The sequence below is a fragment of the Kitasatospora sp. NPDC101447 genome, from assembly GCF_044767225.1.
Taxonomy (GTDB): Bacteria; Actinomycetota; Actinomycetes; order Streptomycetales; family Streptomycetaceae; genus Kitasatospora.
On record NZ_JBIWNL010000010.1, the window covers coordinates 114515 to 172185 of the forward strand.

General features: G+C 73.2%; 27 protein-coding genes and 2 pseudogenes (2 of these 29 running past the window's edge). 23 read left to right on the forward strand and 6 right to left on the reverse strand.

Annotation, left to right across the window (positions count from 1 at the left end):
- Positions 1-358, reverse strand: the 5' portion of a protein-coding gene (locus ACIRST_RS17285; protein WP_402802979.1) for a response regulator. 329 nt of this gene lie to the left of the window's left edge; the window shows 358 of its 687 coding nt (coding positions 1-358); it begins with the start codon at positions 356-358; its stop codon lies beyond the left edge, outside the window.
- Complete coding sequence (locus ACIRST_RS17290; protein ID WP_402802980.1) at positions 355-1554, reverse strand: sensor histidine kinase; 1200 nt, start codon at positions 1552-1554, stop codon at positions 355-357. The genes ACIRST_RS17285 and ACIRST_RS17290 overlap by 4 nt, the downstream gene beginning before the upstream one ends.
- Positions 1555-1700: 146 nt before the next feature.
- Here ACIRST_RS17290 and ACIRST_RS17295 point away from each other — a divergent pair, with 146 nt between their 5' ends.
- Positions 1701-2444, forward strand: coding sequence for an ABC transporter ATP-binding protein (locus tag ACIRST_RS17295; protein ID WP_402803023.1), 744 nt, complete (start codon positions 1701-1703; stop codon positions 2442-2444).
- A 145-nt stretch (positions 2445-2589) separates the two neighbouring features.
- Positions 2590-4935 (forward strand): ABC transporter permease, encoded by a 2346-nt coding sequence (locus tag ACIRST_RS17300; protein WP_402802981.1) that lies wholly within the window; start codon positions 2590-2592, stop codon positions 4933-4935.
- 223 nt (positions 4936-5158) lie between these two features.
- On the opposite strand, the pseudogene ACIRST_RS17305 reads toward ACIRST_RS17300, so the two are convergent.
- Positions 5159-5299 (reverse strand): annotated as a pseudogene (locus ACIRST_RS17305) (SAM-dependent methyltransferase); the annotation flags it as partial.
- A gap of 96 nt (positions 5300-5395) precedes the next feature.
- Between ACIRST_RS17305 and ACIRST_RS17310 the strand changes: the two are divergent.
- The 12 genes and pseudogenes from ACIRST_RS17310 (at position 5396) to ACIRST_RS17365 (ending at position 12977) form a co-directional block, all read left to right on the forward strand.
- Positions 5396-6160, forward strand: a complete 765-nt coding sequence (locus tag ACIRST_RS17310; protein WP_402802982.1) for a tyrosine-type recombinase/integrase — start codon at positions 5396-5398, stop codon at positions 6158-6160.
- A 67-nt stretch (positions 6161-6227) separates the two neighbouring features.
- Complete coding sequence (locus ACIRST_RS17315; RefSeq protein ID WP_402802983.1) at positions 6228-6833, forward strand: phosphotransferase family protein; 606 nt, start codon at positions 6228-6230, stop codon at positions 6831-6833.
- A gap of 231 nt (positions 6834-7064) precedes the next feature.
- Positions 7065-7307: a hypothetical protein gene (locus ACIRST_RS17320; RefSeq protein WP_402802984.1), complete on the forward strand. Its 243-nt coding sequence runs from the start codon at positions 7065-7067 to the stop codon at positions 7305-7307.
- The gene (locus ACIRST_RS17325; protein ID WP_402802985.1) at positions 7279-7803 is read left to right on the forward strand and encodes a DUF6879 family protein; all 525 of its coding nucleotides are present in this window, start codon (positions 7279-7281) and stop codon (positions 7801-7803) included. Before ACIRST_RS17320 ends, ACIRST_RS17325 begins: the two co-directional genes overlap by 29 nt.
- Positions 7804-7829: 26 nt before the next feature.
- Positions 7830-8678 carry a helix-turn-helix domain-containing protein gene (locus ACIRST_RS17330; protein WP_402802986.1) on the forward strand — a complete coding sequence of 283 codons (849 nt, stop codon included), beginning with the start codon at positions 7830-7832 and terminating at the stop codon, positions 8676-8678.
- A gap of 117 nt (positions 8679-8795) precedes the next feature.
- Positions 8796-9251 (forward strand): glycine-rich domain-containing protein, encoded by a 456-nt coding sequence (locus ACIRST_RS17335; protein ID WP_402802987.1) that lies wholly within the window; start codon positions 8796-8798, stop codon positions 9249-9251.
- Positions 9252-9360: 109 nt separating this feature from the next.
- On the forward strand, positions 9361-10071 hold the full coding sequence (locus tag ACIRST_RS17340) for a class I SAM-dependent methyltransferase (protein ID WP_402802988.1): 711 nt from the start codon (positions 9361-9363) through the stop codon (positions 10069-10071).
- Between the two features lie 362 nt (positions 10072-10433).
- Positions 10434-10868, forward strand: a complete 435-nt coding sequence (locus ACIRST_RS17345; RefSeq protein ID WP_402802989.1) for a glycosyltransferase — start codon at positions 10434-10436, stop codon at positions 10866-10868.
- Complete coding sequence (locus ACIRST_RS17350) at positions 10868-11731, forward strand: 5'-3' exonuclease H3TH domain-containing protein (protein WP_402802990.1); 864 nt, start codon at positions 10868-10870, stop codon at positions 11729-11731. The genes ACIRST_RS17345 and ACIRST_RS17350 overlap by 1 nt, the downstream gene beginning before the upstream one ends.
- On the forward strand, positions 11728-12345 hold the full coding sequence (locus tag ACIRST_RS17355) for a PIG-L deacetylase family protein (protein ID WP_402802991.1): 618 nt from the start codon (positions 11728-11730) through the stop codon (positions 12343-12345). Before ACIRST_RS17350 ends, ACIRST_RS17355 begins: the two co-directional genes overlap by 4 nt.
- A gap of 42 nt (positions 12346-12387) precedes the next feature.
- Positions 12388-12591 (forward strand): annotated as a pseudogene (locus ACIRST_RS17360) (GTP cyclohydrolase I); the annotation flags it as partial.
- Complete coding sequence (locus tag ACIRST_RS17365) at positions 12531-12977, forward strand: universal stress protein (protein ID WP_402803024.1); 447 nt, start codon at positions 12531-12533, stop codon at positions 12975-12977. The pseudogene ACIRST_RS17360 and the gene ACIRST_RS17365, both read left to right, overlap by 61 nt.
- A 150-nt stretch (positions 12978-13127) precedes the next feature.
- Here the strand turns inward: ACIRST_RS17365 and ACIRST_RS17370 are convergent, their stop codons facing one another.
- Positions 13128-13706, reverse strand: a complete 579-nt coding sequence (locus ACIRST_RS17370) for a LuxR C-terminal-related transcriptional regulator (protein WP_402803025.1) — start codon at positions 13704-13706, stop codon at positions 13128-13130.
- A gap of 684 nt (positions 13707-14390) precedes the next feature.
- On the opposite strand from ACIRST_RS17370, the gene ACIRST_RS17375 reads away from it, so the two are divergent.
- From ACIRST_RS17375 to ACIRST_RS17415, 9 genes are all read left to right on the forward strand, one after another.
- Positions 14391-15776, forward strand: a complete 1386-nt coding sequence (locus ACIRST_RS17375) for a glycosyltransferase (RefSeq protein WP_402802992.1) — start codon at positions 14391-14393, stop codon at positions 15774-15776.
- A 78-nt stretch (positions 15777-15854) separates the two neighbouring features.
- Positions 15855-16913: a DegT/DnrJ/EryC1/StrS family aminotransferase gene (locus ACIRST_RS17380; protein WP_402802993.1), complete on the forward strand. Its 1059-nt coding sequence runs from the start codon at positions 15855-15857 to the stop codon at positions 16911-16913.
- Positions 16914-16946: 33 nt separating this feature from the next.
- Positions 16947-18125, forward strand: coding sequence for a cytochrome P450 (locus ACIRST_RS17385; protein ID WP_402802994.1), 1179 nt, complete (start codon positions 16947-16949; stop codon positions 18123-18125).
- Between the two features lie 35 nt (positions 18126-18160).
- Positions 18161-18355 carry a ferredoxin gene (locus ACIRST_RS17390; RefSeq protein WP_396546389.1) on the forward strand — a complete coding sequence of 65 codons (195 nt, stop codon included), beginning with the start codon at positions 18161-18163 and terminating at the stop codon, positions 18353-18355.
- Between the two features lie 26 nt (positions 18356-18381).
- On the forward strand, positions 18382-19140 hold the full coding sequence (locus ACIRST_RS17395) for a thioesterase II family protein (protein ID WP_402802995.1): 759 nt from the start codon (positions 18382-18384) through the stop codon (positions 19138-19140).
- A gap of 36 nt (positions 19141-19176) precedes the next feature.
- Positions 19177-21354 (forward strand): aminodeoxychorismate synthase component I, encoded by a 2178-nt coding sequence (gene pabB, locus ACIRST_RS17400; RefSeq protein WP_402802996.1) that lies wholly within the window; start codon positions 19177-19179, stop codon positions 21352-21354.
- 33 nt (positions 21355-21387) lie between these two features.
- Positions 21388-26490, forward strand: a complete 5103-nt coding sequence (locus ACIRST_RS17405; RefSeq protein WP_402802997.1) for a beta-ketoacyl synthase N-terminal-like domain-containing protein — start codon at positions 21388-21390, stop codon at positions 26488-26490.
- A gap of 46 nt (positions 26491-26536) precedes the next feature.
- Entirely contained in the window at positions 26537-27538 is a 1002-nt protein-coding gene (locus tag ACIRST_RS17410) for an ATP-binding cassette domain-containing protein (RefSeq protein WP_402802998.1), read from the forward strand.
- Positions 27535-28383, forward strand: a complete 849-nt coding sequence (locus ACIRST_RS17415; RefSeq protein WP_402802999.1) for an ABC transporter permease — start codon at positions 27535-27537, stop codon at positions 28381-28383. The genes ACIRST_RS17410 and ACIRST_RS17415 overlap by 4 nt, the downstream gene beginning before the upstream one ends.
- Before the next feature lie 63 nt (positions 28384-28446).
- Here ACIRST_RS17415 and ACIRST_RS17420 read toward each other — a convergent pair whose 3' ends face one another.
- Positions 28447-29316: a N5-glutamine methyltransferase family protein gene (locus ACIRST_RS17420; protein WP_402803000.1), complete on the reverse strand. Its 870-nt coding sequence runs from the start codon at positions 29314-29316 to the stop codon at positions 28447-28449.
- Between the two features lie 182 nt (positions 29317-29498).
- Positions 29499-57671: the 3' portion of an SDR family NAD(P)-dependent oxidoreductase gene (locus ACIRST_RS17425; protein WP_402803001.1), read on the reverse strand. The gene runs 2298 nt beyond the window's last position; 28173 of the gene's 30471 nt are visible here — the last part of the coding sequence; the start codon falls outside the window, past its right edge; it ends in the stop codon at positions 29499-29501.

Here is a 57671-nt window from a genome sequence, read left to right on the forward strand (position 1 = left end):
CCACCACGCGGATCGCGTCCAGGATCGCGTCCAGGGCCATGCTCTTGAGCAGGAATCCGCTGGCGCCGGCGCGCAGAGCGCCGTAGACGTACTCGTCGTCGTCGAAGGTCGTCAGCACCAGCACCTTGGGCGGGTCCGGCTCGGCGGTCACCTGCCGGGTCGCCTCGATCCCGTCCATGCCCGGCATCCGGATGTCCATCACCACGACGTCCGGCCGCAGTTCACGCGCCAGGCGCACCGCCTCGCGGCCGTCGCCGGCCTCGCCGACCACCTCCAGGTCGGTGGTGCCGCCGATCAGGATCCCGAGCCCGACCAGCATCAGCGGCTGGTCATCGACCAGCAGTACCCGCACGCTCATGCCGGGATCCTCGCCGTCACCCGGAATCCGCCCTCCGGACGCCGGCCCGCGCTGAACTGGCCGGACAGCAGCGACACCCGCTCGCGCATGCCGAGCAGGCCGAAGCCGCTCCCGCCGGCCGCCTCCGGGTGCCTGGCGCGGCCGGGACCGTCGTCCCCGTCGTCCACCACCTCGATCGTCACTCCCTCCGGCTCGTATCCGACCGCGACGCGGCACGTCCGCGCCCCGGAATGCCGCACCACGTTCGTCACCGACTCCTGGATGATCCGGAACGCCGACAGTTCGATCTCCGGCGGCAGCAGTCGCTGCTCGCCCCGCCAGGCCACGTCGACCCGCACCCCGGCATCGGCCGTGCGTTCGGCGAGCCGCGGGATGTCGGCCAGGCTGCCGGCCGGCGCCAGCGGGGCGGCTTCCGGCATGGCGTCGTCCGGCTCGGCGCGGCGCAGCGCCCCGAGCATGCGCTGCAGTTCGAGCAGCGTCTGGCGGCTGGTGGTCTCGATGCCGGTCAGCGCCTGCCGCGTCTGCTCGGGCTTGGTGTCCACGACCCGCGCCGCCGCTCCCGACAGCACCGTGATGATCCCGATGCTGTGCGCGACGCTGTCGTGCAGTTCGCGGGCGATCCGCAGCCGCTCGGTGACGACGGCGCGGGCCGCCCTCTGCTCGTGCAAGGCTCCGAGGTATTCACGGCGTTTGCGATGCACCCCCCCGAAGACCCACGCGACCGCGAACCACAACGCGAACTGCCCGGCCCACTGGGCCGCGTCGCCGAGGGTCTCCCCGGGGTAGACGTCGATGTTCTCGACGAAGGCGGCCGCGACGGCCGCGACGGAGCCGACGGCGGCAGCCTTCGGCCGCCGGACGGCGAGGTGCCCGCCCAGGACGACGAGCAGGACGAACACGATCCAGGGCCGCATGCCGAAGAGGGCGCCGAGGACCGATTCGCCCAGGACCGTCGCGAAGACCGCCGCGGGCAGACGGCGCATCAGCAGAACCGGAAGGGCGAGCGCGACGCACAGACCCACCAGCTGGAAGGGCCCGAGGCCGGGAAGCCGGAACAGGCCGTTGTGGTCCCGGACCTGAGCGATCGACCAGCAGAGCATCACCGCGTAGAAGCAGGCGGTGGCCAGCACCACGGCCCGGTCCGTCAGCCAGGTCATGCGCTTCGATGTCGAGAGGCGCTGGAGAAGCTCTTCCATACGGAGATCGTATTCAGCGGCGTCGGCTCCACGCGTCGCCCCGGGGATGTACGCGGGGTACACCGCCGGGTCGACGGCCCCGGGGAACGGTGACATCCACCGGCCGACGCGACGGATCACGCCCTGTTCGTAGGTTCGTGGACATGATGAATGCACCGATGATCGACGTCCGCGAGGCGACGAAGAAATACGACGACGGCCCGCCCGCACTGGCCGGTGTGACCTTGTCCGTGGCGTCCGGTGACTGTGTGGCGATCCTCGGCCATTCCGGCAGTGGGAAGTCCACGCTGCTGAACCTGATCGCCGGTTTGGACAAGCCCTCCAGCGGCAGCGTCACCGTCGACGGCACGCGCGTCGATCAGCTTGGTGAGGCCGGATCGGCGAGGTACCGCCGGGCCTCGATCGGCATGATCTTCCAGTTCTTCAATCTGCTCGACGATCTGACCGTGTTGGACAACGTCATGGTTCCGGCGCAGCTCGCCGGGATGGGCAAGGGTGAGGCGAAGCGCCGGGCCGTCGAGCTGCTCGGCTCGCTGGGTATCGATCGGCATGTCAAGGCCTACCCGCAGCGGCTGTCCGGTGGTGAGCGGCAGCGGGTGGCGGTGGCCAGGGCCCTGATGAACAAGCCGGCGTTGCTGCTGGCCGACGAGCCCACCGGCGCGCTGGATTCGAGCTCGGTCGAGGACGTGCGCCAGCTGCTGCTGGAGCTGAACGCCGAGGGCCAGACCATCCTGCTGGTGACCCACGACGTGCAGCTGGCCGCCACCACCGCGCACCGCACCATCGAGTTGGTGGACGGTGCGGTCGCGCGGGACGTCGTCAACCGTGGCAGCGGTGCCGGGCCGGCCGCCCACGCGCGGCTGACCCGTCCGGCGGGAGCGGTCGGATGACGCCGCGCAAGCCGCCGATGCCCCGGCGCCTCTTCGAGGCCGGATTCCACGCCACGGCCCGCATGCTGCCGGCGGTGAGCCGGTGAGCGCCCTCGGCAAGGTCGTACGCTCCGGCGTGGGCCGGCGTCGGGTCCAGTCCCTCGTCATGACTTTGACGACGGTCACCGCGGTGATGTCATCAGTGCTCTCCCTCGGCCTGCTGACCGCCGTGCAGGCCCCGTTCGAGCGCGCTTTCAGCACCCGGCACGGAGCGCACCTGGCGGTCCAGTTCGACGGTTCGAAGGTCACGGCCGCGCAGACCACCGCCACCGCGCACGCCGCCGGTGTCACCGAGGCGGCCGGGCCGTACCCGATCGCCGCCGCGTTGGACACGACCGTCGGCACCGACTGCCCCGACACCGAATGGGCCGGTCACGACAACCATCCGATCACCGTCACCACCCGGCCCGACCTGGGCAGCACCTCCGGGATGGACCAGCTGGTGCTGACCCAGGGGCGCTGGCCGACCGGCCCGGGCGAGATCGCCCTCCCGGAGAACAACTATGCCGACGCCTGCTTCGGCTCCTCGGTGGTGTTCTCCTCCCTGCCGGGCAAACCGTCGTTCAAGGTCGTCGGCTTCGCCGGCTCGGTGACCGACAGCGCGACCGGCTTCGCCACCGCCGACGGTTTCGCCCGGCTGACCGCTGCCGGGGCCAAAACCGACGAGCAGATGCTCTACCGGTTCGCCGAGGCCGGGACCGACGCCGACATCGCCGCCGACAAGCAGGCGGTGGCCGCCGCCGTGCCGGCCGGCGCGGTCGAGAACGGACAGTCGTATCTGACCGCGGAACAGCAGGCGACCGGCAACGCGAAGGCCTTCGTGCCGTTCCTGATCGCCTTCGGGATCCTCGGGCTGGTCCTGTCAGTGCTGATCATCGCGATCGTGGTCAGCGGCGCGGTGGCCTCGGGAGTCCGGCGCATCGGGATTCTGAAGTCGTTGGGCTTCACCCCTTCACAGGTCGCCCGCGCCTACACCGCGCAGGCCATGATCCCGGCGACACTCGGCGTGGTCCTCGGCACGGTCTTCGGCAATCTCCTGGCTGTACCGATCCTGGGCCAGGCCAACAAGCAACTCGGCGCGGCCGGTGCCACGATTCCGTCGTGGGTCAGCGCCGTGGTGTCGCTGGGCACCTTGCTCGTCGTCGGCGTCACGGCTTCGATCCCGGCATTGCGGGCCGGCCGGATGCCGGCGGTGCAGGCTCTGGTGGTCGGCCGCACCCCGAAGGCCCGGAGCGGTCGGACTGCGCAGCGCCTGGCCTCGCGGCTGCCGCTGCCCCGGGCCGTGTCGCTGGGGCTGGCCCAGCCCTTCGCCCGGCCGGCCCGGGCCGTACTGCTCGGCGCGGCGGTGCTGCTCGGCACGGTCAGCGTCACCTTCGCGGTGGGGCTGGGGACCGCGTTCAGCAAGTACCAGGACACTTCCATGAGCTCGGGCTTCAACGCCGCGTCGATGCTCGTGATCCCCACAGCCGACGTGGGCGCGCCGTGGGGTCTCTACGGCCCCAACGACCCGCGCCACGCGAACCTGGATGCCCCAAGGGTGGCCGCCGCGCTCGCCGAGGTCCCGGGCACGAAGGCCGCGTTCGGCTGGGGCGACAGCGGCGCGACCATGCTCGGCGCGCCGATCGGCGGCGAACCGCCGGTCGTGTACACGGTCAGCGGCGACTTCTCCTGGACGAACATGGAGCTGGTGTCCGGCCGCTGGTACTCGGCGCCCGGCGAGGCCGTGGTCGGTGACAAGCTGGCCTCGGCCGTGGGGATCCACGTCGGTGACGACGTCACCGTGGTGCAGCAGAACAAGCAACTGTCACTGAAGGTCGTCGGCATCGCCTTCGACACCCACGGAACCGACTACACGGCCATGACGGACGCGGCCACCTTCACCGCCGCAGGACTGACCCCGCACATCGACCAGTTCAACGTCGAACTGGCCCCGAACGTCAACCGAACGGACTGGTCCGCCTCAGCCACCGCCGCGCTGACCCCGCTGAACGCCTCGGTCCGGCCGAGCTCGACCGACAAGAACCTCGTGGTGATCATCATGGACGCCCTGGTGGCGATGTTCACGCTGATGTTGACCGCGGTCGCCGCGCTCGGGGTGCTGAGCATGGTCGCGCAGGACACCCGGGAGCGGGTCCACGACCTGGGCATCTTCAAGGCCCTCGGGATGACACCCAAACAGACCCTCGCGATGGTCCTGACCTCGGTGACACTCACCGGCCTGATCGCCGGACTCATCGGACTGCCGCTCGGGGTCGCGCTGGAGAAGGCGACACAGACCCCGATGAGCAACGCGATCGGCCGGCACCTGCCACCGAACGTGACCCACGTCTACACCCCCGGGCTGCTCCTTCCGCTGCTGGCCGCCGGGGTCGTGATCGCCCTGCTCGGGGCACTGCTGCCGGCCGGCCGGGCGGCACTGTCCCGGACCGCCACCGCGCTGCGGACCGAGTAGGACCGAGCAGAGCCGCCGGTCGCCGCAGCAGAAGCGGTGCCGGGCACTGCACGGCGCGGCCAGAACGCCGATGCCGACCTCCCCCGGTCGATACCCCCGGGAGGTCGGCATTCCGGTGTTCCTCCCTCAACACAATCCTGACCGGCCATCAGAGAGGTCAGCAATAGGTCAGCAAGGATACGAGCAAACCCTGCCCGACAAGCACAGGCGTGAGACTCGATGTCTACTTGCGTGCCTCGATCAGGAAGCGGGCCGAGTGGGCGACGAACGGGCCCTCGGAGCGGATCTGCTGGTCCAGTTCGCGCAGCCGGTCCCGGTAGGCGTCGACGGTGAAGCCCGGAACCATCCAGATCACCTTGCGCAGGATAGAGCGGAAGTGACGTTTCCGCCCAGCTCAGGGGCATGATCGACCATCCGGAGTCAGCAAAAGGTCAGCAAGACTCCCGGAGGTCCGACCACCATGGCCACCACAGGCCTCACCCGCGGAATGGGCAGCTTCTTCAAGAAGTGCGAGCACCCCGAGTCCCGCTGGGGCAAGTGCCCGCACGAGTACAAGATCAGGTACCGCAACGCGGCGGGCCGGGACAGCCCGCTCGACGGGGTCAAGGCGCCGCAGTACGACCCGAAGCGGGCGGTGATCCCGTCGGTCTCCCAGTTTCACCAGATCCGGGAAGCGGGCGACGACACCTTCCGCCTGATCACCGACCTGATGACGGGTTGTGGCCTGCGCAACGGCGAAGCGTACGCGGTCAACGTCAACAACATCGTCGCCGACGACGTCTACCGGGTCACCGAGCAGGTCAACCAGACCACTCGGGATTACGCCCGCCTGAAGCACCGCAAGGCCGGCGAGTACCGGGACGTCCCCCTGCCGGCCCGCACGCGACGCTCCATCGAGCAGTACGCCGACACGTACGGAACCATGGACGGGTACCTCCTCCGCAATCCCGTGGACATCACCCGGGCCATGCCGCACTTCGTCATCGACCGTCAGTGGCGGCGGATCAAGAAGTCCGGCCTCGCCGACATCCCGGAGGGGATGGTGCTCTACCGACTCCGTCACTTCTTCGCGTCGAACTGCCTCAGCAACGGCATACCGATCACCGACGTGGCGGAGTGGATGGGCCACCGGAGCATCGACATCACGTTCGGGATCTACCGCCACCTCATGCCCGGCTCCATCAGCCGAGCCGCCCAGCTCCTCGACCTCGGCCTGGCCGCCTGAACACGAGGAGAGCCTGCCCCACCCAGGGCAGGCCCTCCAACAGCCGGTCATCGTCGATGGGCATGCCGTGACCTTCTGGCAACACCTCCCGCAACCCGACCGCCCGGTTCCGGCCACGCAGCTCGCCGGTCCACTTCGTGCTCTTCATCAGCTTCCAGTGCCTCCCTTCGATGTGCGCCCTGTCGACACAGTCGGGGCCATCAGGCGCTCGATCGGTGTAACGACCGCGCTCACGCAGGACGAAATCGCCTACCTCAAGGACCGGTTGTCCGAGCTGACCAACGCGCAGCACGAGCTGCGCTACGTTCGGACGCCGGGGCTGTTGCAAGGCGATCCGCAACACCGGAATGCCCTCCATCACCAGGGTGCGGCGGTGTTGTGCGACTGGGACACTGCCTGCTTCGGACAGCCGGAGCTTGACCTCGTGACCGTCGAAATCCACTGCCGCCGATTCGGGTACGGGAGCGCCCATTACCAGGAGTTCGCCGACCGCTATGGCTTCGACGTGACCACGTGGCCGGGCTTTCCGGTGTTGTCCGGGCTGCGGGAGCTGAGGATGATCACAACGAATGCCAAACGGGCATCTGCCGGAACACGGACGCTCGAAGAAGTGCGCCGGCGCATTCAGGGCCTGCGGTCCAACCACGATGAGCTCAAATGGAACATTCTCTAGGCCGCTTGCGCTGCTGTCTTGCTCCACCCAACCAGAACACGTTGCGGCCCGACCGTCCACCGTGGCACACGGTGGCAGATCCGAGCCCTACGGCACCGGCTCGGGGGCCGGACCGATCTCGCCGGTCACGGAGGCTCGTTGCCCGACGCGGATGCCAGGCCCTTGACGGTGGCCGCTGAGTCCTGAATCGTCGGGCAAATCCGCGCAACTGGCTTGCGAGAGGGGCTTGGGATGGCACTACGGTTCATCGGGATAGACCCCAACACCGGGGACGACGAGTGCCCGACCGTCTGGTACGACGAGGAAGCCGACGAAATCGTTGTGCAGGGCTGGAGGGCCGACGAGAAGCTGCGCGCCAGGTGCCTGGAGACCGGCAGCATCCCCGACACGGAGGATGTGGTCCGGCTCCCGGCACGGATGGTGCCGATCTTGAGGGAGGCGTGCGATGCCGCCGAAGGTACCGACGTTCGCTGAGCAGCTGGCCGCCGCTCGCTCCAGTGCAGTCCACCTGGAGATGCGCGACTCCTACAGCGTGGCCATGGAAATTGAGGCGTTCGCGGCTTGGCGGGACGGCTTCCGGCACGACCCCAGCGATCGTGCGTCGTGGTGGCGGCCGTGGCTGACACTGATCGAGGACACCGTCGCCCGGGGCGTCGAGGTCCGGCGGGTCCGGATCGTGTCCGAGCCGGTGTCGGAGTACATCCGGTTCGAGCATGCAGGGACCTTCACCAACGTCGCCGCGGGCGAGCAGATCCGGTGGCTTCCGCGACGGCAGGCGTCGGACATCGCCTTGCCGGGCAACGACTTCTGGCTGTTCGACGACCGGTTGGTGCGGTTCAACCACTTCACCGGGGAGGGGGAGAGCGCCGGGCCGTCGTTCAGTGACGATCCGGCAGTGGCCCGCTTGTGCTCCGCCGCGTTCGCCTCGGCGTGGGAGAGGGCCGTGCCGCACGAGAAGTACAGCGTCTGAGCCCGAGCACCGGCACAGCAGCAACGATGGCGACCTCCCCGTCCTCCAGCGTCCAGGCGGCCCGCAGGGCTCTGGCCGCGCGCCTCGGCGAGCTGATGCGCGACGCCGGCTTGAAGGGCGGGGAGCTGTCCGCCCGCTGCGGCTGGCACGCGGCCAAGACCAGTCGTATCCTCAACGCCCACATCGCGCCTTCGGATTCGGACATCCGGGCGTGGTGCCGGGCCTGCGGAGCCGACGACCAGGCCGCCGACCTGGTCGCCTCCAACAGGGCGGCGGACTCCCTCTACGTGGAGTGGCGGCGGATCACCCGCTCGGGCCTGCGCCAGGCGCAGGAAGCCCGCGTGCCGCTCTACGTCCGCACCCGTCACTTCCGTGCCTACTCGTCCCGCGTCGTCCCCGGCGCCTTGCAGACCAGGGAATACGCCGGCGCGCTGCTGCGCACGGTGGCCGACGTCCGGCAGACGCCGGACGACGTGGCGCAAGCGGTGGAGGCCCGTCTCGCCCGGTCGAGCGTCGTGTTCGAGGGCGGGCGCCGCTTCGTCGCGGTCATCGAGGAGTCCGTGCTGCGGTACCGAATCGGCAACGACGAGGTGATGGCCGGTCAACTCGGCCATCTGCTCGGGGCCATGTCGATGCCGTCCGTGTCCCTGGGGATCATCCCGTTCACCGCCGCCCGCCACATGTGGCCCACCGAGACGTTCAACATCTTCGACGACCGGCAGGCCGGGGTGGAGCTGCTGTCGGCGCAGGTCACCGTGACCGCTCCCTCCGACCTCGCGCTCTACGCCCAGGCGTTCAGCCGCTTCGCCGCGCTCGCCGTACACGGCGGCGCCGCCCGCGCGCTGATCACCTCCGCGATCAGCGACCTGGGCTGAGGCTCGCAAGATTTCGCAACTTCGTTGAAGCGCAACCTGGTTGGTCCGTAGCGTTCACAGGGTCGCCGGGCAGTGCCCGGCGCCACCAGGTGCCCCAACAGCACAGTCGGAGGAACCATGGCAACCGCAGTTGCACCCACCGACCCGATCACCGGCCCGCTCCGGAACGTGCGCGACCACGTCCCGGCCGATCTGTGGGACAAGCAGATCGGTCTCCTGATGCGCGACTACCCGTACGACTCCGTCATGGCCGCCCGCGTTCTCGGACAGGGCTACGCCTACCTGCTGACCGCGATGGCCCACCGCGGCGAGCAGCTGAGCCTGGGCCCCAGCTCGCTGGTCGACATCGGCGTCCACACGATCATCCTGGACACCGTCGCCTACGCCGAGCTCTGCCGGACCCACAACGGCGACCAGTTCCTGCACCACGTACCGGCCGTCGAGCTCAAGAACGACGGCACAGTCCTGCGCACCGCCCAGCTCATCGCCGCAGACGGCTGGGACGTGGACCTGCCGCTGTGGGCCGACGCCGCGAACTGCAGCCCCTGCCACCCCGGCAACGACTCTCACTGACCGGCCAGTTGCGGTGGTCCCGGCCCGGCCGGGGCCACCGCGACACGCGGGCGGGTGAAGTTCACCCAAACCGCGACGCCCGGACGCCTGGGGCACCAGGATGGCCGGCGTGAAGACCACCTCCCCCGCCCAAGGCGCAGCGCCAGACCTGTGGCACCACTACGGCCGCACCCGCACCGACACCGACCGGTCCATCCCCGGCTCCTTCGCTTGGGTCTGGGCCCAGGACGGCGGGCCGGGGGCCGAGGTGCTGGGTGACCTCACCGGCCTGACCGTGGCCGACCTCGGCGCGGGCGCCGCCCGGCACGCCGCCCACCTCGTCACCCGCTCGGCGCCCGCCCGGGTCGACGCCGTGGACGCGTCCGCCGCTCAGCACGCGATGGCCTGCGACCTCTACGGCCATCTCTCCCCCCATCTGCGTCTGGTGCACGCGGACGTCGTCGAGCACCTGGACGAGCACCCGGGCGAGTACGACGTCGTCTACTCGGTGTTCGGCGGGCTCGACTTCACCGACCCCCGCCTGCTGCTGCCGGCCACTGCCTGCGCCCTGCGCCCCGGCGGCCTGTTCGCCGCCTCCACGCTCGGCCACTACATCGGCGGAGGACCCGCCGAACCGGACGTCCAGCACACCGACATCCCGGCGCGCACCCCGGACGGCACTCCGACGACCATGCCGCGCTGGGTCCTGCAGGAGCACGTCTGGACGAAGCTGCTGGACGAGGCCGGATTCACGGCGATCAGCATCGACCGGCTCGCCCCGACGACATCGGGCCCGCGCTCGGCCGACACCCTGTTGATGCGGGCCCACCGGTCGAGGTGAGCGACCTCGCGAAGCAGTGCGCGCCACTGGGAAATCCAGCGGCGGTACGCATGTCAGCGAGGGCGAAGTCCAGACGCGCAGCTGGCGGCCCGGGCGAGCCGGGCTGCCAGCCCTGGGCAGGCCTGGTGGCCCGCCCCACCCGCGTTCAGCACGACATCATGCGGGTCTGCGAGCGGCTACAGGTCTGGCTCGGCGGGCGGCGGCTCGGTCTCGCTGCGGTTGTGTAGCCAGTTCAGCAGCCGGAAGCCGCGCCTGCTCTGATCAGAGTCTCCCCACAGTGCAGCCGAGAACGCTACGACGGTGAGCGTCAGAAAAGTGCCGAGCACGGCTGTCTGCGGGCCGGTAGGTGGCTCGACCAGGATTTGGGTGTCCAAAGCACGGGCTCGCAGTCCGAGCTCCTCGAACGCTGCCGCCGAGCGGCGGCCCGTACTGGGGGCATCCGGCTGCGCGGGGCGCTGGCCTGGGACGAGGTACTGCCCTGGCTCGCCGGCGCGGCCGTGGTGATCGTCCCCAGCCTGAAGGAGACCTTCGGCCTGGTCGCGCTGGAGGCCATGAGCGTCGGCACCCCGGTTGTCGCCTACCGGATCGGCAACCTGCCCGCCCTGATCGCCCCGGCCAGCCACGGCGACCACCTGCTCGTCGACCACGATGACGGCCCCGCCGCTCTCCACAAGGCGGCACAGACCCTCCTGGAAGATGACATACTGCACGCCGCGACTACACAGACCGTGTATCGGAGAGCGGCCGCCTTCCAGCCGCGCCGAATCGCTGATCTCTTCCCAGAGGCGGTGTCGTGATGCCCGAAACCCCAGTAACCCCCGCTCCGCTGCTGCTCGTCGACGGGTTCAACCTTCTGTGGGCCGGCACCTTCGGTTTCCCCGCCCCGATCTTCTCCCGCGACAAGTCCCGTGAACTGACCGGCCTGTTCGCCTTCTTCGCGCTGTTGCGTGCCACGATCCGCGACGACGTCGACGTCGCGCCGCCCGAGGTCCTGGTCGTCTTCGACGGCGAGCACGGCGCCGCCGACCGCGTGGCCACCGACCAGGACTACAAGGCGAACCGGGAGACGACACCGGAGGCACTCAAGCCGCTGCAGTTCCTCGCCCCGGTGAAGGACGGCCTGGACGCGTACCGGATCCGGTGGATCGAGGTCTACGACGCCGAAGCCGATGACGTCATCGCCACCCTCGCCACCCGGGCCGCCGCATCCCGGCCGGTGCTCATCATGTCGAGGGACATGGACTTCTACCAACTCCTCGACGACCGCGTGCGCATCCTCAACCGCTCCCGGAAGTCCTCCCAACGGATCATCACCCCCGACGAGATCGTCACCCGCTACGGCGTCACCCCGACCCAGTGGCCGGCCTTCCGCGCCCTCACCGGCGACAAGTCCGACAACATCCCCGGCGTCCGCGGCATCGGCCCGAAGGTCGCCGCCGCCCTGCTACGCGACGGCATGCAGCTGAGCGACCTGCCCGGCTCCGGGCGGCTGACCGGCGCCAAAGGCGCCGCGATCACCACCGCCTGGGCCGACGTGCTCCGCTGGGAGGCGATGATCACGGTGCGCCGCGACGTGAACGTCCCCTTCGCCTTCGGTGGCGAGGCGAGCCCCCAGTTGCCGAAGCCCGCCGACATCGTCGAGAAGCTGGGGCTCTGGTGACCAGCCCCCTGCCGGGCTCGATCCTGGCAGCCTTCGCGCACCCCGACGACGCCGAACTGTGGGCCGGCGCCACCCTCGCACTCCACGCCAGGCACGCCGCCGTCACCATCGTCGTCCCGCATCGCGACGACGTCCGCGATGACGAGGCCCGCAAGGGCGCCGCAGCCCTCGGCGCCGACCTGCGCCAGGTCCCCCGGCTCGGCCACACCACCGTGCAGCAACTGCTTCTGGAGGCGCAGCCGGAGATCGTCATCACTCACCCGCTCAACGACGTCCACCCCGAGCACCGGGCCGTCGCCACCACCGTGCTCGCGGCCGTCCCCGAGCCCCGGATCGCCACCGGCCGCCCGAGCCGTCTCTACACCTGCGACACCTACAACTCGCTCACCCTCGACGGACCGGTCCGCGCCGACGTGATCGTGGACGCCACCGCGTCCTTCGACACCAAGATCGCTGCACTGCGCGAGCACGCGAGCCAGCCGATCGAGCAGCACTTCGGCCCCATGGCCGAGACCCTCGGCCGGCTCTGGGGCGCCCGCATCGGAACCCGGTACGCCGAGGCGTTCACCGCCGTGCCGATCCTCGGCCGCCTGCCCGGCGCCACCCACCTCTGACGCTGCGCTCGCAGCCCATCAACACTCCCGAGGGAATGACCCATGACGTCCATACCCGTGCAAGCCCAGCGCCGCCCCGTCGACCGTCCGCGCGTCGCAGAACTGGCCCGCGAGCTGCTACTCGCCCTCGGCGAGGACCCCGACCGCGACGGCCTCCAGGACACACCCCGCCGGTTCGCAGACTGGTGGAACAAGTTCCTCGACCACGACCCCGGTCGGCTCGACACCAGCTTCGCCCGCGAGCGCCAGTACGGCGGCTTCGTCCTGCTGACCGACATCGGGGCGTGGAGCATCTGCGAGCACCACCCGCCCGGGTCCTGCTGGACACGAGCCAGGGCGCCGACCTGCTGGTGGTGGGCTCCCGCGGCACTGGCCTCTGGGGCCGGCTCTCCCTGGGCTCGACCAGCACCGAGATCGTCCAGCACGCCCACCTGCCCGTCGTGGTGGTGCCGCACAGCCCCGAGCACGCAACCGGGGGAACAGCGCCCGCGAACCGGCGGAGCGCCGGAAGGAGAGCAGGCAGTGCAGTGCCGAACCGTCCGGGACGTCATGACGTGCGAGGTCGCCACCGCCCGTTCCGGGAACCGATCCGCGAGGAGATCGCCGACGACGTCCTCCTCGGCACCCTGTGAGTGCCGGCCGAGGCGGTGGATGTCACCGCCACCTGCGACCAGGGCGTCCTGACCGTCCGCGCACCCGTCGGCGAGGCCGAGGTCGGCGACGAGTACGCGGGGGCGGGTGGGCACCCTCCGCTCCGGGGCCGGCTGCAGAGGCAGGCCCGGCTACTTGACGAAGCTCTCGACGACCTTCGGCGGCCAGACGCCGACCTTGAGCGCTCCCATGGAGTAGGCCCGGGAGACCAGGGCGGCGCGGTTCGGGACCCGCAGCTTCCGCAGCAGGCAGGTCACGTGGTACTCGACGCCCTGGCGGCTCAGGTAGAGCCGGGCGGCGAGCGGTACGGTCGAGACGCCGGCCGCGATGCCTTCGAGGATCTTGGCGTCGATCTCACTGAGCAGCTTCTTCTGGCCGGCCACGACCTCGGAGCCGCCTGCGTCCGGGCGCCCGTCGGGCATCATCACCAGGATCGACGACTCGTCGGGGAGCCCGCCGCGCACCATGACGGCGGTGAGCGGGACAGTGAAGGCCTCGTCGTCCGGACCGACGGCTATGACGTCGGTCGCGAAGCGGTCGCGCCGCCCCTCGATCAGGCCGGAGAACTGACGCAGCAGCGGCTGCTGGACGCTCGGGTGGACGAGGTCGCTGAAGGTCCGGCCGCAGAGGTCGGCCGATGAGCGCCCGAACTGCCAGAAGAAGGCCTCGTTGGCCTGCCGGATGGTGAGGGCCCGGTCGAGCTGGGCCATGGTCAGACCGGGCTGTCCGACCAGCGGGCGGTGCTGCGGTCCCGCGACGTCCCTTTGGACGCGGGCGGGCTCGATGGTCCGGACGGCACCGTCCTGGTCTGCATGGGAAATCACCACGGAAAGTCGGATCCTTTCAAGGAACGAATGCGGTTGGATCTCCTCGGGACGTCCCGGCGCCTTCTCCGGCAGCCTGAGCCGCACTGAACTCCGCGCGGAACCACGGATACCGGCCGACACGTCGGTCGACATTGACCGACGGCCACCCCGGGCCGATTCCGTGGGTGTACCGAGGAGAGGTTCGATGACGATTCCGAGTATTCCGGGGGCCACGCCTGGAACGAACCGCAATTGCAGCTGACGGGGATTCAGCGTACCCAAGCCCCCTGTGAAGGAATATATGGGGCCCGTCAAGAAGCCCTCGGGTACCCGAACCATGGCACCCGGGGCCGCACCCAGGCCCGGAGCCGGTGGACCGCCACCCGGAGACCCGGTGCCACGCAGGGGAAAGCTTGGACGAACCATGGCTTTCCCTTGACCTTCGACTTCCGGCCAAACCGGGACACAAACGGAGGATCGAGTCACAGCGGCGACCGGCCGACCCGAGGACTAAGGAATTCCCGGCACCGGGCGTGAGACCAAGGTGGGGTGCAGTCCCGACCGCCAGCCCCGCCCCGAGGGAGTCCGATGAGCGCCGCGCAACGGCCGATCCTGTTTGTCAGCCTTCCGGAGAGCGGTCTGCTCAACCCCCTGCTGGTACTGGCCGGTGAGCTGGCCCGACGAGGTGTGCCCGACCTCTGGTTCGCCACCGACGAGCCCCGGCGCGCCGACGTGCTCGCCCTGGCCGACCGGTCGGCGGTGGAGTTCGCCTCCCTCGGCGACGTCTTCTCCGAGCTGTCGGCGGTCAGCTGGAGCGACGAGGTGTACCGCCGGGTGACCCAGCCGTCCCGCTTCAAGGCGCACCGCGCGGTGATCCACCAGTCCTACCGACCCGACCTGCAGGCCGAGAAGTACCGCCGGCTCGCGGCCGTGGTGGACACGTGCGATCCGGCCGTGATGGTGATCGACTGCGTCAGCGCCTTCGCGGTCGACCTGGCGCTGACCCGGGGCATTCCGTTCGTCCTGAGCGTGCCGTTCCTCCCGAGCAATGTGCTCACCTCGCACAGCCCGTTCGGGCCCTCCCACACCCCGAGGGATTTCCCCGTCCCGCATTCCGGGCTTCCGTATCCGATGGGTTTCGGCCAAAGGCTGATCAACCGTCTCTTCAGGCTCCGCACACTGGCGCTCTTCTTCCACCCCAGGATGGGCAAGGTGCTTTCCGAGGACGCCCGGCTGCGCAAGGAGCTGGGCCTGCCGAAGCCCAGCCCCATGACGCGGATCGACCGTGCGGAAATGGTGCTCTGCAATTCCGTACGGGAGCTCGATTATCCGTTCGAAATCCCCGGGAAGATGAAGCTCGTCGGGGCCATGGTGCCGCCGCTGCCGGAGGCCTCGCCGGACGACGACCCGACCGGTGTCATGGACTGGCTGGACGCGCAGTCCTCCGTCGTCTACATGGGCTTCGGCACGATCACCCGGCTCACCCGGCCGCAGGTGCGCGACCTCGTGGAGGTCGCGCGGCGCCTGGACGGCCGGCACCAGGTGTTGTGGCGGCTTCCGGCCGAGCAGCAGCACCTCCTGCCGCCGCGCGACGAGCTGCCGGGCAACCTGCGGGTCGAGAGCTGGTTGCCCTCCCAGCTGGACGTGCTGGCCCACCCGAAGGTCGAGGTCTTCTTCACCCACGGCGGCGGCAACGGCTTCCACGAGGGCGTGTACTTCGGAAAACCGCTGGTGATCAGGCCGTTGTGGGTCGACTGCTACGACCAGGCCGTACGCGGACAGGACTTCGGGATCAGCCTGACATTGGACCGGCCCCAGGAGCTCGACCCGGACGACGTCGTGGACAAGCTCACCCGTGTCCTCGGGGACCGTTCCTTCCGCGAGCGCGCCGAACGCGTCGGCGAGGCGCAGCGCGTCGCCGGTGGCAGGGCGGCGGCAGCCGACCTCCTGCTCGGCCTTCCGGCCCTGGCCTGATCATCCACGCCACCGTCCCGGGCCGACCCGCGGAGCGGCAGCCCGCGCCGTGGTGGCCCGTCCCAGAGTGAGGACCCCATGCCCTTCACCATCCCCGTGTCCCGGCCGAGCCTCGACGGGCGGGAGCTGGAGTACGTCACCCGTACGATCGGCGACGGCTGGATCTCGTCGCAGGGGCCGTACGTCCGGCGTTTCGAGGAGGCCTTCGCCGATTACAACGGCTCCGCCCACGGTGTCGCCTGCTCCTCGGGCACCGCGGCCCTCACGCTGGCGCTGCGCGCGCTCGGCGTGGGGCCGGGCGACGAGGTCATCGTGCCGGAGTTCACCATGATCGCCTGCGCCTGGGCGGTGACCTACACCGGCGCCACCCCGGTGTTCGTCGACTGCGCGGACGACCTGAACATCGACGTCGACCGCATCGAGGAGCGGATCACCCCGCGCACCAAGGCGATCATGCCGGTGCACGTCTACGGCCGCCGGTGCGACATGGCGGCGGTGATGGAGATCGCCCACCAGTACAACCTGCGGGTCGTGGAGGACTCCTCCGAGGCCCACGGCATCCGCCCGGTCGGCGACATCGCCTGTTTCTCGCTGTTCGCCAACAAGATCATCACGGCGGGCGAAGGCGGCATCTGCCTCACCGACGATCCCCGGCTGGCCGGCCAGCTCGCGCACCTGCGGGCCATGGCCTTCACCGCCGACCACAGCTTCCTGCACAAGAAGCTCGCCTACAACTTCCGCATGACGGCCATGCAGGCCGCCGTCGCCCTTGCCCAGACCGAGCGCCTGGACGAGTTCCTCGCGGCCCGCAAGGAGATCGAGCGGCGCTACGACGAGGGCCTCAAGGACGTCCCCGGGATCACCCTGATGCCGCCCCGGGACGTGCTGTGGATGTACGACCTGCGGGCCGAACGCCGCGCGGAGCTCCGGGAGTTCCTGGCCGGGGAGGGTATCGAGACCCGGTTGTTCTTCCAGCCGATGAGCCGCCAGCCCGGCTACCTCGACCCGGCCTGGACCGGCCTCAACGCGACCCGCTTCGCCGCCGACGGCCTTTACCTGCCCACTTACACCGCCCTGACCATCGCCGACCAGGACCGCGTGATCGAGCGGGTCCGCGCGTTCTACGACGCGTCCTGACGCGCGCATCACGCCCGAGGGAGACCCGACGACATGACGAACGCCGAACCGTGGGTGGTCGACTTCCCGCTGCGCAGGCCCGGTGAGGCCTCTCCGCCGCCCCGCTACCAGGACTACCGCGAGCACAGCGGCCTGGTGGTGTGCCACCTGCCCAACGGGAACCGGGTGTGGCTGGTCACCCGGCACGAGGACGTCCGGGCCGTCCTGACCGACCGCAGGATCAGCTCCAACCCCGACCACCCGGGGTTCCCCAACATCAGCCAGACCATGGGCGTGCCCCGCCAGGAGCAGATCCCCGGATGGTTCGTCGGCCTGGACTCGCCCGAGCACGACCGTTTCCGCAAGGCACTCATCCCCGAGTTCAGCGTCCGCCGCGTCCGGGAACTGCGGCCCGCGGTCGAGCAGACCGTGGACCGGTGCATCGACGCCGTGCTGGCCGGCGGCAACGAGGCCGACCTGGTCGCCGACTTCGCCCTGCCCGTCCCCTCGCTGGTCATCTCGGCCCTGCTCGGCGTACCGCCGGTCGACCGGGACTTCTTCGAGTCCCGCACCCGCACCCTGGTGGCGATCCGGGCCTCCACCGACCAGCAGCGCGACACCGCCTCGCGCGAACTGCTGCGCTACATCAACCGGTTGGTCGCCATCAAGCAGAAGTGGCCCGGTGACGACCTGATCAGCCGGCTGCTGGCGACCGGCGCGATCGAGCCCCGGGAGATGTCCGGGGTGCTGATGCTGCTGCTGATCGCCGGGCACGAGACCACCGCCAACAACATCGCGCTCGGCGTGGTCACCCTGCTGAACAACCCCCAGTGGATCGGGGACGACCGGGTGGTCGAGGAGACGCTGCGCATCCACTCGGTGGCCGACCTGGTCTCCCTGCGGGTCGCGACCGAGGACGTCGAGATCGCCGGCCAGCCGATCCGGGCCGGCGAGGGCATCATCCCGCTGGTGGCCGCGGCCAACCACGACGAGCGGGCCTTCGCCTGCCCGCACGCCTTCGACCCCGCCCGCACCGAGCGCCACCACGTGGCCTTCGGCTACGGCGTCCACCAGTGCCTGGGCCAGAACCTCGTCCGGATCGAGATGGAGATCGCCTACCGCAGGCTCTTCGAGCGCATCCCGGGCCTGCACCTGGCGGTGCCGACCGAGGAACTGCCGCTCAAGTACGACGGCGTGCTGTGCGGCCTGCACGCGCTGCCGGTCCGCTGGTAGCCCCCGCCCACGACACCGTCCCAGGAGGGATGTCCATGCGCGTCACCGTCGACACCGCCCGCTGCGTCGGCGCCGGCCAGTGCGTGCTCAACGCCGGCGCCGTCTTCGACCAGGACCACGACGGCGTGGTCGAACTGCTCGACCACGCCGCGGCCGACGAACACCCGGAGGCGGTCGTGCTGGCCGCCACGCTCTGCCCGTCCGGCGCCATCACCGTCCACCGGGACTGAATCCCGCACCGAAAGAGGACCGACCCATGACCAGTCCCGGCACGTCGAGCACGCTGTGGCTGCGCCGCTTCCACCCGGGAGCCGACCACCCCGTGCGGCTGGTGTGCTTCCCGCACGCCGGCGGCTCCGCCAGCTTCTACCACCCCGTCTCCACGGCCCTCGCCGGCGACACCGAGCTGATAGCCCTGCAGTACCCCGGCCGACAGGACCGCCGCCTGGAACCCTGCATCGAGGACATCGACACCCTCGCCGACCGGATCACCGACGAGCTGCTCACCCTGGACGACCGTCCCACCGTCTTCTTCGGCCACAGCATGGGCGCCGTCCTCGCCTTCGAGACCGCCTGGCGGCTCGAAGGGAAGGGCACCCACGCGCCCCGGGCCGTCATCGCCTCCGGCCGCCGGGCGCCGTCCACCACGCGGACCGAGACCGTGCACCGACAGGACGACGAGGGCGTCATCGCCGAGCTCAAGCTCCTCAACGGCACCAGCGCCCAACTGCTCGGCGACGAGGAGATCCTGCGCATTGCGATGCCCGCGATCCGGGCCGACTACCGCGCCGTCGAACGCTACGCCTGCGGGCCGGAGCGCGTCCTCGGCTGCCCGATCACCGCGCTCACCGGGGACGCCGACCCGCGGACCACCGTCGCCGAGGCCCGGGCCTGGCAGGACCACACCACCGGCGCCTTCCGGCTCCGGGTCCTCCCCGGGGGCCACTTCTTCCTCGCCGAGCAGCAGGCGGCAGTCCTGCGGGAGATCACCTCGGAACTCGCCGCGCTCCGCTGAACAACCTCCGGCGGCCCCGGCAGGACAAGGACCCAGATGCGCACTCTCCTGGTCGACAACTACGACTCGTTCACCTACAACCTGTTCCACTACCTCGCCGAGGTCAACGGGCGGGAGCCGGAGGTCGTCCGCAACGACGATCCGTCCTTCCGGCCCGAGCTGCTCGACGACTTCGACGCCGTCGTCCTCTCCCCGGGCCCCGGCACCCCGCACAACCCCGCCGACTTCGGCCACTGCGCCGGGATCGCCCGCGAGGGCCGGTTGCCCGTCCTGGGCGTGTGCCTCGGCCACCAGGGCCTCGCCCTCGCCCACGGCGCCGGCGTCGGCCGGGCGCCCGAGCCCCGGCACGGGCGCACCTCGGACGTGCGGCACACCGGCACCGGGCTCTTCCGCCACCTGCCCAATCCGCTGGAGGTCGTCCGCTACCACTCGCTCGCGGTCACCAGCCTCTCCCCCGCCTTGGAACCGATCGCCTGGGCGACCGACGACGGCGTGGTGATGGCCCTGCGCCACCGCGAACTCCCGCTGTGGGGCGTCCAGTTCCACCCGGAGTCGATAGGCACCGAGGCCGGACACCGGCTGCTCGCGAACTTCCGGGACCTCGCCGAACAGTCCAACCACGGACAGGGCCGCAGCCGTCGACGCGGCCACGCCGTTCCGCCGACGGCCGGCGCGCAGTCCGTCCCCGCGCCGCTCCCGGCCACCCGGCAGCTGACCGTCCTGGCCCGGAAGATCGACACCCGGTGGGACGCCGAGACCGTCTTCGACCGGCTCTTCCGTACCGGCAGCCACCCGTTCTGGCTGGACAGCAGCCTCCCCGGCGGGCGGCTCGGCCAGGTCTCCGTCGTGGGCGACGCTTCGGGCCCGCTCGCCCGGGTGGCGAGCGCGGACGTCTCCCGGGGGACCGTCACGGTGACGGCCGGGGGCCGTACACAGGTGCTGGAGGAAGAGTTCCTACGCTGGCTCGACGCGGACCTGCGCTCGCTGCGCACGGAGGTGCCCGCGCTGCCGTTCGACTTCGCGCTCGGCTGGGTCGGCTGCCTCGGCTACGAGCTCAAGGCCGAGTGCGGCGGCGACCACGCCCACCGGTCGCCCGACCCGGACGCCGTCATGGTGTTCGCCGACCGGGCGGTCGTCCTGGACCACCGCGCGGGCGCCGCCCACCTGCTCGCCCTGGCCGAGGACGGCCAGGAGGGCCCCGCCCGGGCCTGGCTGCGGGACACCGCCGCCCGTCTCACCGGGCCGGTGCCGCGCACCGACCCGCCGGCCCACGACCCGCCCGGCCTGCCCGGCCTGCCCGCCCGTCTGCGGCTGCGCCACCCCCGTGAGGACTACCTCAAGCTCATCGACGCCTGCCAGGACGAGATCCGGGCCGGCGAGACCTACGAGGTCTGCCTCACCAACATGGTCGACGCCCCGGCCGCGTTCGACCCATGGCAGGCCTACCGCGCCCTGCGGCGGATCAGCCCGGCACCCTTCGCCGCCTTCCTCGGCTTCGACGGACTGTCCGTGCTCAGCTCCTCCCCCGAACGCTTCCTGCGGATCGGGCCGGACGGCGTGATGGAGTCGAAACCCATCAAGGGCACCCGTCCGCGCGGCGCCACCCCGCAGGAGGACACCCTGCTGGTCGCCGACCTGGCGACCAGCGAGAAGGACCGGGCCGAGAACCTCATGGTCGTCGACCTCGTACGGCACGATCTCGGCCGGTGCGCCGAGACCGGATCCGTCGTCGCCGACCCGCTCTTCGACGTCGAGACGTACGCCACCGTCCACCAGCTGGTCAGCACCGTACGGGCGCGGCTGCGCCCCGGGTGCAGCACGGTCGACGGCGTGCGGTCGGCCTTCCCCGGCGGCTCGATGACCGGCACGCCCAAGATCCGCACCATGCAGATCATCGACCGCCTGGAGAACGGCCCGCGCGGCATCTACTCGGGCGCGATCGGCTACTTCTCGCTGACCGGGGCCGCCGATCTGAGCATCGTCATCCGCACCGCCGTGGTGAGCGGGGGACGGCTGCGCTACGGGGTGGGCGGCGCGATCATCGCCCTCTCCGACGCCGAGGCCGAGTTCGACGAGACGGTAGTGAAGGCCCGCCCTCTGCTGGCGCTCCTGGGCACCGCGTTCCCCGAGCAGCACCCGATCGTTCCCCGTGCCGCCCCGCGCCGGCTCCAGAACGCCTCCAGGGCTTTCCCGGCGGCCTCCGACCGAGGATGACAGCCGCAACCCGCACCGACCCCGGGAGTGAAGGTGTCCGTTCACAGCGATGACTACACGATCGATCCGGCCTCCGGGGCACCCGGGGCGCTGGGCGGTCACACCCTGCCCGGGGTGTTCGCGGCGGCCGTACGACGCGCCCCCGACGCCGTCGCCCTGGTCGACGGGGAACGCGAGCTGACCTGGCGTCAGTGGCAGGCGGAAGTGGCCTCGCTGGCCCGGGCGCTCCAGGAACTGGGCGTGGGCCCGGGCGACGTGGTCGCCGTCCAGCTGCCGAACTGCTGGGAGTACCAGACCGCCCACCTGGCCGCCGCCACCGTCGGCGCGGTCATGCTGCCGGTGCACGCCGGATACGGCGCCGCCGACGTCCGGGCGCTGCTGGGCCGGGTGGACCCGGTGGCGGCCCTGCTCGCGCCGGAGGCGGCGGGCACCGCCCCCGAGCTGTCGGCGGCCGTGCCGTCACTGCGGGCGGTCCTCGTCGCGGGGGATCCGGACGGGCTGCCGCCCGGAGCCCGCTCGCTGGCCCGGACGGTGGCGGAGCACGCGGGCCGGGAACCACACCCGGTCGAGGTCCTGCCGGACCAGCCGCTGGTCCTGATCCCCTCCTCCGGCACCACCTCGGCGCGGCCCAAGATCTGCCTGCACAGCCACGACGGCCTGCTCTCCAACACCGCCCCCGTCGCCGAGGAGGGCGGCGCGGCCTTCGCCGACGCCATCCTGACGGCCTGCCCGCTCACCCACCTGTTCGGCCTGCAGTCCCTGCACACCGCCCTGTTCCGGGCCTGCCGGCAGGTGCTGCTGCGCAGCTGGGATCCCGAGCACTTCCTCGCGCTCGCCCGGCGCACCGCACCCAGCGCGGTCTTCGCCGTCCCGACGCAGCTCCACGACGTCGTCGGTGCCCTAGCCCGCGACGGACAGTCCGCCGGGTTCCGGCCACAGCAGGTGCGCACCGCCGGGGCCGCGCTGCCCGCCGCGCTGGCCGCGGACGTGCGGACGGCACTCGGCGGCGAGCTGGTGGTGGTGTGGGGCATGTCCGAACTGGGCACCGGCACCCGTACCTCGGCGGCCGACCCGGACGGGGCCGCGGTGCGCAGCGTGGGCCGGCCGACCACCGGGGCGCGCATGCGGATCGTCGGCGAGGACGGGCACGAACTGCCTCCGGGGGCACCGGGCGACCTCCAGTACCGCAGCCCGAGCATGTTCCGCGGCTACTACCGGGAGCCCGCGCTGACCCGCGCCGCGCTCACCCCGGACGGCTGGCTGCGCACCGGCGACCGGGCGAGCCTCGGCACCGACGGGCGGCTCTCGTTCCACGGCCGGGCGGCGGAGCTGATCAACGTGGGCGGGCGGAAGTTCGACGCGACCGAGATCCAGGAGCTGCTGGCCGCGATGCCCGGTATCGGGGCACTCGCCGTCGTCGGCCGGCCGGACGAACGCCTGGGCGAGTACCCCTGCCTGGTGCTCACCCGCCGGGCCGCCCCGGGCATCGGCCTGCGGGAGGTGACCGGCTTCCTGAAGGCCCGCGAGGTCGCCGAGTACAAGATCCCGCTGGAGCTGCTGACCGTCGACGAACTGCCGCGCACCCCGGCGGGCAAGCTCCACCGGCGGGCTCTGGAGGAGCTGGTGGCCGCCGATCGGGCGCCGGGGACGGCGGGCGAGGGCCCGGCGCCGCTCGACTACGGCGACGCGCTGGACCTGGTGCGGCGCTGTGCGGCCGAGGCGGCGGGCCGCGGCGCCGAGGACGAGCCGATCGGCGCGCAGACCGCGTTCCGGGCGTACGGGTTGGACTCGGTGCGCACCATCCGGCTGCGCAACCTGCTGGTGGAGGCCACCGGGCGGCCGCTGCCGGTGAGCCTCGGCTTCGACCACCCCTACCCGGCGGCGATCGCCCGGGTGCTGTCCGGCACGGCCGCGGACCGGGCGGACGAGGAGCCGGACGCCGCCCCGGCGGACGAGCCGGTCGCCATCGTCGGCATGGCCTGCCGCCTGCCCGGCGGGATCACCTCACCCGAGGACCTGTGGACACTGGTCACCGACGGCACCCACGCCTCCTCCGCCTTCCCCGACGACCGTGGCTGGGACCTCGACGGCCTGTTCCACGAGGACCCGGACCACCCCGGCACCTCGTACGCACGCCGGGGCGGCTTCCTGCCCGACGCCGGCCGGTTCGACGCCGGGTTCTTCGGCTTCTCGCCCCGCGAGGCCCTGGCCGCCGACCCGCAGCAGCGGCTGCTGCTGGAGACCGCCTGGGAGGCGCTGGAAGACGCCCGGATCGACCCGAGCACCCTGCGCGGCAGCCGTACCGGGGTGTTCACCGGCGCCATGTACCACGACTACGGCACCCGGCCGGGGGCGGGCGCCCCGGCGGACCTGGAGGGCCTGCTGGCGATCGGTACGGCCGGCAGCGCGCTGGCCGGGCGGATCTCGTACGTCCTCGGGCTCCAGGGCCCCGCGCTCACGGTGGACACCGCCTGCTCGTCCTCGCTGACGGCCCTGCACCTCGCCTGCCGCTCGCTGCGCTCGGGCGAGTCCTCGCTCGCCCTGGCGGGCGGCGTCGCGGTGATGGCCACCCCGGCGTCCTTCGTCGAGTTCTCCAGGCTGCGCGGGCTCGCCCCCGACGGCCGCTGCAAGGCCTTCTCGGACGACGCCGACGGCGCGGCCTGGGCCGAAGGGGTGGGCCTGCTCGTCCTGGAGCGGCTGAGCGACGCGCGCCGCCACGGGCACCCGGTGCTCGCCCTCGTCCGGGGCTCGGCCGTCAACCAGGACGGCGCCTCGAACGGCATAACCGCACCCAACGGCCCGGCGCAGCAGCGGGTGATCCGGCGCGCCCTCGCCGACGCCGGGCTCGGTCCCGCGGACGTGGACGCCGTCGAGGCCCACGGCACCGGAACGGCCCTGGGCGATCCGATCGAGGCGCAGGCCCTGCTGGCGGTGCACGCCGGCGAGCGGCCTGCGGACCGGCCGCTCTGGCTGGGGTCCGTGAAGTCCAACCTCGGACACACCCAGGCGGCGGCCGGAGTGGCCGGGGTGATCAAGACGGTGCAGGCCCTGCGGCACGGCCTGCTGCCGCGCACGCTCCACGTCACCGAGCCCACCACCCGGGTGGACTGGTCCTCCGGCGCGGTCCGAGTGCTCACCGAGGCCCGGCCGTGGCCCCGGGAGACCGGCCGGGTACGGCGGGCCGGAGTGTCCTCGTTCGGGATCAGCGGGACCAACGCGCACGTCGTGCTGGAGGAGGCGCCCGCGACGGCCCAGCCTGACGGCGACGCCTCGGGCGGGACCGGGCCGGTGCCGTTCGTGCTCTCCGCCCGCAGCGAGCCCGCGCTGCGCGCCCAGGCCGGGCGACTTGCCGAGCACGCCGCCGCCCACCCGGAGCATGCCCTGCCCGACCTCGCCCACGCACTGGGCACCACCCGCGCGGTACACGGCCACCGAGCCGTGTTGCTCGCCGCCGAGCACAGCGAACTCGTCACCGCTCTACGGCAGTTCGCCGCCGGGGAGCCCACCGCGGTCACTCCGGTGACGGGCCGACGGGACGGCGACGGGCGACTCGCCTTCCTGTTCGCCGGGCAGGGCAGCCAGCGGCCCGGCATGGGGCGTGAACTCGCCCGGGCCTTCCCGGTGTTCGCGGCCGCCCTGGAGGAGGTGTGCGGCGCGCTCGACCCGCTGCTGCCGCGGCCGCTGCGCTCCGTCCTGTGGGACGCGACGGAACTGTCGGACCGGACGGAGTTCGCGCAGCCCGCGCTGTTCGCCCACGAGGTCGCACTGCACCGCCTCCTCGCCTCCTGGGGTGTGCGCCCGGACCTGCTCGCCGGGCACTCGGTCGGCGAGATCGCCGCCGCCCACGTGGCCGGGGTGCTGCCACTGTCCGACGCCTGCGTGTTGGTCGCCGCCCGGGGACGGCTGATGCAGGCCCTCCCGGCCGGTGGCGCGATGCTCGCCGTCCGGGCCACCGAGAACGAAGTCCGCCCCCTGCTCGGCGAGTTCGTCTCGCTCGCGGCGGTGAACGGCCCGTCCTCGGTGGTCGTCTCCGGTGCGGCCGAAGCGATCGAGGCGATCGAAGCACACTTCGCGGACCGGAGGACGACGCGGCTGCGCGTCTCGCACGCATTCCACTCCCCACTGCTGGACCCGATGCTGGCGGAGTTCCGCGAGGTCCTCGAAGGTCTGTCGTTCGACGCGCCCACCGTCCCGCTGGTCTCCTCGGTCACCGGCCGACCGCTGACCGAGGACGAGGCCCGCGACCCCGGCCACTGGATCCGGCAGGCCCGCGAACCGGTCCGGTTCCGGGACACCGTCGAACGGCTGCGCGCGGAACGGGTCGACGCCTACCTGGAGCTCGGGGCCGCCGCCGCGCTCGCGCCGATGGTCGCGGAGTGCCTGGCCGCCGAGGACGGCGGCCGCCGCGAACCCTCCGCCGCCGTCATCACCACCGGCGCCACGGACCGGGCCGACGAGACCCGGGAAGTGCTCGCCGCCGTCGCGCGGCTGCACCTGCACGGCGTGCCGGTGGACTGGGACACCGTACTCCCCGGAGCCCGGCCGGTGCCCCTGCCGACCTACCCGTTCCAGCGGGAGGCGTACTGGCTGACGGCCTCCACCTCGGTGACCGCGACACCACTCGCCCCCGACGCGCCGTCCACCCCGGTCGCCGGGCCGATCGCCGCGGCGACCACCGAGGAACGCGCCGGCATCCTCCGCGAGCTGGTCCTGGCGGAGACCGCGGCCGTGCTCGGGCGGGCCACCGCCGAACTGGACGCCGGACAGGCCTTCAAGGACCTCGGCGTCAACTCCGTCAACGCGCTCGAACTGCGCGAGCGGATCGCCGCCGCCACCGGCACCGTGCTCCCCGCGACCCTGGTGTTCGACCACCCGACCCCGGAGGCCGTCGCCCGCGCCGTCGACGCCCACCTCGGCCGAGGCGCCGAGCGGCCGGCCACGGCGGCCGAGCTGGTCGACCGGCTGGCCGAACTGCTCGCCACCGGCCCGGCCCTCGACGCGGCCACCGCCACCCGGCTGCGCGACCTCGCCCGGCACAGCGCCCCGCCGAGCGGCCGGGCGAGCACGAGCTCCGGACCGGACCTCGACACGGCCACCGACGAGGACCTGTTCCGCCTGATGGACGCCCTCGACTGACGACCACCGACCCCGCCGCCACCCATCACCCCACGGAAAGCAGTCCATGACCGCCCGCACTCCCCCGCGCCCGCCATCCGCAGCCGACCGCGACCTCGTGATCGAGGCGGTCGACGTCGGCATGGCCTTCGGCACCGTCCGCGCGCTCGACTCCGTCAGCCTCGCCGTCCCCCGGGGCAGTGTGCTCGCCCTGCTCGGCCACAACGGCGCCGGCAAGACCACCCTGGTGAACGTCCTCACCACCGCCCTGGCACCCACCTCCGGCCGGGCCACCGTCGCCGGGTACGACGTCCGCCACCGCCCTGCCGAGGTCCGCCGCAGGATCGGCCTCACCGGCCAGTACGCCACCGTCGACGGACGGATCAGCGGGCGGGACAACCTCCTCCTGCTCGCCCGGCTGCTCGGGGCCGGTCGCCGCGCCGCCCGAGCCCGAGCCGATGAACTGCTCGACCTGTTCGACCTCGGGGACGTGGCCGACCGGCCTGCCCGCGGCTACTCCGGCGGGCTGCGTCGCCGCCTCGACCTGGCCGCGAGCCTGGTGGGGCGGCCGGACGTGGTGTTCCTCGACGAACCGACCACCGGCCTGGACCCGGTGAGCCGGCTCGGCCTGTGGGAGATCGTCGAAGGGCTGGTGACGGAGGGCACCACCGTCCTGCTCACCACCCAGTACCTGGACGAAGCCGACCGGCTCGCCGATTCCGTCACCGTGCTCTCCGGCGGCACCGTCGTCGCCGCCGGCACCCCCGCCGAGCTCAAGGCCCGGGTGGGCCGGCGCACCGTCACCGTCGTCCTCGACGGCAGCGGATCCGAAGATCCGGAGCGTGCCGCCGAGTCGCTGCACCGGGCCGGGCTGGCACCCGTCCCGGGCCGCGACGGCACCGCCCTGGTCGTCCCCATCGAAGCCACCCGCGACATCGCGGCCGTGGTCCGGGCCCTCGACGCGGTCGGGGTCGAGGCCACCGAACTCACCTTCGGAGAACCCGGCCTGGAGGACGTCTACCTCGCCCTCGCGCATCGCCCCGACCCCCCGGAAGGACCCTCTCGGTGACCACCACGCTCGCCACCGGCCGGCCGCCCCGCGCCGAGACACCCGCCCCACCCGCCTGGCAGGGCAGTTCGCGGCTCACCCAGGTCCGCATCCTGACCGGGCGGTCACTGCGCGCGCTCGTCACGGACCCCGCCGTCCTGCTCTTCGGGCTGCTCCAGCCCGTCATCACCCTCGTGGTGCTCTCCCAGGTCTTCAGCCGGATGGGCCTGCCGCCGCACTTCCCTCCGGACGTCACGTACCTGGACTTCGTCCTGCCGGCCGTCCTGGTGGACAACGCCGTGCAGTCCGCCGTCCAGTCCGGCGTCGGGCTGGTCGAGGACCTGCAGAACGGCATCGTCGCCCGGCTGCGCTGCCTGCCGGTCGCGCCCAGCTCGTTGCTGATGGCCCGCAGCCTCACCACCCTGGTGCGCGCGGCCGTCCAGGCCGCGGTCATCCTGCTGCTCGGCACCACCGTGCTCGGCTACTCCCCGCGCGGCGGTGTCGGCGCGGTCACCGCCTCGATCGGGCTGACCCTCTTCATGAGCTGGGCGCTCGGCTGGCTGTTCATCGCCGCGGCGGCCTGGCTCCGGCGGGCCGAGCCGATCCAGAACCTGGCGATCATCGCCGTGCTCCCGCTGATGTTCGCCTCCAGCGCCTACGTCCCGACCGCCGACCTGCCGGGCTGGCTCGCCGCCGTCGCCCACGTCAATCCGCTCACCTACGCGATCGACACGACGCGCGCCCTGGCGCTCGGCCTGCCCGGGACGGGCACCGCCGTTCCGGCGCTGCTGCTCGGCGCCACGGTGGCGGGGGTCGGCGCGTGGCTCGCGGTGCTCGGCTTCCGCCGGCCTCTGACGCCGCGCTGAACCGGGAACACGACCGGCCGGGCCCCTTCCGCGTGGTGCGGAAGGGGCCCGGCCGTCGGCGTGTCAGGAAGTCGTCCGCACCGCCGACGAGTACAGCGGCCAGCCCTCGTGGTCCGGGCGGCAGGACACCTCGGCGAACCACCCGGACTCCCGCAGCAGCGCGGGCACCGTCGCGCCGTGGAGGTGGCCGTGCTCGACCACCAGCGCACCGCCCGGCCGCAGCAGCCCGGCCGCCGCCTCCACCACCTGCCGGACGACGCGCAGGCCGTCGGCGCCGCCGAACACGGCCTGCCGGGGCTGGTAGCGGCCGAACTCGTCCGGTACCTCGGCCGTGTCCGGCATGAACGGCGGGTTGGCGAGCACGAGGTCCGCTTCACCGGCCAGCCCGGTCAGCGCGCCCGCCCGGTCGGCCCCGCCCTCGTGCACCGTGATCGCGGTGTCCCCGAGCGCGGCCCGCCGGGCGGCGTTGCGGCGGGCGAAGTCCGCGGCGACCGGATCGAACTCGACCGCGTGCACCCGGGCGTCCGGCCGGTGGTGTGCCAGGGCCAGGCCGATCGCTCCGGAGCCGGCGCACAGGTCCACCACCGTCGGCCCGGCGACCCCGTCGACGCTCTCCCGACCGGCCGCCAGCACCAGCTCGCTCTGCACCCGGGGAACGAACACGCCCGGCCCGACCACGAGTTCCAGGCCGGCGAACGCGGCCCGCCCGGTCAGGTGGCCCAGCGGCACCCCCTCGGCTCTTCTGCCCACCAGGTCACGCAGCCGTCGGACGGCTCTGCCGTCGAGCACCCGCTCCCGGTCCAGTCCGGCCGGTCCGTCGCCGAGCACCCGTGCCGCCAGTTCTTCGGCTTCCCGCAGTGCCTCCGCGGGTGTTGTTCCCCGAAGAGTCAGCGCCGCCTCGTCGAGCAGGTCCCCCAGTGTCGTCGGCCTCATCCGTCGCCTCCCGGCTCGTGGTGCGGCCCCTCGGCCGCACGATGCCGCCCACTGTGCGACCGGAACGGCTAGGTGAGCTTCCAGAACTGGCGTCCGAGCGGGGGTGCCTGCGGAAAGAGCCCGCGTACGAAGCCCGTCGCGGGGGCCCAGGGGGCTCCCGCGACGGGAAGGGCCGGACCGGGTCAGTCGGGCAGGCCCAGCTCGTTGTCCAGGAGGTCGAACATCTCGTCGTCCGAGGCCGACTCGAAGTCGAATGCCCCGGAGCCGGACGGTTCGGTCGATGCGCTGCGAGTGGCGAGCCACTTCGCGCGGAGCACCTCCAGCCGGGCGGCGACCCGGTCGAACATTTCCTCGTCGGCCTGTGTCTCCCCGAAGGCCTGCTCCAGGCGGTCGAGTTCGGCCAGCAGCACGGCCGGTCCGACGGTGGGCTCGGGCGCCAGGCCGAGCCGGTCGAAGAGGTGCTCCGCCAGTTCCGCCACCGTCGGGTGGTCGAAGACGAGGGTGGCCGGCAGCCGCAGACCCACCAGCGAGCCCAGGCGGTTGCGCAGCTCCACGGCCGTCAGCGAGTCCAGCCCGAGGTCCTGGAAGGCCCGCTGCGGGTCCACCCCGGAGACCTCGGCGTGGCCGAGGACCGCGGCCACCTGCCGGCGGACCGCCTCCAGCAGCGCCTCGCGCCGTTCGGCCCGCGGCAGCTCGGACAGCCGCCGGACGAACTCGGCGCCGCCGCCCGGCCCGCCGTCCGCGCCCGCGGCCGAGCCGCGCCGCACCGGCATCCGCACCAGGCCGCCCAGGAGCGGGGGGATCTCGCCGCGCTGCCGCAAGGCGGCCCGGTCCAGCCGGAGCGGCAGGACGACGGGCTCCCTGCCGGCCGTGGCAACGTCGAACAGCGCCAGCCCCAGCTCCGGTGTGAGCGGCGGCATCCCTGCCCGGGTCAGGCGCTCGGCCTCGGCCGTGGTGAGGGCGCCGGTCATGCCTCCCGTGCCGGTCCACGGGCCCCAGGCCAGGGAGACCGCGGGCAGGCCGAGGGAGCGCCGGTGGCGGGCGAGCGCGTCCAGGAACGCGTTGGCGGCGGCGTAGTTGGCCTGGCCGGGGTTGCCGAGCGTCCCGGCCGCGGAGGAGAACAGGACGAAGGCCGTGAGGTCCAGGCCCTCGGTGGCCCGGTGGAGGTTCCACGCCGCGTCCGCCTTCGGCCGCAGGACGGCGCTGACCCGCTCGGGCGTGAGCGAGCCGATCGTCCCGTCGTCCAGGACGCCCGCGGTGTGCAGCACGGCGCGGATGTCGTGACGGGCGAACAGCGCCGTGACGGCGGCCGGGTCGGCGACGTCGCAGGCCTCGACGGCCGTCTCGGCGCCGAGTTCGGCCAGGTCGGCGACCAGTTCGGCCACGCCGTCGGCGGCGGCGCCGCTGCGGCTGACCAGGAGCAGGCTGCGCACGCCGTGCTCGGCGGCGAGGTGTCGGGCCACCAGGCGGCCCAGACCGCCGGTACCGCCGGTGACCAGCACCGAACCCTCGGTGGGCCAGGTCGGCGGCTCGGTCCCGGCCTCCTCCCGGACGATCCGGGCGGCGAACAACTCGCCGTCGCGGATGAGCAGTTGCGGCTCGTCGACGGTAAGTGCGGAGGGCTGAAGCTCCGTCTCGGCGGTGGCGAGGTCGAGCAGGCCGAACCGGCCTGGCTCCTCCGAGGCCGCCGAGCGCACCAGGCCCCAGGTCGCGGCGCCGGCGAGGTCGGTGCCGGACACCGCGCCCCGCGTCACGAACACCAGGCGCGAGGCGGCGAACTCGTCGTGCGCGAGCCACGTCCGGATCACGTCCAGGACGACGGCCAGCCGGGTGTGTACCGACTCGGCACCACCGGACGGGAGTTCGGTGAGCACCACCGACGGGACGTCGGGCCGCTCGGTCAGTTCGGCCAGCGCCTGCGCGTTCGGTTCGACGGCGACGAACGCCGTCTCCATGTCGGCCGGTACCTGCACCGGTACTTGCACCGGCACCCAGTCGAGGCGGAACAGCGCATCGTGGCCGGCCGGACGGGCGGCGGCACCGAGCTGCTCCGCGGCGATCGGCCGGACGATGAGCGAGCCCACCGACGCCACCGGCCGCCCCTCGACGTCGGCCGCGGTAAGCGCCAGCCCGCCGGACGCCGACGGCGCCAGCCGGACCCGCAGCGCGGACGCTCCCGAGGCGTGCAGCGCGACGTCCCCCCAGGCGAACGGCACCCCGGCACCGCCCTCCCCGAGCCCGCCGCCCACGGCGAGCGTGTGCAGGCAGGCGTCGAACAGGGCCGGGTGCAGGCCGTAGGCGCCGTCCTCGACGCCCTCGGGCAGGGAGACGTCCGCGAAAAGCTCCTCCCCGCGGCGCCAGACCGCGCGGAGCCCCTGGAACGCCGGGCCGTACCCGAACCCGGCCTCCGCCAGACCGTCGTAGAGGCCGGTCAGGTCGACCTGCTCGGCGTCGGCCGGCGGCCACACGGAGGCGTCGAACGCCGTCGGTGCCGCCCCCGTGCCCAGCACGCCGCTCGCGTGCAGGGTCCACGGGTACGGACCCCCGGCCGCGGGCCGGGAGTGCACGGTCACGGGCCGGCGGCCCGCGTCGTCCGGCACCCCGACGGCGACCTGGAGCTGCACGGCGGCCGTCCCCGGGAGGACCAGCGGCGTCGCGAGCGTCAGCTCCTCGACGACGTCGCAGCCGACCTCGTCGCCGGCGCGGACGGCCAGCTCGACCAGCGCCGTGCCCGGCACCAGCACCGAGCCCAGGACGACGTGGTCCGCCACCCACGGGTGGGTCCGCGCCGACAGACGGCCGGTGAACAGGAGGCCGTCGCTGTCCGCCAGCTCCAGCGAGCCGGTGAGCACCGGGTGTTCGGCGTTCCTGAGCCCGGCGAACTCGGCGCCCCGGCCGGCGGGCAGACCGGTCGGCCAGTACTCCCGGTGCTCGAACGGGTAGGTCGGGAGCTCGGCGAGGTGCCGGCCCGCCCCGGCGAGCAGGGCCCGCCAGTCGACCTTCGCGCCGTGGACGTGCAGGCCCGCGAGGGCCTGGAGGAAGGTCGCCTCCTCGGGGCGGTCCTTGCGGAGCGCCGGCACGGCCACGGTGGCGTCCTCGGGCAGCGCGCTCGCGGTGAGGGCGGTGAGGACGGCGTCGGGGCCGAGTTCGAGGAAGCGGCGGACGCCGGCCTCGTGCAGGGTCCGGATGCCGTCGGCGAAGCGGACCGCCTCTCGGACGTGGCGCACCCAGTACTCGGGCCCCTGGAGGCCGTCGGCCAGGCCGCCGGTCAGGTTGTCGACCAGCGGGATCGACGGCGCCCGGTACGTCAGCCCGCTGAGCACCGTGCGGAAGTCCTCCAGCATCGGGTCCATCAGCGGGGAGTGGAACGCGTGGGACACCCGCAGGCGCGTGGTCCGGCGGTCGGCGAACTGCTCCTCGATCGCCGCGACGGCCTCCTCCGCGCCCGAAACGACGACGGAGGTCGGGCCGTTGACCGCGGCGATCGACACGAAGTCATCCAGCAGCGGAAGGACTTCATCCTCCGTCGCCTGCACCGCGAGCATCGCGCCACCGGCCGGCAGCGCCTGCATCAGACGGCCACGAGCACTGACCAGCGCACAGGCGTCCTCCAGCGAGAACACCCCAGCCACATGCGCAGCCGCGACTTCACCGATCGAGTGACCGGCCACGAACTCCGGCCGCAGGCCGAGGGATTCGACGAGCCGGTAGAGCGCCACCTCGACCGCGAACAGCCCCGCCTGGGCGTACGCGGTCTGATTGATCAACTCCTCGTCCTCGCCCCACACGACCTCGCGCACCGGCACGTCCAGCGCCACACACACCGCATCGAACGCCTCCGCGAACACCGGGAAGCGCGCATACAACTCCCGTCCCATGCCAAGGCGTTGCGAGCCCTGGCCGGAGAAGAGGAACGCGGTCTTTCCCTCGGCCGCGACCCCTCGGGCCACCTCCACGCCGTCCACGAGCACCGTACGGTGCGGCAGACCCGACCGACCGGCCAGGGTGAAAGCCACGTCTGCGTCGGGGAGTTCGTCGACGTCCGCGAGTCGCGCGAGCTGTGCGTCCAGCGCCGCCTCCGACTTCGCGGACACCACCCACGGCACCAGGCCGGGCGCGGTCTCGGTCTCCGTCTCCGTCTCCGTCTCCGTCGGCTCGGGCAGTTCCAGGATCACGTGGGCGTTGGTGCCGCTGATCCCGAAGGACGACACGCCCGCGCGGCGCGGGTGGCCGGTGGCCGGCCACTGGGTGCGCTTGGTGAGCAGTTCCACGGCCCCGGCCGTCCAGTCGACGTGGGAGGAGGGTTGGTCGATGTGCAGGGACTGCGGGAGCTCCCCGTGCTGCATGGCAAGGACCGTCTTGATGACACCCGCGACACCGGCCGCCGCCTGGGCGTGGCCGATGTTCGACTTGATCGAGCCGAGCAGCAGGGGCAGTTCACGGTCCTGCCCGTAGGTGGCGAGCAGGGCCTGCGCCTCGATCGGGTCGCCCAGCGTCGTCCCGGTGCCGTGTGCCTCGACGGCGTCCACGTCGGCCGCCGCCAGGCCGGCGCTCGCCAAGGCCTGCCGGATCACCCGCTGCTGCGACGGCCCGTTCGGCGCCGTCAGGCCGTTCGACGCACCGTCCTGGTTGACGGCGCTCCCCCGCAGCACCGCGAGCACCCGGTGACCGTTGCGCCGGGCGTCCGACAGCCGTTCCAGCACGACCATGCCGACGCCCTCGCCCCAGCCCACGCCGTCCGCCGCCTCGGCGAAGGCCTTGCTGCGGCCGTCCGCGGCCAGACCTCGCTGCCGGGAGAACTCGACGAACGTCGCCGGGGTGGACATCACCGTCACGCCACCCGCGAGGGCCAGCGTGCACTCACCGCTGCGCAGCGCCTGCGCCGCGAGGTGCATCGCCACGAGGGAGGAGGAACACGCCGTGTCGACGGTCACCGCCGGACCCTCCAGGCCGAGCGTGTACGAGACGCGGCCCGAGGCCACGCTTCCCGCGCTGCCACTGCCCTGGTGCCCCTCGAACTCACCACCGCCCAGCAGGCTCGCGTAGTCGGCGTACATCACGCCCGCGAAGACGCCCGTCCGGCTGCCGCGCAGCGACACCGGGTCGATCCCGGCCCGCTCGAACGCCTCCCACGAGGTCTCCAGCAGCAGGCGCTGCTGCGCATCCGTCGCCAGCGCCTCGCGCGGGCTCATCCCGAAGAACGCCGCGTCGAACGCCGCCGCCTCCCGCAGGAACCCGCCCGTCCTCGTGTAGGAGGTGCCGGTGTGGTCGGGGTCCGGGTGGTACAGCGTCTCGACGTCCCAGCCACGGTCGGCCGGGAACTCCGACACCACGTCCACGCCGTCGGCCACCAGCCGCCACAGGTCCTCCGGCGACGCCACGCCGCCGGGGTAGCGGCAGGCCATCCCGACGAGCACGATCGGGTCGCCGGAGGGCACGGGCAGGGCCGCGGGGAGTTCCACCGGCTCCGAGGCGCCGAACAGGCTCTCCAGCAGGAAGCGTGCGAGCGCGTCGGCGGTCGGGTAGTCGAACACGACGGTGGCCGGCAGCTGGAGACCGGTCACGGTCCGCAGCCGGTTGCGCAGTTCGACCGCCGTGAGCGAGTCGAAGCCGAGGTCCTGGAACGCCCGCGACGGGTCCACCGTCGACCGGCCGTCGTGGCCCAGCACCACGGCGATCTGGTCGCGCACCAGGTCCAGGACGGCCGCACCCCGCTCGTCCGCGCCAAGGCCCGACAGCCGCCGGGTCAGGTCGACCGCGGCGGGGGCCGTGGCCGCCCGGCGCACCGGGGTCCGGACGACGCCGCGCAGCAGGGCGGGGACGTCGCCCCGGTCCCGGAGGACGGGAAGGTCGAGCCGGACGGGGAGGACGACCGGCTCGACGCCGGTGGCGACCGCGTCGAACAGCGCCAGCCCGTTCTCCGGGGCGAGCGGCGGAACGCCCGCGCGGGTCATCCGCTCGCGCTCGACGTCGGTGAGGGTGCCGGTCATGCCGGCCACGTCGGACCACGGGCCCCAGGCCAGCGAGACGGCGGGCAGGCCGAGCGAACGCCGGTGCAGCGCCAGCGCGTCCAGGTAGGCGTTGCCCGCCGCGTAGGCGGCCTGGCCCGCGCTGCCGAACGAGCCGGCCATCGACGAGAACAGGACGAAAGCGTCCAGATCGAGGCCCTCGGTGGCCCGGTGGAGGTTCCACGCCGCGTCCGCCTTCGGGCGCAGGACGGCGGCGAGGCGCTCGGGGGTCAGCGACCCGACCACGCCGTCGTCGAGCACGCCGGCCGTGTGGACGACCGCGCGGATCTCGTGCCGGGCGAACAGTTCGGCCACGGCGACCTCGTCCGCCACGTCACAGGCCTCGACGACGGCCTCCGCGCCGAGGTCCGCCAACTCGGCAAGCAGCACATCGACGCCCTCGGCGTCCGCGCCGCGACGGCTGACCAGCAGCAGGCTGCGCACGCCGTGCTGCGCCGCGAGGTGCCGGGCGACCAGACGGCCGAGGCCGCCCGTGCCGCCGGTGATCAGGATCGTCTCCTCGCCCGGCCACGCTGTCGCGTCGGCCGTCGGTTCGGTGCGAGCGAGTCGGGCCGCAAGGATCTCCCCGTCGCGAACCAGCAGTTGTGGCTCGTCCAGGCCCAGGGCAGCGGGCGGCAGTTCCTCCTCCCCCGCCAGGTCCACCAGGCCGAACCGGCCCGGCTCCTCAGCCATCGCCGACCGCACCAGACCCCACACCGCAGCGCCCGGCAGGTCCTCGCCCGCCACCACGCCGCGCGTCATGAACACCAGACGGGAAGCCGCGAAACGCTCCTCGGCCAGCCAGCCCTTCACCACCTCCAGCGCCCACGCCGTCCGCGCGTGCACCTCGCCGGGCGCCGACGCGAGCGCCACGACGGGCGGGACGTCCGCCGGTACCTCCGCGAGCGAGGTGACCTCCACGAACTCCGCGCTGGCAGAAACCCTCACCGGCACCCAGTCCACCCGGAAGAGCTCGTCCCGGCCGACCCGCGAGCCCGCGGCCGTCTCCTCGGCGGCGATCGGGCGCACCGTCAGCGCGCCGACCGAGGCCACCGGCCTGCCGTCGGCGTCCGCCAGCGCGAGCGAGAGCGCGCCGGAGGCGGACCGCGTCAGGCGCGCCCGCACCGCCGGCGCCCCGGAGGCGTGCAGCGCCACGTTCTCCCAAGCGAACGGCACGCCGTCGCTCTCGCCGGACCCGGCGAGGGCGAAGCCGTGGAGGCAGGCGTCGAACAGCGCCGGGTGTAGGCCGAAGCCCGCGCCCTCCGTGCCCTCGGGCAGGGCGACCTCCGCGAAGACCTCGTCCCCGCGGCGCCAGGCCGCGCGCAGCCCCCGGAGCGCCGGACCGTACCCGAACCCGGCCTCCGCCAGGCCCTCGTACAGCCCGGTGAGGTCCAGTTGCTCGGCACCGGCCGGCGGCCAGACCGAGGCGTCGAAGTCGGCCGGCACCGCGCCCGAGCCCAGCACACCGCTCGCGTGCAGGGTCCAGACCGGATCCGGACCGGTGTCCGCAGTGGAGTGGATGCCGACCGCGCGGCGGCCTGACTCGTCCGGCTCGGCCAGACGCACCTGGATCCGGACGGACCCGTCCTCGGGCAGCACGAGCGGTGCGGCCATGGTCAGCTCCTCGACGAGGTCGCAGCCGGCCTCGTCCCCGGCACGCACGGCCAGTTCCACCAGCGCCGTGCCCGGCACCAGGACCGAACCCATGACGACGTGGTCCGCCAGCCATCCGTGCGACCGGGTCGACAGCCGGCCGGTGAACACCAGCCCGGCGGAACCGGCCAGTTCGAGCGCACCGGTGAGCAGCGGGTGCTCGGCGTTCCGGAGCCCGACGGACTCGGCCGTGGGGAAGAACGCCGAGGCGTCCGACCAGAAGCGGCGGTGCTGGAAGGCGTACGTCGGCAGGGCGATCCGGCTGGCGCCCGTCCCCTCGTAGAGGCCGGACCAGTCCACCGGCACACCGAGCACGTGCAGGCGGGCCAGGGCCTCGACGACGGTGCGCTCCTCGTCGCGGCCGCGGCGCAGCGCCGGGATCGATTCGGCCTCGCCGTCGGGCAGCGCGCTCGCGGTGAGGGCGGTGAGGACGGCGTCGGGGCCGAGTTCGAGGTAGCGGCGGACGCCGGCCTCGTGGAGGGTGCGGATGCCGTCGGCGAAGCGGACGGCCTCACGGACGTGGCGCATCCAGTAGTCGGGTGTCTGGAGGCCGTCGGCCAGGCCGCCGGTCAGGTTGGAGACCAGCGGGATCGACGGCGCCTGGTACGTCAGCCCGTCGAGGACCGTGCGGAAGTCCTCCAGCATCGGGTCCATCAGTGGCGAGTGGAACGCGTGGGACACGCGCAGCCGGTTCGTCTTCCGATCCGCGAAGTGCTCGCGGATCGTCTCCACGGCTTCTTCCGTGCCGGAGACGACGATCGAGCGCGGGCCGTTGACGGCGGCGATCGACACGAAGTCATCCAGCAGCGGAAGGACTTCGTCCTCCGTCGCCTGCACGGCGAGCATCGCGCCGCCCGCCGGCAGGGCCTGCATCAGACGGCCGCGGGCAGCCACCAGCGCGCACGCGTCCTCCAGCGAGAACACCCCGGCCACATGCGCGGCCGCGACCTCGCCGATCGAGTGCCCGGCCACGAACTCCGGCCGCAGGCCGAGGGATTCGACGAGCCGGTAGAGCGCCACCTCGACCGCGAACAGCCCCGCCTGGGCGTACGCGGTCTGATTGATCAACTCCTCGTCCTCGCCCCACACGACCTCGCGCACGGGCACGTCCAGCGCCGCGCACACCTCATCGAACGCCTCCGCGAACACCGGGAAGCGCGCATACAACTCCCGTCCCATGCCCAGGTGTTGCGAGCCCTGCCCGGAGAAGAGGAAGGCCACCCGCCCGCTCGTGGCGACGCCGGTCGGCGCCTGGCCGTCCGCCACCGCCCGAAGGCCGGCCAGGAGTTGCTCCGTCCCGTCGCCGACCACGGCCGCGCGGTGTTCGAGCGCGGCGCGGGTCGTCGCCAGCGAGTACGCGACGTCCATCGGACGGGCGTCGGCGGCGGCGTCGGCCGCGAGCAGCCGCTCGGCCTGCGCCCGCAGGGCCTCCGGGGTCGCGGCGGACAGCAGCCACGGGACGGCCCCGGGCTCACCTCGCCCATCCGTGGGCGCGGCCTGCGCCGGTGCGGCCGGGGCCTCCTCGATGATCACGTGGGCGTTGGTGCCGCTGATGCCGAAGGAGGACACACCGGCGCGGCGCGGCCGTTCGCCCGGCGCCCAGGCCCGGCGCTCGGTCAGGAGCCGTACGGCCCCCTCCGACCAGTCCACCTTGTCGCTCGGCTCGTCGACGTGCAGCGTCGACGGCAGCTCGCCGTTGTGCATCGCGAGCACCATCTTGATCACACCGGCGACACCGGCCGCGGCCTGGGTGTGGCCGATGTTCGACTTGATCGAGCCGAGGAGGAGAGGCAGTTCCTCGGGGCGGCCCTGGCCGTAGGTGGCGAGCAGCGCCTGGGCCTCGATCGGGTCGCCCAGTGTCGTGCCTGTGCCGTGTGCCTCGACCACGTCGACCTGGTCGGCGCCGAGGCGCGCGTTGGCGAGCGCCTGCCGGATCACCCGCTGCTGCGACGGGCCGTTCGGCGCCGTCAGACCGTTCGACGCACCGTCCTGGTTCACCGCGCTGCCGCGCACGAGCGCGAGCACCGGGTGCCCGTTGCGCAGCGCGTCCGACAACCGCTCGACGACCAGGAAGCCCGCGCCCTCGGCGAAACCCGTGCCGTCGGCGGCGGTCGCGAACGACTTGCACCGCCCGTCGGGGGCGAGCGCGCCCTGACGGCCGAACTCGGCGAACACCCCCGGCGTGGCCATCACCGTCACGCCGCCGGTGATCGCGAGCGAGCAGTCGCCCTGACGCAGCGCCTGGGCGGCCAGGTGCAGGGCGACCAGGGAGGACGAGCAGGCGGTGTCCACGGCGACGGCCGGGCCTTCCAGGCCGAGTTCGTACGAGACACGGCCGGCCACGACACTGCCGTTGCCGTCGCTGCCCGGGTAGTCGTGGTACATCACGCCGGTGAAGACGCCCGTGCGGGTGCCGCGCAGGCCGGTCGGGTCGATGCCGGCACGCTCCAGGGCCTCCCAGGAGAGCTCCAGCGTGAGCCGCTGCTGCGGGTCCATCGCGAGGGCCTCGCGCGGGGAGATCCCGAAGAAGCCGGGGTCGAACTCGGCGGCACCGTCGAGGAATCCGCCTGCGCGGGTGTAGTACGAGTCCTCGGTGCGGAGCGTCGAGAGGTCCCAGCCGCGGTCGGCGGGGAACGGGGAGATCGCGTCCGCGCCCGACGTCACCAGCTGCCAGAGCTGCTCGGGCGTGGTCACCCCGCCCGGGTAGCGGCAGGCCATGCCCACGATCGCGATCGGGTCGTGGCGGACCTCCGGCGCCACCGGAACGTCCGTCTCGGCGTCGGTGGAACGGACCCGGTCGTCGGCCAGGTCGAGCAGGGCGTCGACCAGGCCCGCGTCGCGCAGGCGGCGGGTCGGGATCGACTGCAGCGCGGCGCGAAGGTCGGCCTCGGCCCGGGACGCCTCGCCGCCGGCGGCAGCGTTCCGCAGGCCGAGCTCGGCGACGATGAGGTCCGTCACGGCCTCGGCGTTCGGGTGGTCGAAGGCGAGGGTCGCGGGCAGGCGCAGACCGGTGGCGGTGTTGAGCTGGTTGCGCAGGTCCGTCGCGGCGAGGGAGTCGAAGCCGAGCTCCTGGAACGCGCGGTCCGGCTCGATCGCGTCGCCCGACTCGTGGCCGAGCAGCCCCGCCACCCGGGCCCGGACGAGGTCGAGGACCGTCCGCCGCTGCTCCGCCTCCGTCAGCCCGGCGAGCCGGGCAGCGGGAGCGTCGGCCGGTGCAGCCGACACCGGAGCGTGGGCCGCCGTGCGGCGGGCGGCCGGGACGAGGGCGCGCAGGAGCGCGGGGACCTCGTCGGTGCGGGCACGCAGGGCCGCGGCGTCGACCCGGATCGGGACGACGGCCGCGCGCTCGCTGCGCAGGGCGGTGGCGAACAGCGCCAGACCGGCCTCGCGGGAGAGCGGCGGGACACCCTGGGCGGCCATGCGGTTGCGATTGAGCTCCATGAGGTGCTCGCCGAGGCCGGCGCCGACGTCCCAGAGGCCGTAGGCCATCGAGGTCGCGGGCAGGCCGGCGGCGTGGCGCTGGGCGGCCAGGGCGTCGAGGAAGACGTTCGCGGCCGCGTAGTTGCCCTGACCGGCGGTCAACACCAGACCACCGGCGGAGGAGAACATCACGAAAGCGGTCAGGTCGAGATGACTCGTCAGCTCGTGCAGGTACCAGGCGCCATCGGCCTTCGGCGCCAGGACCGTGTCCATGCGCTCGGGCGTGAGCGCACCGACCAGACCGTTGTCACCGACACCGGCCGCGTGGACCACCGCCGACAGGCCGGGTACCGCCTCGACGAGCGCCGCGACCGCGTCGCGGTCCGCCACGTCACAGACACGGACGTCGACGGCCGCGCCGAGCGCGGACAACTCCGCAACCAGCTCCGCCGCACCCGGCGCCTCCGGACCACGACGGCTCGTCAGCACCACGCTCCGGACACCACACTCGGCGACGAGGTACCGGGCCACGACCGCGCCCAGACCGCCTGTGCCGCCGGTGATCAGCACCGTGTCGTCCGCACCGACCGGCGGCGGACCCTCCGGCTGCGGGAGACGGCCAAGCCGCGGCACGTGGACGACTCCACCGCGCACGGCCGACTCCGGCTCGGCGGTGACCAGCACCTCCCCGTCCGTGTCCAGCAGGGCGAACCGACCCGGGTTCTCCGCCTGCGCGGACCGCACCAGGCCCCACACCGGAGCCTGCGCCAGATCCACCGGCTCACCCGCACCCACCGCCACCGCACCCCGCGTCACCACCACCAGACGCGACGCCGCGAACCGCTCCCCCGCCAGCCACGCCTGCAGGACCACCAGTACGGCGTGGACATTCACGCGGACACCGCTCGGGACGTCCTCGGGGTCCGCGAAAGCACCGCAGTCGAGGACGACCACGTCGGGCGTCGGCTCCTCGGAGTTCGACACGTCCTCCCACCGAGCCCAGGAGCTCTCTGCGGCAGGCCCGTTCGACAGCTCCGCCCACTCGATCCCGTAGAGCGGGTCCACCGAGCCCAGTTGCTCCGCGGACACCGCCCGGCCCACCATCGAGGCCACGGCCAGCACCGGACCGCCCGCCGGATCGGCGAGGTCGAGCCGCAGCCCGCCGCCGTCGAGCCGGACGATCCGCACCCGCACCGCGCAGGCGCCGACGGCGGACAGGGTCACACCGGTCCACGCGAACGGGATCATCGTCTCCCGCTCGCCACCGGCCAGGATCGCGGCGTGCATAGCCGCGTCGAGCAGCGCCGGGTGCACGCCGAAGCCGTCGGTCTCGACGCCCTCCGGCAGCACGACCTCGGCGAACAGCTCGTCGCCCCGCCGCCAGGCCGCGCGCAGGCCCCGGAACACAGGGCCGTAGCCGAACCCGGCCTCCACCATCCGCTCGTACGCACCCTCCACCGGCAGCGGCTCCGCGCCGACCGGCGGCCAGACCTCAGCGTCGAACGTACCCGTCTCGGGAGCGCCGAGGGCGAGTACACCGGCTGCGTGCTGGACCCACCCGGCGTCCGGATCCCCGTCCGGCCGCGAGTGGATGGCCAGCGCACGCCGGTCCGAGGCGTCCGGGCCACCGACCCGCACGTGCAGCTGGACAGCGCCCCGCTCCGAAAGCACCAGCGGTGCGGCGAGGGTCAGTTCCTCCACCGACTCACAGCCCACCTCGGCGGCGGCCCGCAAGGCGAGTTCGACCAGCGCCGCGCCCGGCACCAGGACGGTGTCCAGGACCTGGTGATCGGCCAGCCACGGGTGGGACTCCAGCGACACCCGGCCGGTGAGGAGGAACCCGTCCGTGTGGGACAGGTCGACGGCCGCGCCGAGCAGCGGGTGCGCGAAGGCGCCCACGCCGACCGCGCCCAGGTCGCCGAGCGGGGTCGTCGCGTCGAGCCAGAACCGGCGGTGCTGGAACGCGTAGGTGGGCAGTTCCACCGTCCGGGCTCCGGTGCCGGCGAAGAGGACGGACCAGTCCACCTCGGCGCCGGCCGCGTACAGCCGGCCGAGCGCGCCGACCAGGCTCGTCTCCTCGTCCCGGTCCGCGTGCAGGGTGGGCACGACGCACGCGCCGGCGGCCGTCGGGTCGTCCAGGACGCCCTGCACCAGGCCGGACAGGATCGTGTCGGGGCCGACTTCGAGGTAGCGGCGCACGCCGGCCTCGTGGAGGGTCCGGATGCCGTCGGCGAAGCGGACGGCCTCGCGGACGTGGCGCACCCAGTAGTCGGGCGTCGTGACGTCCTCGCCGAGGGCGCCCGTCAGGTTGGAGACCAGCAGGATCGAAGGAGCGTGGTACGTCAGACCGTCGAGGACGGCCCGGAACTCCTCCAGCATCGGGTCCATCAGCGGCGAGTGGAACGCGTGCGAGACCCGCAGGCGGGTCGTCCGGCGGTCGGCGAACTGTTCCTCGATCGCCGCGACGGCGTCCTCCGCGCCCGAGACCACGACCGACGTCGGTCCGTTCACGGCCGCGATCGACACGGACTCGCCCAGCAACGGCCGGACTTCGCCCTCCGTCGCCTGCACCGCCAGCATCGCGCCGCCCGAGGGCAGGCCCTGCATCAGACGGCCCCGAGCGCTCACCAGCGTGCAGGCGTCCTCCAGCGAGAACACCCCGGCCACGTGCGCCGCGGCCACCTCACCGATCGAGTGCCCGGCCAGGAACTCCGCGCGCACGCCCAGCGATTCGACGAGCCGGTACAGCGCCACCTCGACGGCGAACAACCCGGCCTGGGCGTACTCCGTCCGGTTCAGCAGCTCCGCGTCATCGCCCCACACCACCTCCCGAAGAGGCAGCTCCAGCGCCGCGCACACCTCGTCGAAGGCCCGGGCGAACACCGGGAACCTGGCGTGCAACTCCCGCCCCATCCCGAGCCGTTGCGAACCCTGGCCGGAGAACAGGAACGCCGTCGCGCCACCCGCCCGGGCGGACGAGACCGCGCCCGGGGCGAGTTCGCCCCGGCTCAGCGCGTCCAGCCCGGCCAGCAGCTCCTCCCGGTCCGCGCCGAGCAGCACCGCGCGATGCTCCAGCGCCGGACGCGTCGCGACGAGCGAGTGGGCGACGTCCAGTGCGTCGAGCTCCGGCCGCGCGCCGACGAAGGTCGCGAGCCGCTCGGCCTGTACCCGCAGGGCCTCCGGCGTCGCCGCGGCGAGCAGCCACGGCAGCGTGCCCCAGTCCGGCCCACCAGCAGCAGGTTCGGTGACGGACTCGGGGCCCTGCTCCACGATCACGTGCGCGTTGGTCCCGCTGATCCCGAAGGCGGACACGCCCGCCCGGCGCGGACAGCCGGTCGCCGGCCAGTCCCGCGCCTCGGCCAGCAGCTCGACCGCGCCTTCCGACCACTCGACGTGTGGCGAGGGCCGGTCGATGTGCAGCGACTTCGGCAGCACGCCGTGCTGCATCGCCAGCACCATCTTGATCACGCCGGCCACACCGGCCGCCGCCTGCGCGTGCCCGATGTTCGACTTGATCGAGCCGAGGAGCAGCGGCAGTTCACGGTCCTGCCCGTACGTCGCGAGGAGCGCCTGCGCCTCGATGGGGTCGCCCAGCGTCGTCCCCGTGCCGTGGGCCTCGACGGCGTCCACGTCCGCCGGGGACAGCCCGGCGCTCGCCAGCGCCTGGCGGATCACCCGCTGCTGGGACGGTCCGTTCGGCGCCGAGAAGCCGTTGCTCGCGCCGTCCTGGTTGACGGCGGTGCCACGGATCACCGCGAGCACCCGGTGGCCGTTCCGCTCCGCATCGGACAACCGCTCGACGAGCAGCACGCCGACGCCCTCCGACCAGCCCACACCGTCCGCCGCGCCCGCGAACGCCTTGCACCGGCCGTCCGCCGACAGCCCCCGCTGCCGCGAGAACTCGATGAACATCCCCGGCGTCGACATCACGGTCGCACCGCCCGCGAGCGCCAGCGAGCACTCGCCGCTGCGCAGCGCCTGGACCGCCAGGTGCAGGGCGACGAGCGAGGAGGAGCACGCGGTGTCGACGGTCACCGCCGGGCCCTCCAGGCCCAGCGTGTAGGACACCCGGCCGGAGACGACGCTGCCACCGCTGGTGCCCGAGGGGTTCGTGTTGAGCGCGTAGTCGTGGTACATCACGCCCGCGAAGACGCCCGTCCGGCTGCCGCGCAAGGAGAGCGGGTCGATGCCCGCCCGCTCCAGCGCCTCCCACGAGGTCTCCAGCAGGAGCCGCTGCTGCGGGTCCATGTAGAGGGCCTCGCGCGGGGAGATCCCGAAGAAGCCGGGGTCGAAGTCGCCGGCGTCGTGCAGGAAGCTGCCGAGGCGGGTGTAGCTGTGGCCCTCCTTGCCGGGCTCGGGGTCGTAGAGGTGCTCGATGTCCCAGCCGCGGTCGGTCGGCAGTCCGGTGACGGTGTCGACGCCGTCCACCAGCAGCCGCCACAACTCCTCGGGTGTGGCCGCGCCGCCGGGGTAGCGGCAGGCCATGCCGACGATCGCGATCGGCTCGTCGGAGGTGTGCGGGCGGGCTTCGGTGCCGTCGGCCGGCACCGGATCGGTGCCCGCGCTGGCCAGGTCGAGGAGGTGCTCCGCCACGGCCCGCGCATTGGGGAAGTCGAAGGCGAGCGTGGCGGGCAGGCGCAGGCCGGTGCGCTTGGTGAGGCGGTTGCGCAGGTCGGTCGCGGCCAGGGAGTCGAAGCCGAGCTCCTGGAACGCGCGCTCGGGCGCGATCGCCTCCGCGGACGCGTGGCCGAGCACGGCCGCGACCTCCGTCCGTACGAGCTCCAGCGCCAGGCGCCGGCCCTCGTTCTCCCCCAGCCCGGCGAGGCGCCTGGCCAGGTCGGTCTCGGCCGCGCGGCCGCTCGCGGGCAGCTCGGCGCGCCGGCGCGGTGCGGCGAGGGCGCGCAGGAGTGCGGGGACCTCGTCGGTGCGGGCGCGCAGGGCGGCCGCGTCGACCCGGAGCGGGACGACGGCGGCGCGCTCGCTCCGCAGAGCGGTGGCGAACAGGGCGAGACCGGTCGCGTGGTCGAGGACGGGAACGCCCTGGGTGGCCATCCGCGTCCGGTCGACGTCCGCGAGGTCACGGCCGAGGCCGGCGCCGACGTCCCACATGCCGTAGGCCATCGAGGTCGCGGGCAGCCCGGCGGCGCGGCGGTGGGCGGCGAGGCCGTCGAGGAACACGTTCGCGGCCGCGTAGTTGCCCTGGCCCGCCGTCAACACCAGACCACCGGCGGAGGAGAACATCACGAAAGCGGTCAGGTCGAGGTGACTCGTCAGCTCGTGCAGGTACCACGCACCGTCGGCCTTCGGCGCCAGGACGGCATCCATGCGCTCGGGCGTGAGCGCACCGACCAGACCGTTGTCACCGACACCGGCCGCGTGGACGACGGCGGACAACTCGGGGAGCGTGTCGATCAGACCGGCCACCGCCTCCCGGTCCGCCATGTCACAGGCACGGACGTCGACGGCCGCGCCGAGCGCGGACAACCCCGCCACCAGCTCCGCCGCACCCGGCGCCTCCGGACCACGACGGCTCGTCAGCACCAGACTGCGAACCCCACACTCCACCACCAGGTAGCGCGCCACGACGGCACCCAGGCCCCCCGTGCCGCCGGTGATCAGCACCGTGTCGTCCGCACCCACCGGCAGCGGACCCTCCGGCTGCGGGAGACGGCCAAGCCGCGGCACGTGGACGACTCCACCGCGCACGGCCGACTCCGGCTCGGCGGTGACCAGCACCTCCCCGTCCGTGTCCAGCAGAACGAACCGGCCCGGGTTCTCCGCCTGCGCGGACCGCACCAGACCCCACACCGGAGCCTGCGCCAGATCCACCGGCTCACCCTCACCCACCGCCACCGCACCCCGCGTCACCACCACCAGACGCGACCCCGCGAACCGCTCCCCCGCCAGCCACGCCTGCAGGACCTCCAGCACGGCGTGGACATTCACGCGGACACCGCTCGGGACGTCCTCCGGGTCCGCGAAGTCGCCGCAGTCCAGGACGACGGTCTCGGGGGCCAGGCCCTCAGCGGGCAGGGCGTCCCAATCCGTCCACTCCGTGTCCGCGTCCGGGGCGGCCGGCAACGCCGCCCACTCCACCGCGTAGAGCGGGTCGACCGATCCCAGCTGCTCCGCCGAAACGGCCCGGCCCGTCACGGAGGCCACCGTCAGCACGGGGTAGCCCGCCGGGTCGGCGAGGTCGAGCCGCAGCCCGCCGCCGTCGAGCCGCACGATCCGCACCCGCACCGCCGAGGCGCCGACGGCGTGCAGCGCGGCACCCGTCCACGCGAACGGGACCACGGTGTCGTCGCTCCCGGCGTCCACGATGGCGACGTGCATGGCCGCATCGAGCAACGCCGGGTGCAGACCGAAACCGTCCGCCTCGACGTCCTCGGGGAGTTCGACCTCGGCGAACAGTTCGTCGCCGCGCCGCCAGGCCGCCCGAAGGCCCCGGAAGGCGCGGCCGTAGCCGAACCCGGCCTCCGCCATCCGCTCGTACGCACCCTCCACCGGCAGCGGCTCGGCGTCGACCGGCGGCCAGACATCGAAGGGCTCGGCCTCGACGGCTCCGCCGACGGCCAGCGAACCGGCCGCGTGCCGCACCCACCCGGCGTCCGGGTCCCCGTCCGGCCGGGAGTGGACGGTGAGCTCCCGGCCGCCGGTGGCGTCCGGTGTCCCGACGCGGAGCTGGAGCTGGAGTGCACCGTGCTCGGGCAGCACCAGGGGTGCCGCCAGCGTCAACTCCTCCACCAGGCCGCAGCCCACCTCGGCCGCGGCCCGCAGCGCCAGTTCGAGCAGGCCCGCGCCGGGGACCAGGACCGCGCCTCGGACGATGTGGTCGGCCAGCCACGGGAACGTGGCCGTCGACAGGCATCCGGTGAGCACCAGCCCGTCCTCGTCGGCCAGTTCGACGGCGGCGCCCAGCATGGGGTGCGTGGTGGCGCCGAGGCCGGCGGAGCGGACGTCGCCGCCACGGGCGGCGAGGGGCACGGGCCAGAAGCGGCGGCGCTGGAAGGCGTAGGTCGGCAGGTCCACGTGCCGGGCACCGGTGGCGGCGAACAGCGCGGCCCAGTCCACGGTGGCACCGCGGACGTGGAGACGGGCGAGGGCGTCGACGAGGGTGTGCTCCTCGGCCCGGTCGCGGCGGAGCGCGGGGATCGCTTCGGCTTCGCCGTCGGGCAGCGCCGTCGCGGTCAGGGCGGTGAGGACGGCGTCGGGGCCGAGTTCGAGGAAGCGGCGGACGCCGGCCTCGTGCAGGGTGCGGATGCCGTCGGCGAAGCGGACGGCCTCGCGGACGTGGCGCACCCAGTAGTCGGGCGAGGTCAGGCCCTCCGCCAGGTCGCCGGTCAGGTTGGAGACCACCGGGATCGACGGCGCACGGTAGGTGAATCCGTCGAGGACCGTACGGAAGTCCTCCAGCATCGGATCCATCAGCGGCGAGTGGAAGGCGTGCGAGACGCGAAGGCGTGTGGTCCGGCGTTCGGCGAAGTATGCCTCGATCGCCGCGACGGCCTCCTCCGCCCCGGAGACCACGACCGAAGTCGGGCCGTTCACAGCGGCAAGCGACACGAAGTCGCCGAGCAGCGGCAGGACTTCCTCCTCCGTCGCCTGCACGGCCAGCATCGCGCCGCCGGACGGCAGCGCCTGCATCAGCCGGCCACGGGCGGCCACCAGGGCACAGGCGTCCTCCAGCGAGAACACCCCCGCGACGTACGCGGCCACGACCTCACCGATCGAGTGTCCGGCCACGAACTCCGGCCGCACACCCAGGGATTCGACCAGGCGGAACAGCGCCACCTCGACCGCGAACAACCCCGCCTGGGCGAACTCCGTCCGGTTCAGCAACTCCTCGTCCTCGCCCCACACGACGCCGCGGAGGGGACGATCGAAGTGCTCGTCCAGGCCCGCGCAGACGGCGTCGAAGGCCGCGGCGAACGCCGGGAAGCGGGCGTACAACTCCTCACCCATGCCGAGGCGTTGCGAGCCCTGACCGGAGAACAGGAACGCATTCTTGCCTTCGGATGCACATCCTCGGGCCGCCTCTGCCCCGTCGACGACCACCGCACGGTGCAGGAAGAGCGACCGCCTGGTCAGGGTGAACGCCACATCCGCAGCCGGGAGTTCATCGAGCTCCGCCAGCCGCGCGACCTGAGCGTCCAGCGCCGCTTCGGATTTCGCCGATACCACCCAGGGCATCACCGCCGCCGTGACCGCGGCCTCCTGCGCCACCTCGGGCTCGGCCTGCTCCAGGATCACGTGCGCGTTGGTCCCGCTGATCCCGAAGGACGACACGCCCGCGCGGCGCGGATGGCCGGTGGCCGGCCACTCGGTGCGCTCGGTGAGCAGTTCGGCCGCACCGGCCGTCCAGTCGACGTGCGAGGAGGGCGCGTCCACATGCAGGGTCCGCGGCAGCAAGCCGTGCTGCATCGCCAGTACCATCTTGATCACGCCGGCCACACCGGCCGCCGCCTGCGCATGCCCGATGTTCGACTTGATCGAGCCGAGCAACAAGGGCAGTTCACGGTCCTGCCCGTACGTCGCGAGGAGCGCCTGCGCCTCGATCGGGTCGCCCAGCGTCGTCCCGGTGCCGTGCGCCTCGACCGCGTCGACGTCGGCCGTCGAGAGCCCGGCGCTCGCGAGAGCCTGCCGGATCACCCGCTGCTGCGACGGACCGTTCGGCGCCGTCAGACCGTTGGAGGCACCGTCCTGGTTGACGGCACTCCCCCGCAGGACCGCGAGCACCCGGTGACCGCTGCGGCGCGCGTCCGACAGCCGCTCCAGCACGATCATGCCGACGCCCTCGCCCCAGCCGACGCCGTCGGCCGCGTCCGCGAACGAACGGCACCGGCCGTCGGCCGACAGGCCACCCTGCCGGGAGAACTCCACGAAGGTGTTCGGCGTCGACATCACGGTGACGCCGCCCGCGAGCGCCAACGAGCACTCACCGCTGCGCAGGGCCTGGGCCGCCAGGTGCATGGCCACCAGCGACGACGAACACGCCGTGTCCACCGTCACCGCCGGACCCTCCAGGCCGAGCGTGTACGAGACGCGGCCCGAGGCCACGCTTCCCGCGCTGCCACTGCCCTGGTAGCCCTCGAACTCACCACCGCCCAGCAGGCTCGCGTAGTCCGCGTACATCACACCCGCGAAGACTCCGGTCCGGGTGCCGCGCAGCGACACCGGGTCGATCCCGGCCCGCTCGAACGCCTCCCACGAGGTCTCCAGCAGCAGGCGCTGCTGCGCGTCCGTCGCCAGCGCCTCGCGCGGGCTCATGCCGAAGAACTCGTGGTCGAACTCCCCGGCGGTGTGCAGGAACCCGCCGGAGCGTGTGGAGGACGTCCCGATGTGCTCCGGGTCCGGGTCGTAGAGGGTCTCGACGTCCCAGCCGCGGTTCGTCGGGAAGTCGGAGACCGCGTCCACGCCGTCGGCCACCAGCCGCCACAGGTCCTCAGGCGACTCGACGCCGCCCGGGTAGCGGCAGGCCATGCCGACGAGCACGATCGGGTCGTCCGACAGCAACGGCAGCGCCTCGGGGACGTGGACGACGCCCTCGGTGCCGAACAGGCGCTCCAGCAAGAAGCCGGCGAGTGCCTGGGCGGTCGGGTAGTCGAACACGACGGTGGCCGGCAGCTCGAGACCGGTCACCGACTTCAGCCGGTTTCGCAGTTCGACCGCCGTCAGCGAGTCGAAGCCGAGGTCCTGGAACGCCTTCGACGGATCGACCGCCGAGCCGGCGTCGTGGCCCAGCACAAGCGCGATCTGGTCACGTACCAGGTCCAGGGCGGCCGCCCGCCGCTCGTCGCCCCCCAGGCCGGACAGGCGCTGCGCCAGGCCCGCCGACACAGCCGAACCGGCGACGACGGCGCGCCGCACTCGGCCCCGCACCAGGCCGCGCAGCAGGGCGGGCACCTCGCCGTGCGCGGCCATCGCCGCGAGGTCGAGGCGGACCGGCAGAACGGCCGGGTGTCCGGTGGCGAGCCCGGCGTCGAAGAGCGCGACGCCCTGCTCCGGGGGGATGGCCGACAGGCCGAGCCGGGCGATGCGCTCGGCCTCGGCGTCGGTGAGGGTGCCGGTCATTCCGGCCACATCGGACCAGGGGCCCCAGGCGAGCGAGACGGCGGGCAGGCCGAGCGAGCGGCGGTGGACCGCCAAGGCGTCCAGGTAGGCGTTGCCCGCCGCGTAGGCGGCCTGGCCCGCACTGCCGAACGTTCCGGCGACGGAGGAGAAGAGCACGAAAGCCTCGACGTTCTCGCCGGCCCGGTGCAGGTTCCACGCCGCGTCCGCCTTCGGACGCAGGACGGCTGAGACACGCTCGGGGGTGAGAGAACCGATCACGCCGTCGTCGAGCATCCCGGCCGTGTGGACGACCGCGCGGATCTCGTGCCGGGCGAACAGTTCGGCCACGGCAGCCTCATCGGCCACGTCACAGCCCTCGACCGTCACCTCCGCGCCGAGCGCAGCCAGCTCGGCGAGCAGCGCGTCGACGCCCTCGGCATCCGTGCCCCGGCGGCTCACCAGCAGCAGGCTGCGCACGCCGTGCTCGGTCGCCAGGTGCCGGGCCACGACCTTGCCGAGACCTCCCGTACCGCCGGTGATCAGGACTGTGCCGCCACTCGGCCACACCACCGCTCCGGCCGTGGCTTCCGGCCGCACCAGACGAGCGGCCAGGACCTCACCGTCACGGACGAGCAGCTGCGGCTCGTCCACACCCAGGGCGGCGGGCGGCAGTTCTTCCGAACCCGCCAGATCCACCAGGCCGAACCGGCCCGGCTCCTCCGACATCGCCGACCGCACCAGACCCCACACCGCAGCGCCGGGCAGATCCTCGCCCGCCACCACACCACGCGTCACGAACACCAGACGCGACGCCGCGAAACGCTCCTCCGCCAGCCAGCCCTGCACCAGGCCCAGCACGCGGACCGTCTGCGCGTGCACCTCATCGGCGGCCGTCTCGATCACCACCACCGGCGGCACGTCCGCCGGCACGTCCGCCAGCGACTCCAGCACCACGAACTCCGTCGCAGCGGCCGTCTTGACCGGCACCCAGTCCACCCGGAACAACCCGTCCCGGCCCACCGGGCCCGCCTCACTCGCCGGCACCGGGCGCACGACCAGCGACCCGACGGTCGCCACCGGGTTCCCCTCCGTGTCGGCGATCGCGAGCGACACCCCACCGCCCGCCGACGAGGTCAGCCGCACCCGGACCGACGACGCGCCGGAGGCGTGCAGCGCCACGTCCTCCCACGCGAACGGCACGCCGCGCTCGTCGGACCCGGTCAGCGCGAACGCGTGGAGGCAGGCGTCGAACAGCGCCGGGTGCAGGCCGAAGCCACTGCCGTCAGTCCCCTCGGGCAGGGCGACCTCCGCGAAGACCTCGTCCCCGCGCCGCCAGGCCGCCCGCAGGCCCCGGAACGCCGGCCCGTACTCGAACCCGGCCTCCGCCAGGCCCTCGTACAGCCCGGCCGCGTCGACCGCCTCGGCACCGGCCGGCGGCCACACGGCCGCCTCGAACGCCACGGGCACCGCGCCCGAGCCCGAGCCCAGCACACCGCTCGCGTGGAGGGTCCAGTCCGTCCCGTCCGCGTCGTCCGGCCGGCCGTGCATCGTGAGCGCACGCCGCCCGGACGCGTCCGGCTCACCGACCCAGACCTGCACCCGCACGCCGCCCCGCTCGGGCAGGACGAGCGGCGCGGCCAGCGTCAGCTCCTCGACCAGATCGCAGCCGACCTCGTCCCCGGCCCGCACCGCCAGCTCGACCAGAGCCGTGCCCGGCACCAGGACCGAGCCCATGACGACGTGGTCCGCGAGCCACCCGTGCGAACGGGCCGACAGCCGACCGGTGAACAGGTAGCCGTCCGTGTTGACCAGCTCGACGGCCGCGCCCAGCAGCGGGTGCTCGGCAGCACCAAGCCCCGCGAGCCGGACGTCGCCGCCGCGCGCGAGCGTGACCGCCGGCCAGTAGTGCCGGTGCTGGAACGCGTACGTGGGCACTTCCACGGTGCGGGCACCGGTCCCGGCGAGGAGGGCGGCCCAGTCGACGTGGGCGCCGGTGACGTGCAGGCGCGCAAGCGCGGTCAGGACGCTCGTGTCCTCGGCCCGGTCCTTGCGGAGGGCGGCGGCCAGGACGCTGTCCCCGGAGAGGGACGTGGCCGCGAGCGCTGTGAGGACGCCGTCGGGGCCGAGCTCCAGGAAGCGGGTGACGCCGGCAGCCTCCAACGCGCGCACACCGTCGGCGAAGCGGACGGCCTCGCGGACGTGGCGCACCCAGTAGTCGGGCGACGTCGGGCCATCGACCAGTGCGCCGGTCAGGTTGGAGACCAGCGGGATCGACGGAGCACTGTAGCTCAGCCCGTCGAGGACCGTACGGAAGTCCTCCAGCATCGGGTCCATCAGCGGCGAGTGGAACGCGTGCGAGACCCGCAGGCGGGACGTCCGGCGGTCGGCGAAGTGCGCGCGGATCGCCTCGACGGCCTCCTCCGCGCCGGACACGACGACAGAGGTCGGGCCGTTGACGGCCGCAATCGAAACGAACTCGCCGACCAATGGAAGGACTTCGTCCTCGGTCGCCTGCACCGCCAGCATCGCACCGCCCGAAGGCAACGCCTGCATCAGACGGCCACGGGCACTCACCAGCGCGCAGGCGTCTTCCAACGAGAACACCCCGGCCACATGCGCGGCCGCCACCTCACCGATCGAGTGCCCGGCCACGAACTCCGGCCGCACACCCAGGGATTCCACCAGCCGGAACAGCGCCACCTCGACCGCGAACAACCCGGCCTGGGCGTACTCCGTCCGGTTCAGCAACTCCTCGTCCGCACCCCACACGACATCCCGCAGCGGAAGCTCAAGAGCCCCGCACACCTCATCGAAAGCCCGAGCGAACACCGGGAACCGGCCGTACAGCTCCCGCCCCATCCCCAGCCGCTGCGACCCCTGCCCCGAGAACAGGAACGCCGTCCCGCCCTCACCCACAAGCCCTCGGGCCACCTCGGCGCCGTCGACGAGCACCACCCGGTGCGGGAAGGCCGTCCGCCCGGACAGCGTGAACGCCACATCCGCAGCCGGGAGTTCACCGACCTCCGCCAGCCGCGCGACCTGAGCGTCCAGCGCCGCCTCGGACCTGGCGGATACCACCCAGGGCATCGCGCCCACCGTCGGCGCAGCGTCCTGCACGGCCTCGGGCTCGGCCTGCTCCAGGATCACGTGCGCGTTGGTCCCGCTGATCCCGAACGACGACACGCCCGCCCGGCGGAGCCGGCCGGAATCCGGCCACTCCTGGGCCTCGGCCAGCACTTCCACCGCACCCGCCGTCCAGTCCACGTGGGACGAAGGCGCGTCCACGTGCAGGGTGCGCGGCAGCACCCCGTGCTGCATGGCCAGCACCGTCTTGATCACGCCCGCGACACCGGCCGCCGCCTGCGCGTGCCCGATGTTCGACTTGATCGAGCCCAGCAGCAGCGGCAGTTCGCGGTCCTGCCCGTACGTCGCGAGGAGCGCCTGCGCCTCGATCGGGTCGCCCAGCGTCGTCCCCGTACCGTGCGCCTCCACCGCGTCCACGTCCGACGCGGACAGCCCGGCACTCGCCAGCGCCTGCCGGATCACCCGCTGCTGCGACGGACCGTTCGGCGCCGTCAGACCGTTCGACGCACCGTCCTGGTTCACCGCGCTGCCGCGCAGGACCGCCAGTACGCGGTGCCCGTTGCGACGGGCGTCCGACAGCCGCTCCAACACCACGACACCGACGCCCTCGCCCCAGCCCACGCCGTCCGCCGCATCCGCGAACGAACGGCACCGGCCGTCGGCCGACAGGCCGCCCTGGCGCGAGAACTCCACGAACGTCCCCGGCGTCGACATCACCGTCACGCCGCCCGCGAGCGCCAGCGAGCACTCGCCGCCGCGCAGCGCCTGCGCCGCCAGGTGCATCGCCACCAGCGACGACGAGCACGCCGTGTCCACCGTCACCGCCGGGCCCTCGAACCCGAAGGTGTAGGACACCCGGCCGGAGGCGACACTGGGGGCGCTGCCGTTCCCCCGGAAGCCCTCGAACTCCTCGCCGTCGAGGAGCGAGCGGTAGTCGGTGTACATGATGCCCGCGAAGACACCGGTCCGGCTGCCGCGCAGCGTCACCGGGTCGATGCCGGCCCGCTCGAAGGCCTCCCACGAGGTCTCCAGCAGCAGGCGCTGCTGCGCGTCCGTCGCCAGCGCCTCGCGCGGACTCATGCCGAAGAACTCGTGGTCGAACTCCCCGGCGGTGTGCAGGAACGCGCCCCGCCGGGTGTACGACGTGCCCGGGACGGACCGGTCCTCGCTGTAGAGCGAGTCGACGTCCCAGCCGCGGTTCGTCGGGAACTCGGACACCGCGTCCACGCCGTCGGCCACCAGCCGCCACAGGTCCTCCGGCGACTCGACGCCGCCCGGGTAGCGGCAGGCCATGCCGACGATGACCACCGGGTCGTCCGACGGCACCGGGAGCGGCGACGGGAGTTCCTCGGCCTCCTCGGCACCGAACAGACCCTCCAGGACGAAGCCTGCCAGCGCACTCGCCGTCGGGTAGTCGAACACGACGGTGGCCGGCAGCTGGAGACCGGTCGCCGACCGCAGGCGGTTCCGCAGCTCGACCGCCGTCAGCGAGTCGAAGCCGAGATCCTGGAACGCCCGCGAGGGGTCGACGACCGAGCCGCCCTCGTGGCCCAGGACCACGGCGATCCGGTCGCGCACCAGCTCCAGGACGGCCCCCCGCCGCTCGTCGACACCAAGGCCGGACAGCCGCTGCGCCAGGCCCACCGAAGCGGCCGAGCGCGCGACCACCGCGCGCCGGGCCCGGCCGCGCACCAGTCCGCGCAGCAGGGCGGGCACCGAGTCCCGGGCCCGCAGCGCCGCGAGGTCCAGCCGGACCGGAAGGATCGCGGGCTCGCCCGCCGTGAGCGAGGCGTCGAACAGCGCGGCACCCTCGGCGGGGGTGAGCTCCGGCATGCCCGAGCGGGCGATCCGCTGCAGGTCGACGTCGGCGAGCGTGCCGATCATGCCTCCGTCGCGGGTCCACGGGCCCCAGGCCTGCGAGACGGCGGGCAGGCCGAGCGAGCGGCGGTGCAGGGCCAGCGCGTCCAGGTAGGCGTTGCCCGCCGCGTAGGCGGCCTGCCCCGGGCCGCCGAAGACGCCGGAGACGGAGGAGAACAGGACGAAGGCCGCCAACTCGCGGTCCTTCGTGGCCTCGTGCAGGTTCCAGGCCGCGTCCGCCTTCGGGCGGAGGACGGCGCTCACTCGCTCCGGGGTCAGCGAGCCGATCACGCCGTCGTCGAGCACGCCGGCCGTGTGGACGACCGCGCGGATCTCGTGCCGGGCGAACAGGTCCGCCACCGCCGCCGGATCGGCGACGTCACACGCCTCGACGACGGCCTCCGCTCCGACTGCCGCCAGCTCGGCGAGCAGTTCGTCCGTGCCCTCGGCGTCCGATCCCCGGCGGCTGACCAGCAGCAGCTGCCGTACCCCGTGTTCGACGGCCAGGTGCCGGGCCACGACCCGGCCCAGGCCGCCCGTGCCGCCGGTGATCAGGACCGTGCCCTCACCGGCCCACACCACCGGCTCGCCCGCCGATTCGGCGCGCACGAGCCGGGCCGCGAGGACCTCCCCGTCGCGGACGAGCAGCTGCGGCTCGTCCACACCCAGGGCGGCGGGCGGCAGTTCTTCCGAACCCGCCAGATCCACCAGGCCGAACCGGCCCGGCTCCTCCGACATCGCCGACCGCACCAGACCCCACACCGCAGCACCCGACAGGTCCTCGCCCGCCACCACACCGCGCGTCACGAACACCAGCCGGGAGGCCGCGAAGCGCTCCTCGGCCAGCCAGCCCTGCACCAGCTCCAGCGCGCGGACCGTACGCGCGTGCACGTCGTCGTCCGCCGGTCGGATCACCACCACCGGGGGCACGTCCGCCGGCACGTCCGCCAGCGACTCCACCGCCACGAACTCCGTCGCGCCGGAGGCCCTCACCGGCACCCAGTCCACCCGGAACAACCCGTCCCGGGCCGCCGCCGACTCCCCGCTCGACACCGCGCGCAGGGCCAGCGACCCCACGGACGCCACCGGCAGGCCCTCGGCGTCGGCGACCGCCACCGCGACGGACTCCTCGCCGGTCCGGGTGACGCGCACGCGCACCGAGGACGCGCCGGAGGCGTGCAGCGACACGTCCTCCCAGGAGAACGGCACGACGCCGTGCGGCATCCCGTTGAAGGCCGTCACGTGCAGGACGGCGTCGAGCAGGGCCGGGTGCAGGCCGTAGCCGGTGCCCTCGATGCCCTCCGGCAGGGCGATGTCGGCGAAGACCTCGTCCCCTCGCCTCCAGGCCGCTCGCAGGCCCCGGAACACCGGGCCGTACGCGTAGCCACCGTCGGCCATGCCCTGGTACAGCCCGGTCAGGTCGACCGCCTCGGCACCGGCCGGCGGCCACACCGACGCGTCGAACGCGGTGCGCGCCTCCCCCACGGCCAGGACGCCGGTCGCGTGCTGGTCCCAGGCACGGCCGTCGGCACCCTCGGGCCGGGAGGCGATGGTGAAGGTGCGGCGGCCGTTCTCGTCGGCCGCGCCGACCCGCAACTGCAGCTGGACGCCCTCGCGCTCGGGCAGGACGAGCGGCGCAGCCAGGGTCAGTTCCTCGACGCGGTCGCAGCCGGCCTCGTCCCCGGCGCGGACGGCGAGTTCGAGGAACGCGGTGCCGGGCAGCAGGACGTTGCCGCGTACCACGTGGTCGGCGAGCCAGGGGTGGGACTGCCGGGACAGCCGGGAGGTGAACAACAGGCCGTCGTCGTCGGAGAGTTCGAGCGAGGCGGTGAGCAGCGGATGGTCGGCGGTGTCGAGGCCCGCGGCGCCGAGGTCGCCTGCGGTCGTCGGGGCGGTGGCGGGCCAGTAGCGACGGTGCTGGAAGGCGTAGGTCGGCAGGTCGACCGGGCGGACGCCGGTGCCGACGAAGAGCGCGGCCCAGTCGACCGGCGCGCCGGTGACGTGCAGGTGCGCGAGCGCGGTCAGCACGCTCGTCTCCTCGTCCTGGCCCTTGCGGAGGGAGGAGGCCAGCACGGCGTCGTCGGAAAGAGTGGAGGCCGCAAGCGCCGTCAGGACGCCGTCGGGGCCGAGTTCGAGGAACCGGGTGGCGCCGGCGGCCTGCAGCGTGCGGACCCCGTCGGCGAAGCGGACGGCCTCGCGGACGTGGCGCACCCAGTAGTCGGGCCCCTGGAGGCCGTCGACCAGGCCGCCGGTCAGGTTGGAGACCAGCGGGATCGACGG

Bases quoted from the DNA above. Each gene is read 5' to 3' on its own strand.
- ACIRST_RS17290 (WP_402802980.1), bottom strand. From the start codon at position 1,554: ATGGAAGAGCTTCTCCAGCGCCTCTCGACATCGAAGCGCATGACCTGG.
- ACIRST_RS17335 (WP_402802987.1), top strand. From the start codon at position 8,796: ATGGCAACCGCAGTTGCACCCACCGACCCGATCACCGGCCCGCTCCGG.
- pabB (WP_402802996.1), top strand. From the start codon at position 19,177: ATGCGCACTCTCCTGGTCGACAACTACGACTCGTTCACCTACAACCTG.
- ACIRST_RS17300 (WP_402802981.1), top strand. From the start codon at position 2,590: ATGACTTTGACGACGGTCACCGCGGTGATGTCATCAGTGCTCTCCCTC.
- ACIRST_RS17395 (WP_402802995.1), top strand. From the start codon at position 18,382: ATGACCAGTCCCGGCACGTCGAGCACGCTGTGGCTGCGCCGCTTCCAC.
- ACIRST_RS17420 (WP_402803000.1), bottom strand. From the start codon at position 29,316: ATGAGGCCGACGACACTGGGGGACCTGCTCGACGAGGCGGCGCTGACT.
- ACIRST_RS17350 (WP_402802990.1), top strand. From the start codon at position 10,868: ATGCCCGAAACCCCAGTAACCCCCGCTCCGCTGCTGCTCGTCGACGGG.
- ACIRST_RS17295 (WP_402803023.1), top strand. From the start codon at position 1,701: ATGAATGCACCGATGATCGACGTCCGCGAGGCGACGAAGAAATACGAC.
- ACIRST_RS17375 (WP_402802992.1), top strand. From the start codon at position 14,391: ATGAGCGCCGCGCAACGGCCGATCCTGTTTGTCAGCCTTCCGGAGAGC.
- ACIRST_RS17320 (WP_402802984.1), top strand. From the start codon at position 7,065: ATGGCACTACGGTTCATCGGGATAGACCCCAACACCGGGGACGACGAG.
- ACIRST_RS17385 (WP_402802994.1), top strand. From the start codon at position 16,947: ATGACGAACGCCGAACCGTGGGTGGTCGACTTCCCGCTGCGCAGGCCC.
- ACIRST_RS17390 (WP_396546389.1), top strand. From the start codon at position 18,161: ATGCGCGTCACCGTCGACACCGCCCGCTGCGTCGGCGCCGGCCAGTGC.
- ACIRST_RS17330 (WP_402802986.1), top strand. From the start codon at position 7,830: ATGGCGACCTCCCCGTCCTCCAGCGTCCAGGCGGCCCGCAGGGCTCTG.
- ACIRST_RS17410 (WP_402802998.1), top strand. From the start codon at position 26,537: ATGACCGCCCGCACTCCCCCGCGCCCGCCATCCGCAGCCGACCGCGAC.
- ACIRST_RS17310 (WP_402802982.1), top strand. From the start codon at position 5,396: ATGGCCACCACAGGCCTCACCCGCGGAATGGGCAGCTTCTTCAAGAAG.
- ACIRST_RS17370 (WP_402803025.1), bottom strand. From the start codon at position 13,706: ATGGCCCAGCTCGACCGGGCCCTCACCATCCGGCAGGCCAACGAGGCC.
- ACIRST_RS17380 (WP_402802993.1), top strand. From the start codon at position 15,855: ATGCCCTTCACCATCCCCGTGTCCCGGCCGAGCCTCGACGGGCGGGAG.
- ACIRST_RS17325 (WP_402802985.1), top strand. From the start codon at position 7,279: ATGCCGCCGAAGGTACCGACGTTCGCTGAGCAGCTGGCCGCCGCTCGC.